Here is a 49,495-nt window from a genome sequence, read left to right as displayed (position 1 = left end):
TCGTCGGCGGCGACAACGTGATCGCGGCGTGCCCCGCGCTCGCACCCGAAGAGTACGACGCGGCGCTCTCTCACGTCCGCGACGACGCGGGCGTCGAACTCAAAGTCGGCGTCGGGGAGGGTCGGAGTGCACACGACGCTGGGATGCTCGCCAAACACGCCCTCGAACGCTGCCGCCGCCGGGGGACGACAGTCGAGGTGGAAGAGCGAGCGCCGAAGCCGGGCGACGGGTGAGCATGCCCGCGCGCTCGCTGTATTTCACCGGGGAACGGACGGTCGAGGTCCGCGAACGGACGGTCCCCGATCCTGGACCGGACGAGGTCCGCGTTCGGTCGGTCGCGTCCGCGATCAGTTCCGGCACGGAGCTTCTCGTGTACCGGGGGGACGCGCCGAGCGACCTCCCGGCTGACGAGAACATTCCCGCGCTCGACGGGTCGCTCGAGTACCCCCTGCGGTACGGCTACGCGACGGTCGGCACCGTCACGGCGACCGGCGACGACGTCGACGAGGACTGGCTCGACCGGACCGTCTTCTGTTTTCACCCCCACGAGAGCCACTTTCTCGCCTCGCCGGACGAACTCCGGCGCGTTCCGAACGGCTGTTCGACGACCGCCGCGGCCCTCCTGCCGACGGTCGAAACCGCGCTCAACTTCGTGATGGACGGCCGGCCGTCGGTCGGCGAACGCGTCGTCGTCTTCGGGCAGGGACCCGTCGGGCTGCTGTCGACGGCGGTGCTCTCCTCGTTTCCCCTCGGTCGACTCGTGACCGTCGACACCGTGGCCCGGCGGCGCGATCTGTCGCTCTCGTTCGGGGCGGACGAGAGCCTCCCGCCGGCCGACGCGCGGTCGCGCTTCGACGTCGGCCCTCGCGTCGATCCGAACACGCCCAGGGGAGCGGATCTCTCGTTCGAGCTCACGGGCGACCCCGCGGCGCTCGAAGACGCCGTCAGCGTCACCGGCTACGACGGGACGGTGGTCATCGGCTCGTGGTACGGGGACAAGCGGGCGGAGCTCGACCTCGGCGGACGCTTTCACCGGAGCCGGATTCAGCTCAAGAGCAGCCAGGTGAGCACCATCGATCCGGACCACCGGGGGAGGTGGACGCAGAAACGGCGGTTCGAGCTGGCGTGGCGGTGGCTCGAACGGCTGGACGTCGACCGGCTCGTCACCCACCGGCTCCCACTCTCCGAGGCGCGGACCGCGTACGAGCTGCTCGATTCGCAGCCGGGGGAAGCCGTGCAAATCCTCTTTACGTACGGCGGGCGATAGAGCGTCCATGTACGCCGTCACCGTGCGCCGATCGTTCATCGCCCAGCACTACCTGACGGTTCCGGACCCCGGACCGGAGGGCGAACTCCACTCGCACCGCTTCACCGCCGAGGTCACCTTCGAGGGATCGGAGCTGAACGAGTACGGCTACCTCGTGGACATCGACGACGTGAAGGCCGGGATGGCGACGATCGTCGACCGCTACGCGGACGAGACGATGAACGACCAGCCCGCGTTCGAGGGAGTGAACCCGAGCGTCGAGCACTTCGCGCGGATCTTCTGCCGCGAACTGTTGGACGAGGCGGAGCCGTCGAACCCCGAGCGGGTCGCGGTCGCGATGTGGGAGGACGAAGACGCCGCGGCGGCGTACGAGACGACCGTCTGAATGCGCGTCGGCCTGCTCGTATACGGCGACCTCGACGCCCGATCCGGCGGGTTTCTCTACGATCGGAAGCTCGCGGACCACCTCGAAGCCGCCGGCGACGAGGTTCGCGTGTTCTCGCTCCCCGAGCGGCGGTACGTCGGCAGCCTCGCGCACAACGTCTCGCGGTCGCTCCGCCGACGCGTCCGGGGAGCGAACCTCGACGCGCTGTTGCAGGACGAACTCTGCCACCCGTCGCTCGCGTGGTTCAACCGGCGGCTCCGGCTGGACGCGCCGGTCGTCGCCGTCGTCCACCACCTCCGCTCGGTCGAGCCGCGCCCGGAGTGGCGAAACGAGATCTACCGGCGGGTCGAACGGCGGTACCTCGACGGCGTCGACGCGTTCGTCCACAACAGCGAGACGACCCGGCGGGCGGTCGGGAGGCTGACCGACCCGGACCCGTCGGTCGTCGCCTACCCGGCCGGCGATCGGTTCGGCGACGTGCTCTCCCCGGATCGGATCCGCGAACGGGCGCAGGAGCGACCGCTTCGGGTGATCTTCGTCGGAAACGTCACCCGACGAAAGGGAGTTCACACGCTCGTCGAAGGACTGGGGCGGACGCGCGCCGACTGGCGACTGACAGTCGTCGGCGACCTCGGCGTCGATTCGGCGTACGTCGCGAAGCTTCGTGACACAGTGGAGGAACTGGGGCTGGGCGATCGCGTCGCGCTGACCGGTCGCCTCCCCGACGACGAACTCGCTGGCCTCCTCGCCGACAGCCACCTCTTCGCGATGCCGTCCTCCTACGAGGGGTTCGGGATCGCGTACGTCGAGGCGATGGGGTTCGGCCTCCCCGTGATCGCCTCGACCGCGGGCGGCGCGCGCGAACTCGTCTCCCACCGCGAAAACGGCGTCCTCGTCGCCCCAGACGACCCGAGCGAGATCGTCGACGCGGTCACGCCGCTCTCTCGCGACCGCGAGCGGCTCGCCGAGATGAGTCTCGCGGCCCGAAAAGCGCATCTCGCGCATCCGACGTGGGACGAGACGGGACGGCGGATCCGGGCGTTCCTGGTCGGGCTGTGCTCAGACGCCGAGCCGACCGCGGACGAAGCCGATCGCCGTGCGCAGTAGCGACGGACGCGCGACCGCCCGCATCTCCGGCTCCGTCAACTCGAAGTCGAACACGTCGAGGTTCTCCGCGAGGTGCGACCGGCTCGTCGCCTTCGGGATGACGGCGACGTTCTCCTGCTGGACGGCCCACCGGAGGGCGACCTGCGCGGGCGACTTGTCGTACCGCTCGCCGACGCGGCGGAGGACGTCGTCGTCGAGCACCCCGCCGTGCGCCAGCGGGCTGTAGGCGGTGAGCGCGAGGTCGTGCTCCCGGCAGTACGAGAGCAGGTCCGGCTTCGGACGGTACGGGTGAAACTGCACCTGATCGGTGAGGATCGGAACGTCGCTGACCTCCCGTGCGGTCCGCAGCCGCGACGGACCGAAGTTGCTCACCCCGACGCGTCTCACCGCGCCCTCGTCGACTAACTCCGACATCGCTCCGAGGGTCTCCCGGAGCGGGACGCGCGGGTTCGGCCAGTGGACGAGGAGCAGATCGAGGTAGTCGGTGTCGAGCCGGTCGAGACTCTCGGCTGCGCTCCGCCGAACCGCGTCGGCGCGGAGGTTCCCCGGCGCGAGCTTCGTCGTGAGAAACACCTCCTCGCGAGCGACGGGCGACGCGGAGAGAGCCCTGCCGACGCGACGCTCGTTGCCGTACAACTGGGCGGTGTCGAGGTGTCGATACCCCAGATCGAGCGCCGTCGCGACCGCGTGCTCGCACGTCGGGCCGGCGAGTCGCCACGTGCCGAGGCCGACCTTCGGAAGCCGCACGCCCTGCAGTTCGACGTGTTCCATGCGTGTTCGTGGGGGTTCGATGACGATTAATTGCGGGACGAGTCCGCCGAAGGTCCCGGCGGCGGGGTCGGAGTCCCCGATCGATTTTTTCGGCCGCCGCGGTTCTCGATCGGGACGCGGGGGAAGCGCGCCGGATCGTCCCCACCCCATACTACGTTCGGCGTCGGCGCTGCCAGCCGTCCTTCCCCGCTCGACCGCGCTGGAAACGGCCGCGAAGCAATTATAAAATAATTCAGCCGAAAAATTTAATACGTCACACTATGAGAAACTAACCGAGGGGGGAACGTCTGCGGCCGCCGCGGATCACGCGGTCACGGTGCCCCAAGTGCTCACCTGTCACCCATTCCCCCTTCCCCGCTGTCGGGCGGCAGCTTCTCGGGGGAGAATCGCGCGCTACGACGCCCGCCGCCCGTCGACCGTTCGTTTTTGCCTCTGTACGCCGTAACGGCGAGTATGTCGGATCTCGTGTGTCCGCTCTGCGAACGGGCGTGTACCAGTCGGAACCACCTCCGGGATCACCTGCACGAACATCACCGCAAAAGCGAGATTATAGACGAGTATCTGGAGGCCGCGAGCGTGTGAGGTCCTTCCCGGGAATCGGTACGCCAGCCCGATCGATTTGGGGTGATCTTCGCGCCATTCGCGCGCGGCGAAGCGTTCGCCGCACGCGCCACGGACGAACGTTTTCGTTCGTCGGACGACGAAGACCGACGACCATAGCCTTCTCTGCGTCGTCTGTTTCGAATCCGATACTACCACTTCGGACACGCGTGTCTGACGGACGTCTGACCAAGTTTCAATAGTGTTCAAGACGGTAATAATTAGCAGACCATGTCCGACGAACTGGACGAGCAAAACGCGGACGAGACGATCGGCGGACAGCCCGGAACCGACTCAATCATCTCGGGGATACAGTCCGAGTTGGACGACCGGATCGCCCAGCTCAAAGACGAGCGCGCCCAGCTCGAAGACCAGTGCGAACGGCTCGAACGCGAGTACAGAGAGCACCAGCGCGAGATAGACCAGGTCGGGCGCGAACTCGCGCACCTCACCGAGCTGTACAAGGCGGTCGAGCGGAACCACACCACCTACCTCGACGACGACATGGACGGCCTGACCGTCGATAAGTCGCTCGCGGCGATGGCGAACGGTCGCAAGCGGATCGCCACCCCCGACGATCTCGCGTCGTCGGAGTCGGACTCGGCGGCGGACTTTTCGCCCCAACAGCGCGTTCGGCAGCGAGAGCGCGAACGGATGCAGGCGCACCTGCTGAAGCGACTGAAGTGGTGGGTCTTCGGCAAAAAGAAGGGTCGCGATCGCCTCTGAACGTCGTTCGTCGGACGTCTCTCTTTCGGATTCGACCGACCGAATCGGTCGATTCAGCGCCGATTCAGCGCCAACGCGGGTTCTTCACGCGTTGTTCATGCGTAACTTTCGCGTTTCGCCGCACTCTGTGCACTCGCTCACGCGGTACGGTTCGCGCGAGTACTCCTCGTTTTGCTCTCGATCGCTCTCCGTGACGAGATCGATCGAGATCACGTGTTCCGTCGGCTCCCCGCACCGATCGCACGTCTCTTCGACCGTCTCTATCGAATCTTCGGGTTGTGACATAGGCTGTGGATGTTGGGTCGGCGTTCCGTTCGGCGACTGCTCACTCGTTCATTCGTTCGCGACTCGTCGCTCCGCAGCGCAGGCAGACCGTCGTCCGACAGGGAACCCGGGCGAACTTGACGTTCTCCGCGACGACGGCGTCGCCGTGGGTCTGCTCGATCGTTATCTTCGCCCGCTGAGGCGCTTTTTCTCCGCACTCCGTGCAGTACTCCCGACGATTATCGTCGCTCCGACGAGTTCGAGCCTGTGTTAGCATCGGTGTGACCTCCGTTCGGAACGCGCAGGGACGTGCGAATCGCGTCGCGCGAGTGGACCGAAATGCCGCCCCACCGTTCTCGGGGACGGGTGCACGGCGTGCCCGTTCGAGTGAAACGTGCCGACGTACCGGCAAAAGGGTGATGCGCGCAGTATCAAGCAGGGGGCTTCGATCCCGGTCCCGATCTCGAACCTGACGACCGAGTCGAACGGGAGTCGTCCGGGTCGCGCTCGTCGGCGTCGACGTCAACGTCGCCGTCGTCGGCGTTCTCGTCGGCTACGTCCTCCTCTAGCCGGCAGATCCGCTGAGCGTCCGATTTTCGATGATACGAGATTATGCCGTGACACGTCATACGGATAACACCGAGTCGGGGGCTCGGGTAGGGAGATCGTTATGGTACCATACGAACCGATGGAGGCGGAAGAATCGACGGATCTCGACCAGGCGAGTACGCGCTCCCGGTGGGGACGGGGGTCGCTCCCGCGTCGAGTGCGCGGACGGACGTGGATCACGGAGGAGAACCGCCGGTGGTGGGTGGTCGCGGCCACGGGCCTGGCGATCGTCCTCATCACCGTCGATTTCAACGGGATCACGGTCGCCCTGCCGACCATCGGCCGGGACCTCGACACCTCGACGACGGGCCTCCAGTGGACGGTCAACGCCTACCTGCTGGCGTTCGCGGCGTCGATGGTCGCCTTCGGACGCCTGGCCGACATCTTCGGCCGACGGCGGGTGCTGTTCGTCGGTATCGGCGTCTTCATCGGCGCGTCGGCGCTGTGCGGACTCGCCCAGAGCGACCGGTGGCTCATCGCCGCTCGCGTCGTGCAGGGCGTCGGTGCCGCCGCGTTCTTCGCGGCCTCCCTGCCGATCGTCAGCGACGCCTTCCCCCCCGACGAGCGCGGCAAGGGTATCGCGATGTGGGCCGCCGTCAGCGGCACGGGTCTCGCGATCGGTCCGCTGGTCGGCGGCTTCCTCACCGAGACGTTCTCGTGGCGGTGGTTCTTCTACTTCAACATCCCGATCGCCGCGATCACGGTCGTCCTCACGCTGGCGGCCGTGCGCGAGTCGCGGGACGAGACCGTGGAGCGTCACGTCGACCTCGTCGGGTTGTTCACCGTCACCGTCGGCCTCGCGGCGCTGGTGTTCGGCATCCAACAGGGCGACACGCTGGGCTGGGGTGCTCCGATCGTGCTCGGGTCGCTGGCCGTCGCGGTGCTCCTGCTCGCGGCGTTTCTCGTCGCCGAGCCGCGCCTGCGCGATCCGCTGATCGAGTTCGACCTGTTCCGCGACCGCAGCTACCTCGGCGCGAACGTCGTCGGCTTCACCTCCAACTTCGGCGTCGGCGCGCTCCTGTTTTTCCTCACGCTCTACTTCCAGAACGTGCTCGGGTACTCCCCGCTGCGGACCGGGCTCGTGTTCCTCGCGTTCACCGTCCCGCTGGTCGCGTTCGAGACGGCGTCGAATCGGATCGCGGCCGAGATCGGGACGCGGCGATCGATGGCGGGGGGCATGACGTTCATGGCGGCGGGGTTCCTGCTTTTGGCCCTGCTCTCGCCGACGAGCGGAACGGCCGTCGTGCTCGTCGCGCTCGTGATCACGGGCGTCGGGCTGGGGGTCGCCTACTCCGTTTCGAGCACGGCGGGAATGGCGGCCGTTCCGGACGCCAAGGCCGGCGCGGCCTCGGGAATCCTGGGGATGCTCCGAATTTTGGGCGTCGTCTTCGGCGTCGCGATCGGCGGGGCGCTGTTCAAAACGCTCGAAAATCAGCGGTCGGCCGCGCTGCTCGCCGACGCCGGCGCGACGATCGATGCCTCGGATCGGACGGAGATCCAGGGGTTGCTGTCGGGATCGGACGCCGCCGAGGCGAAGCTGGGCAGGCTCGCCCCGGAGGCCGCCGGGCAGGTAGACCAGGTGGTGCGCGAGGCGTTCCTCTTCGCGTTCGACGGCGCGATGCTGCTGTGCGTCGTCGTGTCGGTCGCGGGCGTTCTGGGAGCGCTACTCGTGAGAGAAAGCGCGACAGGGTCGAACCGATCGGACTGACGTTCCCCCACGTCCCCCACGTCCCGCACGCCCCCCTCGTCGCGGGAACGTTCCGATCACCGAGCGCCATAGTTATCAGTATTCGGTAAATTACATATCCATTGGATGAAGAGGAGAGACCTGGTGATCGCGACGGGGACGACGCTCGCCGGGTGCGTCGAGTCGAATTCGGAGGGAGGAGGAGAAAACGCGACCGCCGGGGCGTCCGCCGCACGATCGGACGAATCCGCGGCGGAATCTCGCGAGGCGGAAACGGGGAACCCGTGGGGGGCCGGGGCGGTCGTCGTCGCGGTGGAGCAGGACGTCGACGCGCGGTCCGGGTTCGTCGAACTCGTCCGCGAGGGGCTCGAATACTGGGAGCGAAACGCCGGGACGTACGCGGGGTACGGGATCGAGTACGCCCTCCGGGCGAACGCCGACGATCCGGACGTCCTCGTTCGACTCGTGGACTCGATAGACGAGTGCGGAGACGTCGGTCACGAAGACGACATCGCCGGCTGTGCGCCCCTCGTCGAAGACGTCGCCCCCGACGACGTTACCGTCGAGATCGTCGACGGGTACGGCGACGAGCCGACCCTCGCGGTCGTCAAACACGAGATCGGGCACACGCTCGGACTCGATCACGACGACGAGCCGAAGGACGTCATGTCGAACGACGCGGCGGACAGGATCGCCGACTACGAGGAGAAACGGGAGGTTCTCGCGCGCTACGGCGAGGCGATCGATCGCGGGAACGAGGGGATGGAGCACTGGAACGACGCCATCGACGAGTGGGAACAGGAGGAGTTCGACGGGGCGGCGGTCCGGTTCGAGGACGCGCGGGGGCGGTTCGACGAGCAAACCGACCGACTCGTCGAGGCCGTCGAGGCGGCGGAGAGAATCGACGCGGCCGAGGCGGCGGCGGCGTGCGACGAATCGCGTCGGGTGAGCGAGCTCGAAGTCGAGATGGCCGCGAGCATGCGAGAGGCGGCCGAGGAGGCCGACGCGGGCGATTACGACGCCGCGGACGACTGCGTCGAAAAGGCGAACGAAGCGAGGGCGGAAGCCGAAGCGTACGAGTTCGTCGAGGGAGACGTCGTCGCCGACGCGCTGGGGCTTCCGGACGCGGACTGAACGACGAATGTTCCCGATTGCACGTCGCGGGCGCAAACGGGCGGATGCCGAACGCGTTCCCGGGTCAGTCCCTCGGCTCGTCGGGCCGTCTCGACAGGCGGTCGAACCGCTCCCGCGCCGCTTGCTTTCGCCGGTCGGTCGTCTCCGCGTCGTATTCGAGATCGACCACCTCGCCCCCTTCGACGACCACCGAGAGCACGGCCCCGTCGCCCGCGTCCGCCGGAAGTCGCTCCTCGTCGAGCACGACCTCGTCGAGGATCTCGTCGTCGCCCTCGACGAGGACGACGGCGCGCCCGCCCTCGACGCGGTCGACGGTCGCGGTGTAGGATCCGTCGTCGACCATCACGCGACACTCCACTGCGGGCCGAGCGCGGACGTCGACGGCGCGTCGATCGCATTCCGCTCGCCCGACGCGGCGTCGAAGCTCGTCCGTCGCTCGGTGGCGGCGGTCGGGGCCATCGTCGCCTCCGGTTCGTCCTTGAGTTCGAGCGGGTCGGTCGTCGCGTCCGCCTGCGTTCGGACGGTTATCGCGTCGCCGTCGCTCTCGAAGACGGTCGTGCCGTGAACCCCCGTCCAGTACGTCGGAATCGAGCGCTCGGCGAGGCGCTCCAGCGTCTCCTCGCTCGGGTGGCCGTACTGCGAGTCGTACGCGCTGGAGAGCATCGCGGCGCGCGGATCGACGACGTCGAGGAACTCGCCGCTCGAACTCGTCGCGCTTCCGTGGTGCCCGCCGAGGTAGACGTCCGAGTCCAGTTCCGACCCGTACTCGCCGACCATCCGCGACTCCGCGGTCCGCTCGGCGTCGGCGGTGAACAGGAAGCTGCTCTCGCCGCGCTCGACGCGGAGGACGATGCTGTCGTCGTTCGAGTCGTCCAGCTCGCTGTCCGCGGCCGGATTGTAGAGCTTCACGTCCGTCCCTTCGAGCGGGATCGTATCTCCCTCTTGCGCTCGAATGAGGTCGACGTCGTGCCGCTCGACGGCGTCCAGGTATCGGTCGTAGGTCTGGGACGTGCTCGTCACGCCGGGGTCCCACACCTGGCCGACGCCGTCTTTCTCCGTCTCGTAGTGGTCGATGACCGCCGCGTGCCCGCCGATGTGGTCGGCGTCGGGGTGGGTCGTCACGAGGTAGTCGATCCGATCCACGTCGTGTTTTTCGAGGTAGGCGATGACCTCCTCGCCGTCGTTCCGCCAGTCGCCGGAGTCGATGAGCATCGTCTCCCCGGTCGGACCGACGACGAGCGCCGCGTCCCCCTGCCCGACGTTGATCGTGTGGACTTCGAGCGTGCCGTCGGTCTCACCGTCGGACGGGGGATCCTCGGGCGCCGGCGACGATTCCGGCGTCTCCGTCGGCGTCGGGGTGGCCGTCGGCGTCGGTTCCGGCGTCGGGGTTTCGGTCGGAGTGGGTTCCGGCGTCTCCGTCTCCGCCGGCGTTTGTTCGGGCGTCTCCGTCGGCGACGATTCGGGCGTTTCGGTCTCGGTCGGCGGTTCGGCGGTCGGCGTCCCCGTCCGCGGTTGCTCGGTCGGCGACCGCTCGGTTTCCGCTCGCGGCTGCTCCGTCGTCTCCGCGTTTGTGGTTTCCGTCGGCGACTCCGACGCCTCTGTGGTAGCCGGCGCGTCCGTCGCCGTCGGCGAATCTTGGTCTCCCCCGAGACCCCCGCACCCGGCGAGCGCTACCAACAACGCGAGAGCAACAGCGAGCAGAGCGTTTCGCATGCCTCACCGTGAGACTCCGCGCGACGTATATGTTGCGTAGTTTATAATTATGAAATTATCCGTTTTCGGAGAGGTAGGCGAAGGTGATGGACGGTCGTGGGGCTGGGGATCTCGCCGATTGGCACGCGACGGACTCGTCGTAGCAACCGCCGAATTCCGACGACGTTCAGCGTCGGGTTGATCCAGATCGGATGCGCGATCCGCGTCGCCGCCACGTCGGCGAGACCGGCGGCTCGAACCGCGACGTTCGGGACGAAAATCGAAGGCCCTCAAGATTTTTATTGCAAATGGGGTCGGAGGGATTTGAACCCCCGATCGACTGATATCTCCGGTCCGCCTCGGTACTCCAGAGGGTCGTCAACGCGACCGATGATCAGTCGGTCGCTCAGTATATCAGTCTGGAGTTCGTCACCGGGCGTTGCCTCTGGAGTCAGTCGCCATCCCTGGCTTGGCCACGACCCCGCACCACCTCGTAAGGCGAATCGCCCTAAAGGGATTTCGATTGTCCCCGAACGATAGCGGCGACGGAAGCCCGACGCGCGATCACCTGTCGGTCTCCGCCCAGTCGCAATCCTGGCACTTGTACCCGACCACGAACTCGGTCACGCTCGGCATGTAGCCGACCGTGAGGACGTTGCCGCCGCACTCCGGGCAGTCGCGCTCTGCGTCCTCGATGGCTTCGGCCTCCATCGGCCGTTCGCCCTCGACGAGTTCGGCGAGGCGCTCCGGCGTCACCATTCGCCCCTGAACGACGCGGTTGCTCATAGCGGAGCCACTCGCCGAAACCACCTAAGCCCTCGGTCCTCGAAACCGATCGCGGAGGGAACCCCGCCGTCGGCGCGCCGGCTCACAACCACGGCGCCCGCGAGTCGTCGTCCCCGGGGTAACCGTACTCCTGCTCCGACTTCGATCCGGCGACCTCTTCGCCGCGATCGGCGGCTAGCTGGGCGGCGGGTCCGCCGCGACGGTTCGTTTCGGCGGCGTCGCGACCGTCGCCCGCGGCGCCGTCGTCACCCCCGTCGCCGTCGTCGCTCCCGTCGCCGCCGTCGGTTATGGCCGCGGCGTCGGACGTGCCGGCGTCGGTACCGCCGAGGTCGAACGCGAACGCGGCGGTGACGCAGAGCACGCCGAGCGCGACGGGGGCGTCCGTGGGCATCAGCCCGAGCACCGACAGCGCGAGCATGCCGAGCGCGACCGAGCTACCGAAGCGGAACCGGTCGATGTCGACCGCTCCGCGCAGGCGCGGACCGAGCAGCGCGACGAGCAGCGCGAACCCGACGCCGACGCCCGCGGCCGCCGCGGCCTTCGCGACGAGCACCGGGTCGGGGTTGACGACCAGCTCCGCCCCTGACGGGTCGACGCTGGCGACCAGCCCGAGGCCGATGATGACGCCCGGGCGGGGGAGGTAGTCGCCGACCTGCGCGCTCGCGGTCTTCGCCGCGACGGCGAGGATGACGACCCCCGCGAACCGCTCGAAGACCGCCATGGTCAGCAGGCTCTCGATGGTCGGCGCGAACGCCGCCTCGACTGCCGCGACCGGGATCAGCACCGCCCCGAGCAGGAGCACGGAGGTCGCCTGTTCGCGCGGGGTGCCGTCCATCTCGGCGAGGATGACCGCCACGGTGGCCGACCCGCCGAAGATGAGCAGGCCCGTCTCGACGATGCCGAAGGGGACGGTCAACGCGCCCGCCAGGACGAGCGCCGGGAAGATCCCGTCGATCAGCGGCAGGGCCATCACCGTCGCGAGGAGGCGGGTCGCGCCGCCGACCTGCCGCTCTAAACCGAGCGCGATCGGGTGGCGTGAGACGCTCATTCCACGCTAACGGCCGTCACCTTCGGCCAAGCGGCGATGTGAGTACGACTCCGAGGAACCACCCGCCCGGAATCCGAACTCGAACTCCGATTTGAGTGTGTTCCACATCGCTGTAAAGAGGGTGCCGGAGCCGAGAATCGTCTGACCGGCAGTGCGCGGCGCGATGGGACTGTCGGAGTCCATGGTTGAACACATTCCGACCGGACTATTAAGCGTTGTGTGGGAAATGCCCGCACGCATCACCGGAACATTCGGGAGAGTATATAAGGTATGGCTACGCTTTGCTGGTACTCGGGGTCGAGTAATAGAATATCATCAGCGAAAAGCTGCGCCAGAGGCGAATATTGCCTGTCCGGGGTGACCTCCGGAAAAACACCGTAGACTGACAGTTACGGTTCGAAGAATGAGCACGCACATGCACATATTATCTCCATCTCGTGTGTGACACCCGCAGAGACGTGCGATCTCGGAACGTTTTTGTCCAGGGCCTGTAGATGGTTTATATGGCGAACGACGTTCCCGACCGAGAATGCTTTTCGGAGAAGCTCCGCGTGCCGGAGTCGCTGACGTTCGACGACGTGTTGCTTCGACCGATGGAGAGCCGAGTCGAACCGGACGACGCGAACGTGTCCACCCGCGTCTCCACGAACGTCGAACTGAACGTGCCCGTCCTCTCCGCGGCGATGGACACCGTCACGGAGAGCGATATGGCGATCGGGATGGCCCGGGAGGGCGGTCTCGGCGTCCTCCATCGCAACATGACGATCGAGGAGATGATGGAGGAGATCCGCCGCGTCAAGCGGGCGGACGAGCTCGTCATCCAGCGCGACGACGTGGTCACCGCGGAACCCGACCAGACCGTCCGGCAGGTCGACGAGATGATGGAGCGCGAGGGCGTCTCGGGCGCGCCGGTCGTCGCCGACGACGACACGGTGCTCGGGATCATCTCGGGGACGGACATCCGGCCGTACCTCGAAGTCGGCGAGCGCGACGAGGTTCGCGAGGCGATGACGGACAAGGTCATCACGGCCGGACAGGACGTCACCGCCCGCGAGGCGCTCGAACTCATGTACGAACACAAGATCGAGCGCGTGCCGATCGTCGACGAGGAGGACCACCTCGTCGGCCTCGTCACCATGCAGGGCATCCTCCAGCGACGAGAGCACGAGGACGCCGCCCGCGACGAGGCCGGACGGCTCCGCTGCGGCGTCGCGGTCGGTCCCTTCGAGGACGACCGCGCGACCGCCGCCGCCGAGGCGGGCGCGGACGTGCTCTTCATCGACTGCGCGCACGCGCACAACATGAACGTCATCGACAGCGCTCGCGAGATCAAAGCGTCCGTCGACGCCGACGTCGTCGTCGGCAACGTCGGCACCCGCGAGGCCGCCGAGGCGGTCGTCGACTTCGCCGACGGCGTCAAGGTCGGCATCGGCCCGGGCAGCATCTGCACGACGCGCGTCGTCACCGGCGCGGGGATGCCCCAGATCACCGCCGTCGCGGAGGTCGCCGACGTGGCCGCCGCGCACGACGTCCCCGTCATCGCCGACGGGGGGATCCGCTACTCCGGGGACGCGATCAAGGCGATCGCGGCGGGCGCTGACGCGGTCATGCTCGGCTCGTACTTCGCCGGCACGGACGCGGCCCCGGGTCGCGTCATCACGATGAACGGCAAGAAGTACAAGCAGTACCGCGGCATGGGGAGCGTGGGCGCGATGCGCTCGGGCGGCGGCGATCGCTACCTCAAAGACGCCGACGACGACGAGGACTTCGTCCCCGAGGGCGTCGAGGCTGCGACCCCGTACAAGGGGACGCTCGCTTCCGAACTCCACCAGCTCGTCGGCGGCATGAAGTCCGGCATGGGCTACGTCGGCGCGGAGACCGTCCCCGGGTTCAAAGAGCGCGCCCGGTTCGTCCGCGTCTCCGCGGCGGGCCAAACCGAGGGCCACCCGCACGACGTGATGATCACCGACGAAGCCCCGAACTACAGCCCGCAGGGCTGACCGCGACCTCGCGGTCCTCCGCCGCCGCTCGACGCGCCCGGCGCGGCTCCTTCTGCCTCAGGGCGGACATTGATACCCGATGCGTCCGTCGAACGATCGTGATGAATTCCGGGGAGCTCCGGAGCGTCCTCGAAGAGGCGGGGTTGTCTCCGTACCAGGCCGACGCGTACAGCACCCTCCTCCGGCTGGGATCGGCGAGCGCGACGGAACTGGCAGACGCCTGCACCGTCCCGCAGGCGCGGATCTACGACGTGCTCCGCGATCTGGAGGGGAAGGGGTACATCGAGACGTTCGAACAGGGGAGCCTGCGCGCCCGGGCGCGAAATCCGGAGGTAGTGCTTGACGATCTCCGCGGGCGTGCGGAGCGGCTCGCGACGGCCGCGGAGGAGATCGAACACCGCTGGGAGCAGCCGGATCTCGAAGCGAACCGGGTGAGCATCGTCAAGCGCTTCGAGACGGTGTTCGACCGAGCGGCCTCGATCATCCGGGACGCGCAGTACGAGGTGCAACTTTCGGCGACGCCCGAGCAGTTCGCCGAACTCCGTCCGGCGCTGGAAGTCGCCGTCGCGAACGGTGCGATCGTGAACCTCTCGCTGCACACCGATCCCGAGACGCCGACGCGAAGCCTTCGCGACGGGGCGGGGTACGAGGACGCGGCGACCGAGGTCCGCCACAGGGCGCTCCCGGCACCGTTTCTCGCGCTGGTCGACCGGACCCTGACGTGCTTTGCGCCGCACGCGCGCTCTCTGAACTCCTACGGTGTGCTCGTCGACGACTACACGCTCACGTACGTCTTCCACTGGTACTTTCAGACCTGCCTCTGGGAGGTGTGGGAACCGATCCACGACGCGCGCCCCGACGAGCCGCCGCGCCGCTACACGGACATCCGACGGTGCGTCCGCGAAGTCGAACCGCTCCTCGACGAGGCCGCGACGGTGCGAGCGCGCGTCGAGGGGTTCGAAACCGCGTCCGGACGACGCGTCGAACTGGACGGACGGATCGTCGACGTCGTCTACGCCGGCGCCGCGTCGTCCGAGGGAGAACTCCCCCTCTCGCGGCTCGCGGGGCAGGTGACGATCGAACTCGAAACGGACGACGGCCCGTACTCCGTCGGCGGCTGGGGGGCCGTCCTCGAAGACGTCGAAGCGACGCGGATCACGATCCTGTCGGCGGAAAAGAATCCTGAGGAGGGGACCGAGAGATAAGGAGTATATTCATATACTCTTACAAAACACTGGCAGTCGAACGCGATCGCCCGACCGCGGGACTCGAAAATGAGTGACGAACCGCCGCTCGTGCTCGTCGTCGAAGACGAGCCCGACCTCGCCGATCTGTACGCCGCGTGGCTGAGCGACGGGTGCCGGATTCGAACCGCTTACGGCGGCCGCGACGCGCTCTCCGCGCTCGACGCGGCCGTCGACGTCGTCCTCCTCGACAGGCGCATGCCGGGTTTTTCTGGCGACGACGTGCTCGCCGCCGTCCGGGACCGCGACCTCGACTGTCGCGTCGCGATGGTGACGGCCGTCGAGCCCGACGTCGACGTCATCGAGATGGGGTTCGACGACTACCTCGTCAAGCCGGTCGCGAAGGAGGCGCTACGCGAGACCGTCTCGAACCTCCACCGCCGGAGCGCCTACGACGCGGGCGTTCGGGAGCTGTTTTCGCTCGCGTCGAAGAAGGCGCTGCTCGAATCCGAGCGGAGCGGGGCCGAACTGCGAGAGCACGACGAGTACGTCGAACTCTGCCGTCGCATCAGGGAGCTCCGCGCGGACCTGGACGACGCGCTCCGTGAGATCGACGACGGCGACGCGTTCGCCGACGTCGCTCGGGGCGGGACGCGCGAGGGATCGGCGGACGACTTCGGCCGCTGATCGGCGATCGTCGGTCTCCGCCGGGCGATCGGTGAACGCGGCTCGCGACCGTTACCGCCGCCCGTATCCCCACTCCTCCATCACGGCGACGACGTCGTCGGCGTTCCGGAGACCGGCTCTGACGACCGCCTCGCGAACGTCGAGCGACATCACGTCGTCGCCGTCGAAGCGGCCGTCCAGCTCGCGTTCCAGCGCGCCGATGTCGTCGGCGGTCGACTCGCGGACGTACACCGGGAGTGCGTCCCGGTCGGCCTTGACGGTGCGGCGGGCGAAGATGAACGGGAGTTCGTCGAAGCCGTCCGACGGACCGCGTCCCCCGTCTTCTCCGCCTTCCCCGTTTCGGTCTCGCTCGCCCCGCCCGCCGCGACCGTCCCGTCCGTTTCGCCCGCGATCCGAGGCGTCCCCGTACGCGTCCGTCGCGTCGCCGTACGTGTCCCCGGCGGCCCCGTACCGGTCGTCTTTGCTCACGCCGCCACCCCCTCGGCGTCGGACTCCGCGGCCGCCTCGACGGTTCCGCGTTCGACGATCCGCGCGACGGCGTCGAACTGGTCGAGGAGGTCCTCCTCGTACGGGCGGAGGTCGCGGGTGTCCTCGCGCTCGGCGAAGTCGAAGACCGTCGTGCGGCTCCGCCAGGCCTCCTTCAGCACGTCGCGCTTGCGAATGCCGAACGGGGTGACGGGTTTGCCTTCGCCCTCCAGTTCCTCCCTGACGTCCGCGTAGATGTTGGAGTCGCCGACCTCGTTCGGGACGACCGCCAGGATGCCGAGCGCGAACGACTCGTCGAACGCCCGGAAGCCGCGCTCCATGCTGTCGAGGGTGTCTTCGAGGCCCGCGATCGAGACGCTCCCCTTCCGCGTGAGTTCGATGGGGATCACGACGTCCCGGGCCGCGACGAGCGCGTTGTCGACGAGCACGTTCAGCGTCGCCGGCGGATCGACGATGAAGTAGTCGTACTCGGGCGCCAGCGGCGCCAGCGCGGATCGCAGGCGAAACTCCCGGAGGTTCGTCCCCCGGGCGGCCATCTCGCTTTCGATGTTCGCCAGCCCCTCGTGCGACGGGACGAGGTCGAAGTCGCCGGCGTCGACGATCAGGTCGCCGAGGTCCGACTCTTCTTCGAGCAGCGCGTCGCCGAGGTGGTCCCGGTCGCCGGTCTTCAGCTCGCCGAACCCGACGTGATCGGTGAGGCTCCCGAGCTGGGGATCGAGATCGACGACCAGCACGTCCGCGCCGCGCCGCCCGAGGGCGGCCCCCGCGTTCGTGGCGAGCGTCGTCTTCCCCACACCGCCGGATTCGCTCCAGAGCGTCACGGCTCGTTTCATACGCGGGATGTACCGACGTACCACACATAAAGGTCCGTCAGACGGTCGCACCCGACGAACCGTCCGCGAATCCGTCTCGGGATCCCTCTGCAGATATTCGTGTGTGAGTATACAGAAATATCTCCGGATATATTTTCAGGTAACCGTAAGACTGCGACGGAACCGTGGGAGAACGACGCCGTAGAACCCGGCGGCTGTGGCGCGACGGCGACGACGCTCAGAGATCGACGATCGTCCCCGCGTCGCGCGCCTCGGCGCGCGCCAGGAGGTGCTCCGCCGCCGCGGCGTCGAGGACGGCCGAGCCGACCGACTCGACGATGAGGATCTCGTCGTCGCGCCGTCTTCCCGCCTCCCCCTCGAACGCGTCCGACAGCGACACGAGCGACGACGGCTCGACCCCGTCCATGTCGCCCACGGTCGCGGCCTCCTCGGGCACGTCGGCGAAGATCCGCGCCGCGCGCTCGACGGTCGTCGCGTCGAGCTCCCGCATCTCGGGCGCGTACGCGCCGACCGCCACGACGAGCGTCCCCGCCGCGAGCGCCTCGCCGGGGAACGTCGGCTCGGTGCTCGTCGTCGCGGTGACGACGACGGTGGCGTCGGCGACCGCCTCCCGGGGCGTCCCGACCGCCTCCGCGTCGATGCCCGCGGCGCGAAGGTCGGCGGCGCACGCCTCGCGCGAGTCGCTCGGCGAGTACACCCGGACGCGGTCGACGTCGGTCGCCGCCGCGATCGCCCGCGCCTGCCAGCGCGCCTGCGCCCCCGCGCCCACGATCCCGACCCGGAGGGGTTCGGTCGCGAGGTGCTTCGCCGCGAGGCCGCCGATGCAGCCCGTTCGGGCGTTCGTGATCCGCGTGCCGGCGAGGTACGCCGCGGGGAGGCCGGTTTCCGCCTCCGTCAGCGCGATCGTCGCGTTGACCGTCGGCAGCCCTCGCTCGCCGTTCCCCTCGTGGACGCCCACGAGCTTCGTCGCGTAGTACGCCGCGCCGTGGACGTACGCGGGCATCACGAGGCCGGTCCCGAGCGGCTCGTCCCCTTCGATCCCCGCGCCGACCGGGAAGTGCGGTCGGTCCGGGCGCTCTACCTCACCGCGGCCCTGCTTTACGAACGCCGACTCGACCACCGGAAGCAGCGCGCCGAGGTCGAGCAGGTCGTCGATCTCCGAGTCGGAAAGCACGCGCATGCTCGACGCTCTCGCTCGTCCGAGTTAGGTGTATGTTTCGCGGTTCGATCCGGCCGACTCGACGGCCGCCGCGACGAACGCGACGGCCGACGGGCGTCCGCGGCCGACATCCGCCGGGGATCGACCGAACCCCCGCAAGCGTTTTGCCCCGGTGTTTGGTACGTCACGGCATGACCGTGGTCGTCGTCGGGGGCGGGATCGTCGGACTGTCGAGCGCCTACCACCTCGCGGCGCGGGGCGCGGAGGTGATCGTCTGCGAGAAGGGATCGATCGGCGGCGGCAGCACCGCGCGGTCGGCGGGCGGCATCCGGGCGCAGTTTTCGACGCCGGTCAACGTCGACCTCTCGCTCGCGAGCGTGCCCGTGTGGGAGCGGTTCGAGCGGGACTTCGGCGTCGACATCGCCTACCGCCGGACGGGGTATCTGTTCCTCGCGCGGACGGAGGGGACGGCGGCGGCGCTCCGCGAGGGCGCGGCGATGCAGCGGGCGCGCGGCGTCCCGAGCGAGGTCCTCGCGCCCGACGAGGCGACGCGGCACTGCCCCGAACTCCGCGACGGGGCGTACGTCGCGGCGACGTACTCGCCGACCGACGGCTTCGCCGACCCGTACCTCGCGCTCCAGGGCTTCGCCGGGGCCGCGCGGGACGCCGGCGCGGAGATCCGAACGAAGACTCCGGTGACGGCGATTCACAGGGAGGGAGACCGCGTCGTCGGCGTCGAAGCGGGCGGCGATCGAATCGACGCGACGCACGTGGTCAACGCGGCAGGTCCGTGGGCCGCCCGGGTGGCCGAACTGGCCGGGATCGATATTCCGGTGTCGCCCCGCCGCCGGCGGGCGCTCGTTGTCGATCCCGAGCGCCCGGTTCCGGAGGACGCGCCGCTCACGATCGACCTCGACACGGGCGCGTACTTCCGGCCGGAACGGGAGGGTGCGGCGATCGTCGGCGGTCACTTCGACGACGACGACGATCCGCCGCAGGATCCCGACGGATACCGCGAGTCGATCGACCTCGACTGGGCCGCCGCGGCCGTCGAGCGCGCGGCCGACTGCGCGGGCTACTTCGGACCGGACTCGCGGATCCGCCGCGGCTGGGCGGGACTGTACGCGGTGACGCCCGACCACCACCCGATCGTCGAGGAGACCGTCCCCGGGTTCGTAAACGCCGTCGGCTTCTCCGGACACGGCTTCCAGCACGCGCCCGCGACGGGACGGCTCGTCGCGGAGCTGGCGCTCGACGGCGAGGCGTCGACCGTCGACCTCGAACCGCTTCGGAGCGACCGCTTCGACACCGGCGACGGCGCGGTCGAGCGGAACGTGGCGTGACCGAGCGACACGGAGCGAGACCGTCGTCTTCGCCGTTCTCCCCAGTTTCATTCGGAATTCTACCGTATGTATCGAAAACGGAGGGAAGTGGAAAGGACCCAGTATGCTTATTTTAGCCCGCTTTCAATCTTGTCCACATATCAATGGTGTGGCGGATGAGCGAGGGAGGGTCATGGAAAGAAGATTGTTGAGAAGACGGGTCGTTCGTCACCACCGCCCCTCCGGAACGGTCGACCGGTTCGGGGAGAGCGAACTGTTCGGCGTTCTCAGCAACGATCGACGACGCGAACTGATCCACCAGTTGTCAGTCCGGGACGAACCGATGACGATCCAGACGGCCGCAGAGCACGTCGCGATGGTCGAGGCGGACGAGCGCCGCTCGGCCGGCGAGCGATACAAGAGCGTCTACGTCTCCCTCCAGCAGACGCACGTGCCGCGACTCGTCGAAACCGAGATCGTCGAACACGACGAGGGGACGAACGCGATCGTTCCCGGTCGGAACTTCGAGGCGGTTCGGGAGTACCTCCGTGAAACGGGACGGGTGCGAACCGAACCGTCGAGCGACGCGTACCTCCGGATCAGCGCGGTCGGAATTCTCCTCGTCGGCGCGCTGTGGCTCGGCGTGTTCCCGTTCGGATCGGGCGTCGCCGCGATCGTCTCGTTCTGTTCGCTTTTGGCGGTGCTTTTGGTCGCGGTCGCCGAAAAAGCCAGTCAGCTTTGACCGACGCCGTCGTTCTCTCGTCGACGGCCGCGTCGTCACCGCGTGTCGTTCTTTCCCGGGCTGACGTTCACGCGCCCGTTTTCGAACGAGACGTCGATCGCCTGGACGCGCACCGTGACGTCCCAGCCCGGTACGGCGTCGGCGGCGAACCGGAGCTTCCACGTCCCTTCGATGTCCGTCTCCTCCCCGTACTCCCTGAGGAGAAAGCGCTGCAGCTCCTCCCCGAAGCCGTCGTCGTCGACTGATTCTTGACCGCCGATGCGCGGCGGTTCGACCTGCGTGATGACGACCGTGAGATCGGGGGTGACCGGATCGTCGTAGGGGAGGTGCCACTCGCCTTCGACGTCGACGCCGTCGGCGAACGCGCACAGGACGAACCGACGCAACCGCGCCTCGAACCCGTCGTCGGTGTTCGGGAACACGACCTCTCTCACCCCGTCCACCCGAGACGCCGAAGGCACGATTCGACGCGCTCCGTCCGATTCAGGCGGACCGTCCGCCGATCCTCGTCGATCGCGACGATCCCCGCCGCCGCCAGCCTCGGCAGGTGGGTCACCTGGAGGGAGACGTACACCCGGGCGAAGTGATCCGTCGGCACCGTCACGCGGCGCTCGCGCTCGTCGTCCGAGACGCGCTCCGCCAGATCGGACAGCGTGACCGCCCGCTCCTCGGCGGCGAGATGTCGAACGACCGCCCGCCGTCTCGACGAGCCCAGCGCGTCGAACGCGGCGTCCTCGCGTTCGGAATCGCGCTCGCCCTCGACGGACGGGTCGACGACTGCGTCGAACAACGAGCGGAGTTCGTCGAACGTCGCCCGTTCGTGCGCGTCGCGATCGAGGTGGTAGTGGGCGACCGCGTCGGCGTTCTCGACCCGCCGCGTCAACGCCAGCACCAGCCTGCGGGTCGCGTCGATCCCCGCGCCCCGGATCATCGGCGTGAGCGAGTCGAAACAGAGCGCCGTCCGGTTTCCGTTGCCCGCCCACTCGTCGAGGTACGCCCCCACGGAGGCGTCGATCTCGTCGACGCTGTCCATCGATTCGACGGTCGTCACCGGCCCGCGACCCGGCGGAGTCCCGATCGCACTCGCCCGACTCGCGGAGCGCGGCCGCGCGATCACGTTGACGATGCCGACTTCGGCCGGCGGCTCGCCGATCGTCGTCCGCCACGAACGTATCAACGCATCCGGTGATTTACCGCACGCGACGGCGAGTAGGTTCTGCCTGCGCGGCTCGATCCGCGAGAACAGACCGACGCACGGCGGCCCGGGACCGCCGCGTGAGAAACTGGTGCACAGGAGGTTCGCCCCGGCGACGCCGTCGAAAAGCATCGACGCGGCGTGACCGTCGCCGGGGAGGATCCCTGTCGGTTTTTTGTCCGGCATTGTGATCAGTCTATCACGGATTTGAATATAAGTTTGGCGGGTGGGTATTCGTCGCGTACCGCGCGACTTTCCGAAGCACGGCTCCGTTTCTCGAACGGCGATGCGAGCGACTCGTCGGTAAGGCGGTCATAACAAAGCGATCGCCCCCGGGTAGCTCCGGTGAGTACATGCAACGACCCGTCGAAATACGGATCCGGGCGCACCCTCGGGCGATCAGCTTTTCGATCGCGGCGCTGACGCTACTCCTCCAGGCGGGTAGCGCGGCCGCGGCCGGAATGGTCACTTACGGGGGTCCGTGATCGGGCGCAGTTCGTCGCGCAACGAGGAGCTCCGCCGGAGTCGTCCCTCGTACCACACGGGCGCGGTTTCGAGGTCGAAAAACTCGACGAGCGCCGGCTCCGACAGCGAGAACGGACCGACGATCCCCGAGTTCAGAAAGTACGAGTCGACGCCCTCGACGGCCGGCGAGACGAGACTCCCCATGCCGCGCTGAGCTACGGCGTGCGTTTCGAGCGCCAAGTCGTACCCTTCCGGTCGCGCCTCGAGGCGACAGAGGTACGGCGTCCCGCTCTCGGCCTGCGCGACCGTGAGACCCCCGTCCCCGAGAACGAGATACTGCCCTGCGACGACGCTGTCGCGCCGAACGACGTCCAGGGCCGCCCGGAGCGGGAACCCCTGGTTCAAAAGCGACGCCAGCGTGTGCCCGGTTCGGAGCGCGTCCTCGTCGGCGACGACGTCGAGCGTGACGATCCCGCCGACGCCGCCCGCTTCGACGAGGCGCACTCCCTGTTCGTACGAGGCGCACGCGTTCAGGAGGAAGGCGTCGGCTCCGACCTCGTCGAGCGACCCGGCGTCGAACCGACCGTCGACGCACGCGAATCCCTCGTCGTCGATGTGGCCGACGTAGTGGAGGAAGTCGGTGTGCGACGAGAGCACGTCGGCCATCTCCTCCGCGGTGAGTTCCTGGTACACCGTCGTCTCGACTGACTGGCGGTCGGACGATCCGTACTCGTCTTCGAGGAGGTCGCGCTCGGCGCGCATCCGCGGGTCGTTGCAGACGACCGTGATGTCGATCCCGCCGCTCGCGGGTTCGCGCCCGAGGTGGTTCTCGTACGCCGCCGGCAAGGCTTTGCTCGCCCGGATCGGCACGCCGTCGCCCGCCCAAACGTGCTCCGTCGACCGCGCCGGCTGCAGCGCGACTCGCTCGCCGCCCGCTCCCGTTCGATCGCCGCCGTCCGTTCCGCGCGTGAACAGTTCGCGCACGCGTCCGCTCGCAGCCGCCGCTGCCGACACGCGGTTCGGTTCGGCGGTCCGGACGATCGCGAGGTCGTCGACGAAAAACGGGAGCAGTTCGGCGTGCGCAGGCGCGGGTTCCACCTGCGCCGTCAGCTTCCACCGCGGGAGGAGCGGTTCGATCGCGTCGTACGGGACGTCGAGGTACGCCTCCAGTTGCTCCGAAATCGGTTTTCCGTACAGCGCGGCGAAGTCGAGGTCGACCGGCGCGTCCGCCTCGAACCGCCGCCTCTCGGAGAGTTCGACCGGGAATCGCCCCTCCGTTCTGGTGAGACAGTCGAGAAAGAAGACCCGTTTTAAAAGGCGTTCGACGTCCGTTTCGAATCGGTCGCCCGTGCCGAGCGGATAATCGACTCCCGCGGCGGTGACGAGACGCGGCGTCGACGACTCGACGAGCGTCGCTCCGAGGTAGAACGAGAGCGGCGCGACCGCGTACGCGTACCGGTACGCCGCGGGGAGTTCGATGCGAACGCCCGTCTCCGGCGGGGTCACCGACGGAGGGACGCACAACTCGTCCGCGATGGCGATCGCGGGCGGATGGCCTCGAAGCGTCGGGAACGACCGCTCGCACGTCGTGGTCTTCAGCGCCGACCCGAACGTCGACACCGCGTCCAGCACGTCCGCCGGGTCCGTCGTCGTCGAAACGGTCGCGGCCGGCGTCCGGTGGCGCGATCGAGCGCCGAGGACGACGTCAGTCTCGCCGTCGAAGGTCACGCTCGTCGTCGACCCGTCGGCGGTAATCTCGACCGCTCCTCTCGTCCTCAGGTAGAGTTTGATCGGGCCGTCGATCTCCAGCACGTACGCTCCGTCGGGGAGCCGTTCCTCGGCGAAGTGCTCGGTCCGGACGACGAGATCCCCCGCCGCGTTCCGGACGTACACGCCCACGACTGTCGGAAACGAGAGCCGCTCGACCGCGAACGCGACGGCGACGTCGACCGGAAAGCCGATTCGCTCGACGGCGACGCGGGTCGGAGAGACGTCAGACGACGTCCGCAACCGACACCGCCGTCTCTCGACGGAATCGACGACGTCGAGCGACGGGCCGCGCGCCGACACGGTCACCGGCGGTTTCGAGCGCTCTCGCTGTGACACGAACGGACAACGCAGCCGAGCGCGATTAACTGTTGTGCGACGTTTCGATTCGATGACGAGTGGTCGGACCGAGCGTCCCCCGGCGGCGTTTCGCCCCCCCTTCTCAGCGCTTCGCGGCCGCGTTCGGTTCCCGCGGCCGGGTTCGTCTCGACGCCTTCACGCCGCCTTCTCGGCGACGCCGTACTGGCTCTCCCACTCCCGTCGCTCTCGCAACTGTTCGCGACCCTCGTCCGTGATCCGGTAGTAGTTCGTCCGGCGATCGATCTCGCCCTTCTCGACGTACCCCTTCTGTACGAGCACGTCGAGATTCGGGTAGAGCCGCCCGTGGTTGATCTCTTCGTCGAGGTAGCCTTCGAGCTCCTCCTTTACGTCCTGTCCGGACGGGCGGTCGAACCCGGCGATCACGTACAGGAGGTCTCGCTGGAACCCACTCAGTTCGAACAGGTACATATCTAGGAGGACACGCCGAACAGACATAACCTTCCGCAACCGTTGCACCGGGACTAAGTACGACCGAAACGACGGTACGGGTTTCGAACACGTCCGGGCGATCGAAGCCGAGCGAATCGCCGACGCTCACCGCCGGTTACGTCAGCGCGGACCGGGACCATCTCGATGGATCGAGATTAGGTATCGCAAGATGAAGTTTGTCGGGTTCGGATCGGGGACGAAGTTCACCCGCGGACGAACGCTTCCATACGGTCGGTGGCCCGCTTGAGTTCGGTCATTCCGGTCGCGTAGGAGACGCGGAGGTGCCCCTCGCCGCCCGCGCCGAAGACGCTGCCCGGGACGACCGCGACGTTCTGCTCGCGCAGCAGCTCCTCGGCGAACGCCTCGTCGTCGCCGCCGCAGCGGGGGAAGGCGTAAAACGCGCCCTTCGCTTCGAAGCACTCCAGCCCCATCTCCGAAAAGCGCGAGAGGACGAACCGTCGGCGTCGATCGTACTGGCGGCGCATTTCCTCGACTTCGTCCCCGCAGCTCCGGAGCGCTTCGAGCGCGGCGTACTGCGCGGTCGTCGGCGCCGAGAGCATCGAGTACTGGTGGATGCGATTCATCGCGCCGATCGCCTCCGCCGGTCCGAGCGCGTACCCGAGTCGCAGCCCCGTCATCGCGTACGCCTTCGAGAAGCCGTTGAACACGATCGTTCGCTCGCGCATGCCGGGCAGCGTGGCGATCGAGGCGTGTTCGCCCTCGTAGGTGAGCGCCGCGTAGATCTCGTCGGAGAGGACGATCAGGTCGTGCTCGCGGACGAACGCCGCCACCTCGGCCAACTCGTCGCGGGACATCGTCGCCCCGGTCGGATTGTTCGGGTAGCACAGCACGAGCGCCTCGGCCTCGGCGGCACCGGCCGCCCGGAGGTCCTCGTACGTGAGCGCGAAGTCGTTCTCGGCGCGGGTCGGCACCGCGAGGGGGTCGCCGCCGGCGAAGATGACGCCCGGAACGTAGGAGATGTACGACGGTTGGGGGACGGCGACGGCGTCGCCCGGATCGACGAGCGCCCGCATCGCGACGTCGACCGCCTCGCTCGCGCCCGTCGTCACGATGATCTCCTCGTCCGGGTCGTACGCGAGGTCGTACCGGCGGACGTGCTCCGCGATCGACCGGCGGAGGTCGCGCTTACCGCGGTTCGCGGTGTAGGACGTCTGCCCCCGCTCCAGCGAGTCGATGGCGGCGGTACGCGCGGCCCACGGCGCGCTGAAGTCCGGTTCGCCCACGCCGAGGGAGATCACCTCGTCTTTCTCCTCCGCGAGTTCGAAAAAGCGCCGGATGCCCGACGGCGGCACCCGATCGACGCGCTCTGCGGGCTTCATGGCGAGACGGAGAGTCGGTCGTCGCCGTCGCGGTCGCCGAACTCGATCCCCCGCTCCTTGTAGGTGTCCATGACGAAGTGGGTCACCGTCTGCGTGACCTCGGGAATGGGGGCGATCTGTTCGGAAACGAAGTTCGAGACGTCGTGCATCGACTTGCCCTCGACGTCGACCGCGAAGTCGTAGTTGCCGCTCACGAGCCGGAGCGACGACACCTGCGGGAACTTCGTGATGCGACGCGCGATCTCCTCGTACCCCGTTTCGCGGTCGAGTTCCACGTTCAGTTCGACCTCCGCCTGCACGTGCTCTTCGTCCACGCGGTCCCAGTCCACGACCGCCTTGTACCCGCGGATCACGCCCTCCGATTCGAGTTCCTCGATGAGCGACTCGACCTCGCGTTCGTTCAACCCGGTCTGGCGCGCGAGGTCGGCCGCGTCGTCGCGGGCGTTCGAGAGCAACAGATCCAGCAGTTCCCGTTTCGCGTCCATACAGTGTTCACCCGTAGTCACGGGCAAAAGGGTTTACCTCCGAAGCAATAAACCGTATATGAGTATATAAAATTTCCCGCGCGGTCCACCGCCGACTCCCTCACAGCGGCATCTCGTCGAAGAACCGACGCTGGAGGTGTTCGTACAGCGCGCCGCACGTCGGGCAGCGGACGACGATCAGGTACTCCGTCTCTATCTCGAAGAGGGGGCGTCCAACGTCGTCGCACTCCCGACAGATCCAACTTCTCGTCTGCGCTAACGGCGTGACCAGTTCCGCCCTGACGAGCTGATACACTTCGCCGTCTTCGACGAGTTCGCGGAGAGTACGGGCGTCCTCGTGGGACGGGTTAGCCGGTGCGTCGAACGGGACGATGGAGAGGTCGCCGGTACGTCCGGTCACCCAGATTCCGTCCTCGTTTACGCTCTCGACCTGGAGACGATTCTCGTAGACGAGATCGACCGCCGGAATCTCGTAGACGTTCCCCTGTTCGAACTCCTCGACGAGGTGGATCACCCGTCTGTTGGTGGTCATGTCTCTCTCCAGCGCTCCGAAGCGCAATCCCCGCCTCTGGCTTGCACAGAATGTCAGCGTCGTACTGAACGGGGGGATGTCGGATTCAACTCGCGCCGCGCGAGCGGATTCCGACGCGTTCGCCGGTTCTGCCGTATCCGTTTTTCGATCGGAGGGTGCCGTATTAGTTACCGGTCTCCTCGACCTCGACGAGGTCGCCGTCACCTTCGACTTGGAAGCCGTCGCGGCCTTCGACATCAAGCTGGCCGTCGGTGTCCTGCTCGATGTCGTGGTCCGCGTCTTCGAACTCGACGTCACCGTCGGAGTTCTCGAAGTCGAGATCGTTGTCAGTGTTTTCGACCTCCAGGTCGTCCTCGTCGTCCTCGATGTCGTTCACGCCGTCCTCGAAGTCGATGTCGCCGCCGTCGTTGTCGTAATCGAGGTCGTCGTCAGCGTTCTCGTACTCGAGACCGTCGTCGTCTTCTTTGATCTCCTCACCGTCGACCGTGATGTCGACCGTGCCGTCCGGGTTGACCTCAACCTCGACGGGACCGCTCGTGCTCTCGAAGTCGAGGCTGCCGTCGTCGGCGGATTCGTAGTCGAGGTTGTCGCTTTCGACCTCGGACCCGTCGTCGCTCTCTTCGATCTCGTGGTCGCCGCTCTCGACGTCGACGTCGCTGCGGTCGTCGGAGGTCTCGTAGTCGAGGTCGTTGGCCTTGTCCTCGACCTCGACGTCACCGTCGGCCTGCTCGATCTCGTGATCGCCGTCGGCGCTCTCGATGTCGACGCCGTCACCGTCGTCGAAGGTCTCGTAGTCCAAGCCGGTGTCCCTGTCTTCGACCTCGAGGTCACCGCCGACGCGTTCGACCTCTTGGCCGTCGGAGCTTTCGATGTCTAGATCGTCGCCGTCGGTGTCGACATCGGTGGTGCCGTCACCGTCGCCACTGTCGCCGTCACCGTTGCCGTTGCTGTCGCCGTCTCCGGCATCGTCGCCGCCGTTGTCTCCTCCGTTCCCGTTGTCATTAGACACCTGCGCGGGGCCGGCCACTTGCGCAGCGCCTGCTGCCGCGAACCCGACGATGAGGGCTACCACGAGGAAGCCCACCAGCGCGGGTTTGAGTGTTTCTCGTATGCTCGCTTTTCCGGTCATATCAGTTTGTCCTGCCCCGTTCGACTTCGTGCCCGATTCGAACGGAGACAGTTCAAACTTGAGCCGCCACGCGTGAGTAGAGGTTACCTACCACCCTAGGAGAGCGGAAGCCTACGTCGTTAGGACGCGCGAATGGAACGTTCGCCGTCGAACGACGTCTGCCTAACCCGATAGGTGGACGACGGCCTAAGAAATAGCCAAAACGCGAGGAGATCGGTACCACCCCGTCGTGTCGTCCCGCTCGCGTTTTGTTCCACCTCCGTCAACGGCTCACGCGGACGAGCGCGGCGTCACACGCCGTTGATGAACGTTTCAAGGAGCTTGCGCTCGGCGTGTCGGAGGTGCTGGTGGAGCGTCGGTGCCGAAATCCCGAGGGTGGCGGCGAGTTCCGCGGCCGTGTTTTTCCGCGGCCAGTCGAAGTACCCCGAGGCGTAGGCCGACTCGATCGCGGCCATCTGTTTGTCCGTGAGCCGGTCCTCGAGATCGTCGCGGAACTCGGCGACCGTCTTGACGGGGTGATCGACGTCTCGCTTCGCGAGCAGGTTCGATTCGGGGTGGATCACCCGGAACGTTTCGACGATCTCCCGGACGTTCGCGGTTTGCGGCGCTTCTGCGACGAGTCGGCCTTCGCCGTCGTCCGCGACCACCGTTCTGACGCTCGCTCCGACCTCCATCAACGCCTGGGCCACCGATTCGGCCTGGATCAGTTCCAGCAGGATCTCGCTGTCGTGTTCGCTGACGATTCGACCGCTTTCGACGAGGTCCGTCGACTCGGCCACTTCCAACGCGTCGTCGGCGGACGCGCCTTCCAGTCTGAGATACGAGAGGAACTTTCCGTCCCCCAGCGGAGCGGTTTGCTTGAGCTGGCATCGGCAGCCGAGCCGCTGGGAGAACAACACGGGAACGCAGCGCGGATCGGTGACCTCGAATTCGAGTTCGACGACCGAGTCCGAAAGGAGCAGATCCCGGTTCAGGACGGCGTAGATGGCGAAGCCGATCGTGTCTCCCAACACCTCGAACCCGGTCTGTGCGGTCTTGCTGAACACGTCTTCGCGGGTCGCATTCACGACCAGCACGCCGTAGATTCGCTCGTCGTATGTGAGCGGGATGGCGGCGACCGCCTCCACCTCTTGGGGGGAGCTTCGGTCCCCGTCGTCGCTTTCGGAGTCGAGCTTCGTAACCTGGTACTGGCGGACGACCTGAAACTCGCCGGTCTGGATGGCCCGGTTCACGATGCCGTTTTCGATGTAGGAAAGCGGCATCGTGGCGAGCGCCTCGAGGTATCCGTCCTCGACGCCGGCGCCCGCTTGCGGGGTTATCCTGCCGCCGGTTACGCTCGTCGCTCCGATCCAGGCGCTCTCGTAGAAGTCCGACGCCACCAGGCGGTCGCAGACGATCTGGTTGATCTCCTCACGCGTGGTCGCGCCCACCAGCCCCTGAATGAGTTCTTCGACGAGGCTGTTGATCTGATTCAGCGTGTCGAGCTGGTCGCGCTGTTGGCGGAGTTCGCGCTCGTTTCGGCGGAGCATCTTCTCGCGCTCGTCGCGATCGAGCGCCGCCCTGATCGCCGCCGCCAGGAGCTTCGCGCGATGGACGTCCAGCTCCTCGAACCCCGCGCTCGATCTACTAAAGATAGTCAGCGTGCCGTACTCGCCGAGCGGAAGGTGGAGGCTCGCTTGATACGGCTCGTCGGGACACGGTTCCTCCTCGTCGACCTCGGTGCTCACCGTCTCTCCCCGTCGATACGCGTGGCCGGCGAGCGTGGCTTCCAAATCGAACGCGGGACACGAGTCGACGAGCTCCTCCGCCCCGGGCGTCATCGCGATCGGTTCGAGCGTGTTCGTCTCCGAATCGAACAGCCGAACGCAGCTGATGTCGAACCCGAGGACGCGGTCGACGGCTTCGAGCGAACGGCGCGTGATCGTGCCGGTGGTCTCGGCGGTCACGAGCTCTCGGCTCGCCTCGTTTAACGCTTCGAGCTTTCGTTCGATTGCCTTCCGGTCGGTGATATCTCGAACGACGTAGACCCAGCCGTTGTCTTCGAGTTCGGTCAAAACCAACTCCTGTGGAACGCTGGTGCCGTCCTTTCGTCGACCGACCGTTTCCCCGCGCCAGCCGCCCCGGTCCTTGATGACGGGTTCGATGTCCGTCTCGAAGCGCTTGATCTCCGTCTCGTCGTAGAGCTGTTGCCAGGATTCGCCGACGAGTTCTTCGGGATCCGCGTACCCGTACATTTCGGCGTGCGCCCTGTTGACGTAGACGTATTTTCCGTCCGTGTCGAGGATCGCCATGCCGTCGGTCGTCGCGTCCATGGCCGCGGAACGCTGTCGGAGCGCTCGCTCGTGTTCTACGCGCTCGGAGATGTTTCGGACGAGCGCTAACACGTGGGGTTCGCCGTCGAGTTCGATCTGGGACGCCGAGATCTCCGCGGGGACGACCGCCCCGGACGAGGTGCGACAGCCGAACTCGTCCGACCACCCCGTCCCCTCGTCCAGTACCCTGTCCACGAATTCGAGAAATCGGGGGAGTTCGTGAGAGTGGACGTCGGACGGACCCAGGTCCAAGAACTCCTCGCGGGAGTACCCGAGTAACTCGCACGCCTGTCCGTTGCACTCTTTGAACGTATCACGCGACGGATCGAAGATGACGATCGCGTCGTTCGCGTGCGTGAAGATCTTCTCGAAGTGTTCTTTGGTCTCGCGCAGCTGTTTCTCTCGTTCCTTTCGTTCGGTGATGTCCGTGTAAATCGCGTAGCCGCCGTGGGAATTGCTGCCCGCGTCGAAACGAACGGCCCGAAACAGGAACTCTCGGGGACCGGTGACCGTCTGCCGACGAACCTCGGCCTTGATTTTTTCGTATCGAAGTAGTTTCTCGATGAACGCACAGTACGCGGGGTACTCCTCTCGGGGAACGAGAACCGCGTCGGCGGCGCGGCCGACGACCGCCTCCGCGTCGTACCCGAACACGTCCTCGAAAGCGCCGTTCACGGCTTTGATGATCGCCGTCTCGCCGTCGAACTCGTACTCGACGATCGGATCGTTCGAGTTCTCGAACAGCGCCGCGCGGCGGTCGCGTTCTTCTTCCAACCGGTGGTGTTCCGATTCCCTGTGCTCGAACGTATCGCGGAGCGTCACCGTATAGCACCGCTGACCGTCGTACTCCACGTCCTGAACGGAGAGGGAAGCCGGAACGCGGCGCCCGTCGCGGTGGACGAGGACGACGTCGCGTTCGTCGAACCGCGCCTCGTTCGCGCTCGCTTGCTCTCGAAGCGCTTCGAGCGACGCGCCGCGATCAGGGGAGAAAAGCCGGTCGACGGAGGTACCGACTAACTCGCGGGGCTCGTACCCGAGGAGCCGTTCGACGGCCGGGTTCGCGAAGACGATTCGTCCTTCGTCGTCGAGGAAAACGATACCCTCGGCGACGGTCTCGAGGACACCTTCGAAGAACGCGTTCTTGATGTCCGGAGACGATTGGGACATGCTGATTCCATGTTACGCGTTCCAGCCGAAAGAACGAACCACCTCGATCTCAAGGTATGGCGACGTCCCCGTACCGAAGGAATCGTCGCCCGTCGGGGGGCGAAGCCCCGAGGATGAAGGCGAGCGTCCCGACGGTGCCACCTAACCGCTCACCGCTCACGGAGAAGGAGGCGGGCGCTTACGGAGGATCGAGGAACTGTCCGACGAGTTTTCGCTCGGCCGCCTGCAGGTGCTGGAAGAGCGTCGAGCCCGTGATGTCCAGGTCCGCTGCGATCTCCTGGGCGGTGCTCTTGCGCGGGAAGTCGTAGTAGCCCGCGAAGTAGGCCGTCCGCAGTGCCGTTAACTGTTTTTCCGTGAGTTGCTCGGAGAGCAGCTGAGTCAGCTGGTCGGTCGATCGCGCCGGGCGGTCGACGATCCGCTTTCTCGCCAACGTCCACTCCGGGTAGTCGTTCTGGATGATGGCGATGAGTTGATCGAGTCCGTCATCGGGAGCGGATTCGATAACGACGCGGCTCTCCCCCGACTCGGCGACGGCCGTCCTGACCGCCATGCCGGCGTCGATAACTCTGTTGATGAAATCCGTCGGTTTCACTCGCGCTTCGAATCGGCACCGCTCGCCGCCCCGGTCGACCATTCGGTACGTATCGACCGAGTCCTGGGTTTCGATCACCCGACGGACGCGCTCGGGCGAAGCGCCGTCGACGGTTACGAACTGCAGGCGCGTCCCCTCGGGTCCCGGTACGATCCCGTCGAGTCGGGATCGACCGCCGCTGTGCACCGCCAACGTGGCGAAAAACGCCGCGCGTTCGGCGGTTCGAAGCTCGAGTTCGACGACTTCGTCCGCGAGCAACAGGCGCTCCTGCTTGAGCGCGTAAATTGCGAAGCTCATCGTCTTCGCCAGCGTTTCGAGCGCCGTTCGCTCGTGCTCGTTGAACGCGTCGGATCGGGTCGAGTGCACGACGAGCACGCCGTAACTCGTCTCGCCGTGTACGAGCGGGAGCGCGATGCCCGATTCGTATCCCCGGTCGCGCGCCGCTCGTTTCACCCGATCCGGAACGAGCGGGTGCTCGTCAATCCCCCGAGTATCGGCGACGCTTCCCGCGTCGACGCCGATCGCGTCGTCCCTCCCTTCGCGTTCCGCGGCGTCCGAGTCGGTCCGAACGAGCATTCGGTGGAACGCTTCGTCTTCGGTTCTCCCGTGCGGAACGAGTCTTCCGTCTTCCGTGCTCGGGTTGCCCACCCACGCGTTCGCGTAGAACGGCGTCTCGGTGAGTCGTTCACAGACCGCCTCTTCGAGTTCTCCGCGCGTCATCGGGCTCGTCAGCGCCTGGATGATCTCTTCGATGAGGTGGTGGACCCCGTCGAGCGTCTCCAACTTGTCGCGCTGGCGCTGTAACCGCTCTTCGTGCTTCTTGTGCTCGCTGACGTCCTGCGCAACCATCACGAACCCGCAAAGCGCGCCGGAGTCGTTTCGAAGCGCGGTGAGGACGACGTGCGTCCAGCGGTGCGAACCGTCGTTTCGGCGCGCCAGGGCTTCGCCCTCGAACTGGCCCGATTCTGCGGCCCGCTCAAGAGCGGCCCGATAGAGTTCACCGCCGGGCGAACCCCCGGACGAGAGCGCGGAAAACGGTCGCCCGAGCGCTTCGTCCCGCTCGTATCCGTAGATCTGCGCGGCGCCGTCGTTCCAACTGCTGATCGTGCCGTCCGGATCGAGCGTGAGTATCGCGTACCCGCGAACGTCGCACACCACGGCGTCGAATGGACGCTCGCCCGCGTTTCTCCTAGCGCGCGCCTCGTCGGTTGGATCGCGTTCGCTCATGCTAATTCCCCGTCGTGCTAGCTCCTCCCGCATCAAGGGTCGTGCGAGCAGCGTCGTCGGAGGGAGTTAGTCGTTAGAGCGCTTAGTCGTTGCCACATCCTCTATTTTCGATTACAATGAGTTGAATCGGGACTGTCGTCCGGTTGCGGCAATCTATTTTCAGATCATCAAATCGTTTCGAAAGCTCCGCGTGGCGCACGCACCGGTGAGATCGGCGCCCTCCGAGCGATGAGTTCGCCGTCCGCTCAGGTGCCGACGCCGAGCGCCGCGGCGACGTTGACCACGCCGTACCCCTGTTCTGTCTCGTCGAGTCCGACGTCTTCGGCCGTCTCGCACAGGCGCGCGCGCGCCTCGACGTTCGAGTACCCGTCGGCCATCAAGAGCGCGGCAGCCCCGCAGACGTGCGGCGCTGCCATCGACGTGCCCGAGGATTCCTGGTAGTCGTCGCCCGGGATCGTCGAGAGGATCTCCTCGCCGGGCGCGGCGAGTTCTACCTCCGGTCCGGTCAGGGAAAACTCGGCGATTTCGCCGTCGCCGGTCGTCGCGCTGACCGCGACCACTTCCTCGTTCGCGGCCGGGTAGCGGACGATCGTGTTGTCCTCGCCCTCGTCCGCGTTTCCGGCCGCCCCCACGAGGAGCACGCCCTTTTCGTATGCGTACCGACACGCGTCCTTGATCACGTCGGATTGCTCCTCGTCGCCGAGACTGACGTTCGCCACGTCCCAACCCTGATCACCGACGTGTTCGATGCCGGCGGCCACGTCGGAGGCGTCGATGCCGTCCTCGGTACCGATCTTGACGGCGTGGAGCGTCGCTTCGGGGGCGACTCCGACGATCCCTTCGCCGTTGTCGGCGGCGGCCGCGATCCCGGCGACGTGGGTGCCGTGGCCGTGGCCGTCCTGCCACGCCGGGAGGTTGGAGTCTTCGACGTCACCGTCCCGGATGATGACCGTCGTGCCGTCCTCGTCTTCGTCGACGATCACTTCCTCCTCCTCCTCTTCGACGTACGATTTCCCCGCACCGAGGTTCTGCTCCAGGTCCTCGTGCGTGCTTTCGATCCCGGTGTCGACGACCGCGACGGACGCCCCTTTTCCGGTGAACCCCGCCTCGTGGACGAGGTCGCAGTCGATGCGCTCGATCCCGTTCGGGAGGGTATCGGATTGCGGTTGGACGTCCTGCGTCTCGACGCCCTCGAGCAGGCGCTTTTGGATATTGTGCTCGACGTATCGAACGTCGTCGTGCCCGGCGAGCCATCCGGCCGCGCCCCGCGGGAGGCGCAGGGTCACGGCGTCGAAGTCGAACTCGCGGACGATTTCGGTCGCCTCCGAGAGCGCGGCGTCGAGCCCATCGGTCGCGGCGTAGCCGACGTTGACTTCGACGAGTTCGGTCGCGCTCCAGTTTAGAGATCGACCGCCGATCCCGAGCGTGGCGCTCCCCGTCACTGCGCCGGCGGCGGCCAGGAACCGCCGCCGAGTTACGGTGTTAGATGTATCTCTCGTTGTCATTTTCTGTTTCCTATCTGCGATTATTTACTTTTTGGGCCGTTCGCTATCCCGTGCACTCGGTTATTCAACTTAAAAGTCCCGGTTTATGTTGCAGCGTCCACAACAAAACCTCCCGCTTCGTCTAGAATATGTTCAAGATGACACGATAGACGTGTCATCGAGTAAATAAGCGTCCGGCTGACGTACTCCGCTCGCGTACGAAATCGCGGTCAGCGCGTCAGCGCGGCGCTAGATAAGTAGATACTGTTAGGTCGCCAACCCAATCGAAGGGATCATCATGAACGGAAATTATCGCGTCCTCCTGGTCGCTTTCCTCACCTTCGCGACGCTGGTGAGCGCCGTCGTCCCGACGACAGCGTTGGTTCAAGAGACGGTGAATTCGAACGCCAGCGGCCACCTCGACCTGAAAATTCCGCACGAGGGTGGCGCGAACGGGGACGGTCTCGTCGCCGGAGACGGGAACGGAGGCGGCGGTACCGACGCGGACGGAGGGAGCGACGACGTAGGCGTCCACACCGGGGCTTCCGGCGAGCGAACCGAGCGGCCCGGGAACCGGACGGCTGTCGAACAGAACGGACGAGCCGCCGAGCCTTCCCTGGAGATCGAGCGGACGGACGACCGGGTGGAGGTCGAAAGCGACGAGTTCGACTACGAGAACGACGACGGGGCCGTCGAGTTCGAAACCGCAGACGGCTCGGTGGAGGTCGAAGTCGACGGCGAAGACGTCGACATCGAGGGACCGGGCTACGAAATCGAACAGCGCGGGGACGACCTGGACGTCGAGCGCGGCGGGGTCGACTACGAGAACGATGGGCGTGTCGCCGACGCGGGGGCTCGATCCGTGGAGATCGAGCGGACGGACGACCGGGTGGAGGTCGAAAGCGACGAGTTCGACTACGAGAACGACGACGGGGCCGTCGAGTTCGAAACCGCGGACGGCTCGGTGGAGGTCGAAGTCGACGGCGAAGACGTCGACATCGAGGGACCGGGCTACGAAATCGAACAGCGCGGGGACGACCTGGACGTGGAGCGCGACGGCCCCCGCGACGGTCGCGACGTGCGCCGTCCCTGACCGCTCGACGTCCGGCCCGGTTCCAGCGGGCGAGCGCGCGACGGCGAGTCATTCAAGTCGTCCCTCGATACAGTGACACTGGCCCGAATTACGCGAAGGAACGTCAGTCGCGACCGATAGTCAGTCCACCAGTGACAAGTGTATGGGCGTAATGTGATACGTCGCGGGCGACCAGTTCCGGGCGCACGGACAGAAGGCCGTCGCTACCCCGGAAATAGCCGCCTCGAACCGAACGCCGAGGACCTAACTTCTCGCTCGCTTCCTGCCTAATTCGGTAGGCGGGCACTCCTTATCAGTTGGCATCTAAATACAAGCTGAACACACTAGAACGCCTGATTGGTACGAGAGACGGATAGAAAACGCACTGACAAGATAACTGACAGACATGAACAGGACATTACGATCGGTACTGGCGGTTTTCGTCGTGGCGGCGGTGATACTCAGTTTCACCGTAGCGGGGGCTGCGACGGTGGCCAGCGCTCAGGACGCAAACGGAAGCAACGGAGACAACGGAGACAACGGGGACGACGACGGTGACGAGGTCGATACCGACGACGACGGCGACCTGGACGTCGAAGACGACGGGCAGGAGGTAGAGCGGACGGACGGCGATCTGGAGGTCGAAGATCGTGAGGGCGACCTCGACTTCGAGACCGCGGACGACGGCGACGAGGTCGACGTCGAGAGCGACGACCTCGAAATCGAGGAAGACGATGACGAAACCGACGTCGAAGACGACGATCTCGACTTTGAGACCGCGGACGACGGCGACGAGGTCGACGTCGAGAGCGACGACCTCGAAATCGAAGAGGACGACGACGCGGCGGAGGTCGAATCCGACGAGGTCGACTACGACGTGAACGACGACGGCGATCTCGACTTCGAGAGCATGAGCGGCCCCGTCGACGTCGAAATCGACGAAGACGGGACGATCGACGTCGACACCGACAGCGTCGAGATCGACGACGACGACGACGGTCTCGAGGTCGAAGAAGACGACGTCGACTTCGAGAGCGACGACGGCGACGTCGACTTCGAGAACGACGACATCGACATCGAGGACAGCGAGGACGACTTAGAGGTGGATAACGACGACGTCGACTTCGAGAACGACGACGGCGACGTCGACTTCGAGAACGACGATTTCGACATCGACCAGGACGATGACGAACGCCTCGACGTCGACGGCCGCGACGGCCTCGACATCGAGGGCGACGACGACTTCGTCGACGTCGAGACGGATGACGATGACGACGACGACGACGATGACGACTAACGGGCCGTTCGTGTCCGACGAGTGACGCGGCCGGCGGGTCGGAGCGTGCTCGCGGATCGTTCCGACTCACCTCGGTTGGAACGACGCCGATCGGGAATCGACGAACTCGGCCCCGGAATTTTTGGGTACGTCAACCGCTGAATCGATAATCCGGACAACAACGGTCCACGACGGCAGGACTTGTGCCGTGAGTCGTGCGCGATTTTGAATCCAATTACATAGATTTATAGGCGAACGGTTACGGGATTCCCCTTTCGAACCGCCACGACAAATTCGCGTTGTGTGTTTTCGCCTCGATGGACAAAATCTTCGCGATTCACGACATATGGGTCGGAATGTTAACTCATCGAAGCTCAGACCGATCGTTTCGAAACACGTCCGTCGAGCGATGGTACGAGTGGCGCACCCGAATGTCGGAGTTTTCGCTTCGTGACCGACAGTATTCTTTGAATAGCTTCGGCCGGATCGAGTTCGCCATCGATCGCCCGGACCGCAGTACATAAACTATGATAAGATATATGAAATTTGAGCCCCGCTGCCGCAGACTATCTCATCGCTCTTCGGAGGTCGTACAGTTTCGCTCGTAGTTCCGGGTCACAGCCGGGACCATCGACGATTCCGGATCCCGGAGCTCGGAGCGCGATTTGGACATGAACGACGACGGGATCGTCACGAACGCCATTATATTTCATCAAATAATGAGTGAATTATAACCGTCTGACGGCCGTATCTCCCCTCGAACGGAGAAGACACATGGGAACGAACGACAAGTATCCGGAACCGACGAGCCGACGCCGGTTCGTAAAGGGCGTCGTCGGTGCCGCCGCGCTCACCGCGTTCGCGACGCTGGGCGAGACGGTCGTCAACCTGTCCACGAGCCCCGCCGGCGAGGGCGGCGGGACCGTCGAGTACTACGGCGTCGAGGTCGTCGGCGGGCCGGCCCCGCGGGCGATGCCCCAGATTCCGGTCGCACTCGACGACGAGGGCTTCCTCCGAGGGATCTGGCCGCCCGCCGAGGAGGTCACGCGCGAGGGACGGACCTTTTCGGTCGCGCGGATGCGACTCGGAGACATCACGTACAGCGGAGACTGGTTTCAGTACTGCGGCGCGGAGATCTTCCCCGGACTGGAGCCGACGGCGGAGCAGGACGACTACTTCCGCTACGCCGAGTCGGCGCAGTACGAGTGGCAAACCCGCGAGGTCTCGCCCGGCGATCGGGTCAACGTCGACGACTTCGCCGACTACGAACGGTGGGGAAACGGCATCGGCGCGAACGGTCTCGGCAAGCCGGCGACGGTCACGTGGCGGTCGCAGGACGTCGAATCGTCCGAAGTGCTCCCCGTGCAGATCATCCGGAGCGCGCGCGTCGCGTCGGCGGCGCAGAACGACGAGTGGCTGGCGGCGAGCACGGAGGAGGGGTTCATCGCGATCTTCGACAAGTGCACGCACTTCTGTTGCGTGCCGCTGTTCAAGGCCGATCCGACCAGCGTCCGGTTCGACGCCGGTAGCGCGATCTACTGCCCGTGCCACCAGTCCGTCTACGACCCGTTCACGATCGTCAGGGAGTCGTTCGTCGCGTTCCCGCGCCCCGAGGGGGACGAATGAGCGACCGGGAGCGGCCGGCGCGCGCGTCGCGCGCCTCGCTGGCGGCGGCGGGTCTCGCGGCGCTCGCGGTGCTCGCGCTGGTCGTCGCGCCGTTTTTCGATCGGGGAACCGGCGTCTGGGTGTACTACTCCGCCTGGTTCGCCGGCCCGCTGACCGTCGGCTTTCTCGCGGCGCTTTTCGCCGTCGTCGCCGTTCTCGGCTTCGTCACGGGGGTCCGACAGTCGACCGTCGCCGGGCTCGCGCTGGGCGTCGGCGTCTCGATGATCGCCGTCACGATCGTCTGGGCGGTGAACACCCGGCGTCAGGTCGTCTTCGCGCTCTCGACGGTCGATCTGTTCCGCTATCACCGGTGGGCGTTGCTCGGGTTCGCGCTCGCCGTGGCACTGTGTTCGACCTGGTACGCCGCCACCGTCTACGAGCGTCGGACGTCTCGCGAAGTCTGAGAGGTCGGGATTCATCGAGCCGCCGCCGAGGCTCCGATCGGGGCTCGTCGATCCATTTCTCGCACCGTTACATTCACGTTCGGAGGCCGGTTTGTTCTCGATATCACTAATCCACGCCGAGTTAGAGTCAAAAATATCCGATTTATCGGCGTAAATCCGGACGTTCGTTGATACGTGGCCCGTCTTCATAAGTCGGTACGCACCGAACCGAAACCCGGTGACCTAACATGGCAGAAGAAAACACCGGGGCCGACGGCCGCAAGATCACGACGGACCGCGAGACGATCCGAACGTGGGCGGAGGATCGAAACGCCACCCCCGTGTACGCTCCCGAGACCGGCGAGTATCGGTTCGTACGGCGCGAGGAGGTGGACGAGTCCCACGAGGAGCGGACGTGGGACGAGTTCTTCGAATCGGTGGAGTCGGACGACCGCGTCTTCGTGTACGAGGACGTCGAATCCGGCGAACCGGCGGGCGACTACCACGAATTCGTCGCGCGCGACGAGGCGACGCGGCGGGCGGCCGTCGAGGCCGAAACGGTCGAGGAGGCGCTCACCGAGGGCGAAGTCGTCAGGACCGAAGTCACGGAGACGATGGTCATAGAGCGGGAGATCAGGGAGACGGACACGATCGAGAGTCAGGTCGTCGACAGAGAGCAGGTGTGGGACGACGTCCTCGAACGCGAGCTGGTCGACCGCGACGTCATCGAGGTGGACATCCTCGACGACGAACTGGTCGAACTGCTCGTCGAGGAGACCTGGCGCACGACGCGCGAGTCGGTGGAGCGGATGATCGTCGAGAGCCGGATCGTCGACACGGAACTCGAAGAGGTCGACACGGTCGAAAGCGAATCCGTCGAGGCGCGGATGGACGTCGAGGGGGTCCAGCGGACGATCCTCGCGAGCGACGTGATCGGGTCGGACGTCGACGTCGGCGACGTCGACACGGAAGTCATAGAGAGCGAGTTCGTCGAGGGCAACGTCCTCCGGAGCGAGATCGTCCAACGTAGGCTCTACGAGGAGGTGCTCGAAGAGCGCTCCCAGCTGGAGTTCGCGCTCACGGCGCGGGAGTTACTCGAAAGCTACGTGGCGGAAAGCGACCTCGTCGAGAGCGAGATCATCGAAGGCGACTTCGACGAGTCCGACCTCGTCGAGGAAGCCGTCGAGTCGGACGAGGTCGTCGCGGAGTCGACCGTCACGGAGGTCACGGAGGCGGAGCGCGCCGAAGAGCGGTCCGAGCCCGTCGAAGGATCCGCGATGGGGACCGAACCGACGGACGAGACCGTCGAGGAGACCGAATACAGCGGCGAGACCTCCATCACCGAGGAGGAAGCGGCAGTGTCGGAGAAGATGACCGGGACCGAGACGACGGAGACGGCCGAAAGCGAGACGACCGAAGAAACCACCGCGGAAACGGAAGAGACCGGCGAGCCGATGCCGTCGACGGTGGGTCTCTCGGAGTCCGATCAGGGGAAGAACGTCGTCGACGAGGAGGGCAGAGACGTCGGGATCGTCGCCAAGATCGAATCGGACACGTTCTACGTCGATCCCGAGCCGAGCCTGACCGACAGGATCAAGGCGGAACTCCGACTGGGCGAGGCGGACGAGGACGCGTATCCGCTGGAGATGAGCCGGATCAAGGAGGTTTCCGGCAACACGGTCGTCATCGCGTCCTGATCGCAGCGCGCCCGCCGTCGATCGCGTTTTTCGCGCCGATTTTCCGCGCCGGCGCGGCGACGACCGGCGTCGACGACGATCCGTTTCGAAACGCTATACACGGTTCGGACCCGCGGTATCGTCCATGAACTATCTTCCGTGGGCGATCCTGGCGCTGGCGGCGTACTCGCTCGTCGCGCCGCTCATGAGCGTCGCCACGACCGGTCAGGTGAAGGTCCCGAGCGACGTCGCGGCGCTCTTTGCGAACAGCATCCTCGTCGTCGTGACCGTCGGCGTCATCGCATACACCGACCAGGGTATCGCGGGCTATCTCACCCACCCGAAATCGCCCTACATCTACGCCGCGGGGGTGTGTCTGGCGGTCGGAATCCTGGCGTACTACCGGGCGCTCGCGCTCGGACCGGTGAGCGTCGTCGCCCCGATCTTCGGGATGTTTCTCGCCGTCAGCTCGCTCATCGGCGTCGCGTTCCTCCACGAATCGCTGACCGCCAGAAAGCTGCTCGGCATCGCGTTCGCTGTGCTCGCCGTCTACCTCGTCTCCGTCGAGTAGCGGCCCCCGATCCAGTTTTCGGCCACACTACGGCCGAGGTCGGCGAGCGCTCGGATAAATATCCGGAAGGCCGTCCCACTAGATATTTGTATAGATATCTGACTAGTTACCTATATAGATCCCCGATCGCCGTCTCCCCGCTCGGCGAGCGGACTCACGCCGCGTTGCCCCAAACCGTTTTCCCCGCCCGTGCGAAACCCTGTCGCATGACACTGATGGAATCCGACTCGAATCTGGAGCGCGGCGATCCCGCGCCGCCGTTCGAACTCCCGGGAGCGGACGGGGAGGCGTACGCCCTCGAATCGTTCGCCGACCGGGACGCGCTGCTCGTCGTGTTCACCTGCAACCACTGTCCGTACGCGCGGGCGAAGGTCGACCACCTGAACGACCTCGCCGCCGCCTACGACGAGGTCGCCGTCGTCGGCATCAACCCCAACGACGAGGAGGCCTACCCGGAGGACTCCTTCGAGGAGATGCGCGAACGAGTCGCCGACGGTCGGATCCGCTACGACGCGTACCTCCGCGACGAGTCCCAGGACGTCGCGCGGTCGTACGGGGCCGTCTGCACGCCCGACCCGTTCCTCTTCGTCCGGGAGGGGGACGAGTTCGTCCTCGCGTACCACGGCAGACTCGACGACGCGACGAACCCCGACGACGAGCCGACGCGATTCTACGGCCGCGACGCGATCGAAGCCGTGCTCGCCGGCGAGTCGGTCGAACACGACGACCTCCCTTCGCGCGGGTGTTCGATCAAGTGGAGGTAGGCGCGCGCGGGCAGGCGGACGAGAGCGCTCTCAGGCGGAGACGCGTTCGAACGCCTCGCGGGCGTTCTCGACGGCCGTCTCGCGCTTCGCCGGATACGCCTCGACCTTCGCGCGGAGGGTGATGCCGTCGCCGCGTTTCACCTCGCCCGCGAACGCCGCCTGCTTGTCCAGACGGAGGAAGAAGGCGCACTTTTCGTCGACGCGCTCGTCGAGTTCGGCGACCACCCGATCGATGTCCGGCAGGTCGCTCAACCGGGCGAGGACGTGCCTGATGCCGTCCGCGTTCTCGACGCGCGCGGAGAGGACGACGATCCGGTCGCCGTGGTAGCCGGTCGTCTCCGCGCGTTCGATCTCGAACTCCCCGGGGAGGAACGTTCGGAGGGCGGCCTCGACTCGTTTTTCGTCCTCGGTCGCATAGCAGAAGGTCCGAAGGTCGACGTAGTGAAACGGGACGCTCGACATGGGACGCCCTACGCGAGGGGGGCGAAAAAGGGCTACCCTTCGTCAGGCGTCGTCTTCGTCGGCGCGGTCGTCGTCGACGGCGTCCAGCGCGTCGGCCGGGACGCCCGTCTCCTGCCCGTCGTCGAAGCTGACGGTGTAGGTCGCCTCGCCGAACATCGTCTCCATCACCTGCGTCACCGTCCCGGTCTCGCCGTCGAACTCGCTGTGTTTGTCGTGGAGGACGACCGTGTCGTCTTTTTCGAAGCTCATGGTACCCGGTTCTACAGCGCCGGATAAAAGGCCGGTGATTCGGGCGGCCGCCGCCCCGATCACGGTGGCCACGCACCGATCACGGAAACCGGCTCGTCGGTCGAAGCCTTATTTTTCCGGGCGGTCCAAGGACCGCGCATGTTCCTCGTCTCGCTTTCGGACCGCTCGCGACCGCCCGATCCATCCGGACATGACGACCCTCGATGACCTCTGGTTTCTCGCCGACGAGGCCAGCCAGTGCGCGGAGCAGGCGTACCACGCGCTCAAGAGCAAGTACGCGGGGTTCATGGAGCGCCCTCGCACGCGGCGCGTCTCCCGCCGACGCTTCCGCACGCTCGCGAACAGGGTGAAGGCCACGGGCGCGCCGTACGGCGCGCACACGATCGTCTACCGCCCGTCGGGCGAACTGCTGCTCGTGCGCCACGAGGGCGTCGACAAGTGGGTGCTCCCGGGCGGCGGGATCGCCGAGGGGGAGGCCTTCCGCGAGGCCGCGGCGCGCGAACTCCGCGAGGAGGCCGGCATCGCCGCCGAGTACGAGGGGCTGGCGATGGCGAACCGGGTCGACATCGAGTGCGACGACTACCGGACGTGGGGCGTGCTCCCCGTCTTCGTCGCCCGCCCCTCGTCGACGGATCTCTCGGTCGACGACCCGGACGGCGAGATCTCCGACGCACGGTGGTTCGCGGAGTTGCCGCCGGACACCCGCGACCGCGAGGACCTGCTGGCGTGGCGCGCGCGGCGGTCGTTCTAGCTCACTCGTCGAGATCCTGCCCCCAGAACCCGCCGCCCTTGGTCACCGTCAGGTCGCCCCGCACGCGGGTCTGACACGACAGCCGGAGCCCGGAGTCGAGCGAGTGCGGTGGTAGCGACAGCCGCCGCCGCTCGCGCGCCCCCATCTCACTCACGGGGCCGTCGACCGCGACCGCGCAGGTCCCACACGTCGCGTGCCCCCGGCAGTTCAACCGCTTCGATCGCCCGTTGTGCGGCGATTCGCCCGCCGCCAGCAGCGCGTCGCGCAGCACGACGTCGTCCTCGCACTCGATTCGCTTGCCTCGAAACGTCACCGTCGGCATAGGCGTAGTGAGGGGGCGCAAGGGCGAAAATCTTGCTGTAGTTACACGTGGCTCGCGGGACACCGCCGTCGCGTTCGTCCGACGAATCCATCCCGGGTAGAATAAGTACCGCCGCCCCCACTCGTGGGACATGGACACGACCCGACGCGAGTATCTCGCGGCGGCGGCGGGTACCGCAGCGATCGGCTTCGCGGGCTGTCTCGGGAGCGCCGGCGGGGGTGGCGACAATCAGGACATGGGCGACTGCGACGTCGAAGAGCGCGACCCCGTCCAGGAACTCCCCGCGCCGACGAAGGGCGAGGACGGTGCGCCGGTCACGGTGCAGGTGTTCAAGGACTTCTCCTGTCCGCACTGTTCGACGTTCGAACTGGACGTCCTCCCGAAGCTGGAGTCGGAGTACGTCGAGTCGGGCGACGTGCTGTACGAACACCGCGACTTCCCGATCCCGGTGAGCGAGACCTGGTCTTGGAGCGTCGCGAGCGCGGCCCGCGGCGTACAGGACGCCGAGGGCGACGAGACGTTCTTCGAGTACGCCCGGAAGCTGTTCTCGAACCAGGATGACTACTCGATGGACCTCGTCCAGAACCTCGCGGGCGAGGTCGGCGCGGACGGGTGCGAGGCCCGCGCCGCCGGGGCGAACGAGACGTACAGACCGGTGCTCGAAGCCGACAGGCGACTGGGCGAGGACATGAGCCTCTCCGGGACGCCGGCGGTGTTCGTGAACGAGCGACTCCTCGACGACTGGACCTACGAATCGGTGAAGGGGGCCGTCGACTCCGCGCTCTGATCGCGCGGATCGCCCCGTGATCACGCCGATCGAGCCGCGGTCGTCCCGATCGTCGGCCGGGCGGAGCCGAGGAGTGGCGCGGAGGGACGATCCGGACATATGGGTTCTGGTACGGTTCCCGATTTCGATGCGCGCACCGATCAGCCTTTGAATCGTCGGGCGCAACGCCCCCCATGAACGACGCTCGGACGACGCGACGCGGGGGAAACGATGCGAACGACTAGCGTCTCGGTCGACGCGTCCGTCCCGATCCACGTGGTTCCGGCGAACGACCCGTCGCTCCTCGCGGCGGTGGCGCTCGCGGGGATCGTCTCCGGGCTGTTGGTGTTGCTCGGGATGTCGGCGTACGCCCGGCGACGGTCGCGCTCGTACCTGCTCGTCGTGCTCGCGCTGGCGACGCTGCTCGCGCGAAGCGGCGTCGCCGTGTTGACCATCGGCGGGTTCATGTCCTACGACGTGCACCACTTCCTCGAACACGGGCTGGATTTCGTCATGGCGGGCCTCGTCCTCGCCGCCGTGTACTACGCGCGGGGCGTCGAGCGCGCGGCGGAGGTCGGTGACCGATGAGCGCGACCCGCGACCGCATCGCGACGCACGTCCGGGAACACCCCGGCGTCCACTTCAACGAACTCACGCGGGCGCTCGACCTCGCGCCGGGGCAGGTTCAGTACCACCTGCGGCGACTGCTCGGCGAGGGAACCGTGATCGTCGAGGACCTGTACGGCCGGACCCACTACTACCCGCCGACGTTCGACGGCTGGGAGCGCGGGGCGCTCGCGCTGGTCCGCCGCGAGACCGCCAGAGACGTCATCGGTCACCTCCTCGCGAACGACGAGGCGACGCCGTCGGAGGTGGCCGAGTCCATCGGCGTGGCCCGGAGCACCCTGGAGTGGCACCTCGACCACCTCGTCGAGCAGTCGGTCGTCGAAAAGCGCTACGACGAGCGAAACCGCGTCACGCTCGCGCTCGAACGGCCGGCGGAGACGGCGCGGCTGCTCCGATCGGTTTCGCCGTCGCTCCCGGAGCGCTTCTCGGATCGCTTCACCCGCCTCTTCGACCGGCTCCTCGCGGGCGAGTGAGCCGACCGACCGCGTTCGAGGCCCGCGCGGTCGCCGCTTGGACGAGACGGACAGCGATTTGAGGGCCGCGGGCCAACGGAGGGGTATGAACGGGTCCACGCGCCGTGATCGCGCGACGCTCGCGGTCGTGGTGTGGGCGGTGCTCGTCTCGCAGGTTCTCCTCTATCCGGGGGTCGAGGATCTCATCGCGGCGCTGGGCGCGCCGTCGGGCATCGAGGCGGGCATGTGGTTTCTCGTCGCGGAGTTCGCCGCCTTCGTGATCTGCGCCGGCCTGTGGGGCGCGCTGAGCGACGCGGTCGGCCGCCGGGTGCCGCTCATCGTCGCCGGCGCGCTCGGCGGCGCGCTCGGCTACGTGGCCATCGCCGCAGCGCCCTCGTTCGGCCTGTCGTTCGGCGCGGTGCTGTCGCTCCGTGCGCTCTGCGGCGCGCTCACCATCGGCGCGTTCTCCCTCTCGATCACGATGCTCATGGATCTCGCCGGGGGACACGGCCGAAACATGGGCGCTGCCGGCATCGCGATCGGCCTCGGGGCCGCCATCGGCTCGGTCGTCGGCGGCCGCCTCACGACGGTCGATCCGCTCGCGCCGCTGTACGGGGCCGCCGCGCTGCTCCTCCTCGTCGCGCTCCTTGCGGGGACCGTCGAGGACCGCGCGCCGGGCGAACGACGAGCGAGCGTCGGCGCGGTGCTCTCGCGGCTCTCCGACAGGCCGGCACTCGGCGTTCCCTACGCCTTCGGCTTCATCGACCGGCTGACCGCCGGCTTCTTCGCCCTCGTCGGCGTCTACTACTTCCGCGACGCGTTCGGCCTCGACGCCGCGGCCGCGGGGGTGGTGCTGTCGCTCTTTTTCTTCCCCTTCGCCGTCCTGCAGTACCCACTCGGCGTGCTGTCGGACCGAATCGGCCGGTTCCTTCCGGTCGTCGCCGGCTCGATGCTGTACGGCGTCGCGATCGTCGCGGTCGGGGTCGCGCCGGGGCTCGAACTCGCCGCCGGGTTGATGGTGCTCGTCGGCGTCTTCGGCGCGCTCGTCGCGCCCGCGACGATGGCGCTCGTGACCGACCTCGTCGCCCCGGAAGAGCGCGGGGCCGCAATGGGCGGGTTCAACGTCTTCGGCAGCCTCGGCTTTCTGACCGGCTTTCTGATCGGCGGGTTCGTCGCCGACGCCCACGGCTACCTGCCGGCGTTCGTCGTCGTCGGACTCATGGAGGTCTCGATCGCGGTGCTGGCGCTGCGGGCGGTCAGGCGCATCGCGCCCGATCCCGAGGGGCCGGAAAAACCCGCGCCGGACGCGTAGCCGTTAGCCGCCGGAGAGCCAGCGGCGGAGCAGTCGTCGAGTGCGGCGGCCGTCGCGGACGCCCTCGTGGCCGCGCCAGACGACGCGGTTCTCGACCGCGCCGTCGAGCCGCGGGCTGTCCGGGTTCGTCGGAAAGAGCGGGTCGTACCGCCCGCGAATCGTGTAGTAGTCGACGTCGCCGGGCGTCTCGTCGCCCCGGTTCAGCTCGGTCAGTCCGTGGCCGTCCTCGCCGAGGCGGGTCGAATCGAGGAAGTCGAACGGGCGCGCGTAGCCGTCGCCCCCGGTCCCACCCGCCCACGGGACGAGACCGTGGTTCGCCCCGGCGAGCCCGACGAAGGTGTCCACCGCGTCGTACCGGTCGTGGGCGTCCATCCAGTACCGTGCGCCGGTCACGCCCAGACTGTGTGCGACCACCGAGACGCGTTCTCGTCCCGTGTGCGCGCGAACGCGGGCGACGAACGCCTCCAGCTGGGCAGCCATCTCGTCGTGCGTCGACGACGGGCGACGGAACGTGATCGCCCAGAGGTCGTCGGCCGCGTACCCGCGCTCGCGAAGGTAATCGCGGTGGGCCCGCCAGTCGCACGCGTCGCGCCCGTTTCCGTGGACGAACACGACGGGCGACCGGTCCGGTTCGGGGTCGCCGGGCGTGTGACGGCGGTCCCCCAGTATCTCTCCTCCCCACCCGCCGTACCGCCCGTCGGTCTCCCACGGGAGGCGGTCGCTCGCCGTTCGGGGGCGGTCGCACCCGTCCTTGCACCCGTGCCCGCCGTTCGTCACCGCGTCGAACAGCAGTCTGCACCCTTCCGAGTACGCGAACAGCGGGTACATCGGAGTGGTAACGCACCGTTGCGTCGCTCTGACGGAGCGGGTCAGCCAGTGACTCATGTAAGACCTCGTTGAGCCCTTCCCGATCGGGTTAATAGACCTTTGCAAGCGCGTTTCCTGGTAAACGCCCCGTTTACTCGGCGTCTCGCTGCCGAAACCCGTTTGCTTGCGACGGTCGGTTACGAACGGTCAGGGGGGCGGACGTCAAAAACGAACGCGACGGATCGCCTGAACTCGTCCCCGGATGCTCTTGTCCTTCTAGACGTTTTCGCGCGAACGGCCGAATCGGCCGTTCGCGCGAAAGGAAACGAAAAATCATCACGTCTGGGGCGCGCCCGCTCGCAGGGGCGGCGCGGGCGGGAGGCGACGGAAGGAGCCGAGTCGGGCCGCCGATCACTCGTGGCCGGACACGCGGACCGGCCGGTACGGTTCTTCGAGATAGGCGACGTCGCTCGACGACAGGTCGATGTCGAGCGCTTCGACGGCGTCTTCGAGGTGTTCGACGCTCGTCGTCCCGACGATCGGCGCGTCGACCCACTCCTTGTGGAACAGCCACGCCAGCGCGATCTGCGCCATCTTCGCGCCCTTCTCCTCGGCCAGTTCCGCCACGCGCTCGTTTATTTCTTTACCGCCGCCCTCGCGGTAGGGGTGGCGGTACATGTGCTCTTCCGTCGACCCGCGCGTCGTCGCGTCGATCTCCTCGTGCGGCCGGGTCAGGTACCCGCGGGCGAGCGGGCTCCACGGGATCACGCCGACGTTCTCCCTCGCACAGAGGGGGAGCATCTCGCGCTCCTCCTCGCGGTAGACGAGGTTGTAGTGGTTCTGCATCGTCGCGAAGGGCTCCAGCCCGTGCCGGTCGCTCGCGTGCAGCATGTCCGCGAACTGGTGGGCCCACATCGAGCTCGCGCCGACGTAGCGGGCCTTCCCCCGGCGGACCGCGTCGTCGAGCGCCCGCATCGTCGTCTCGACGGGCGTGTCGTCGTCGTACCGGTGGATCTGGAGCAGGTCGACCGTGTCCATCCCCAGGCGCTCGAGGCTGTTGTCCAGCTCTTGCTCTATCGCCTTCCGCGAGAGCCCCCCGGAGTTGGGGTCGTCCTCGTCCATTCGGAAGTAACACTTCGTGGCGACGACCGCCCCGTCGCGGCGGCCCTCCAGCGCCTTTCCGAGCACGCGCTCCGACTCGCCCCGCGAGTACATGTTCGCCGTGTCGAAGAAGTTGACCCCGAGGTCGATCGCGCGCTCTATGAGTTCGAGGCCCGCCTCCTCGTCGAGCACCCACTCGCGCCAGTCGCTCGATCCGAAGCTCATACAACCGAGGCAGATCCGCG

52 protein-coding genes and 1 tRNA gene (1 of these 53 only partly in view) are annotated in these 49,495 nt (G+C 66.9%); 25 read left to right on the top strand and 28 right to left on the bottom strand.

The genetic code is table 11. The annotated features are described in order from the left end of the window. From C3L37_RS23995 to C3L37_RS23980, 4 genes are all read left to right on the top strand, one after another. Positions 1-233 (top strand): GTP cyclohydrolase IIa (locus C3L37_RS23995; RefSeq protein WP_129117063.1); only part of this gene is annotated, 233 nt, incomplete at its 5' end. 2 nt (positions 234-235) lie between these two features. Further along, a complete protein-coding gene (locus tag C3L37_RS23990) occupies positions 236-1,267 on the top strand; it encodes a zinc-dependent alcohol dehydrogenase (RefSeq protein WP_129117062.1) in 1,032 nt (343 codons plus the stop codon). A gap of 7 nt (positions 1,268-1,274) precedes the next feature. Beyond that, positions 1,275-1,652 carry a 6-pyruvoyl trahydropterin synthase family protein gene (locus C3L37_RS23985; protein WP_129117061.1) on the top strand — a complete coding sequence of 126 codons (378 nt, stop codon included), beginning with the start codon at positions 1,275-1,277 and terminating at the stop codon, positions 1,650-1,652. Continuing rightward, positions 1,653-2,759: a glycosyltransferase family 4 protein gene (locus tag C3L37_RS23980; RefSeq protein ID WP_129117060.1), complete on the top strand. Its 1,107-nt coding sequence runs from the start codon at positions 1,653-1,655 to the stop codon at positions 2,757-2,759. It begins immediately after the preceding gene. Here C3L37_RS23980 and C3L37_RS23975 read toward each other — a convergent pair. Further along, a complete protein-coding gene (locus C3L37_RS23975; protein ID WP_129117059.1) occupies positions 2,712-3,530 on the bottom strand; it encodes an aldo/keto reductase in 819 nt (272 codons plus the stop codon). The two genes, C3L37_RS23980 and C3L37_RS23975, sit on opposite strands and share 48 nt — an antisense overlap. 831 nt (positions 3,531-4,361) lie before the next feature. Between C3L37_RS23975 and C3L37_RS23965 the strand changes: the two genes are divergently transcribed. Further along, positions 4,362-4,856, top strand: a complete 495-nt coding sequence (locus C3L37_RS23965; protein ID WP_129117057.1) for a hypothetical protein — start codon at positions 4,362-4,364, stop codon at positions 4,854-4,856. Positions 4,857-4,940: 84 nt separating this feature from the next. On the opposite strand, the gene C3L37_RS23960 is transcribed toward C3L37_RS23965, so the two are convergent. Then, on the bottom strand, positions 4,941-5,141 hold the full coding sequence (locus tag C3L37_RS23960) for a DUF7835 family putative zinc beta-ribbon protein (protein WP_129117056.1): 201 nt from the start codon (positions 5,139-5,141) through the stop codon (positions 4,941-4,943). A 40-nt stretch (positions 5,142-5,181) separates the two neighbouring features. Then, positions 5,182-5,397: a DUF7835 family putative zinc beta-ribbon protein gene (locus C3L37_RS23955; RefSeq protein WP_129117055.1), complete on the bottom strand. Its 216-nt coding sequence runs from the start codon at positions 5,395-5,397 to the stop codon at positions 5,182-5,184. Positions 5,398-5,790: 393 nt separating this feature from the next. Between C3L37_RS23955 and C3L37_RS23950 the strand changes: the two genes are divergently transcribed. After that, the gene (locus C3L37_RS23950; protein WP_129117054.1) at positions 5,791-7,437 is read left to right on the top strand and encodes an MFS transporter; all 1,647 of its coding nucleotides are present in this window, start codon (positions 5,791-5,793) and stop codon (positions 7,435-7,437) included. Between the two features lie 105 nt (positions 7,438-7,542). Next, positions 7,543-8,550: a hypothetical protein gene (locus C3L37_RS23945; protein ID WP_129117053.1), complete on the top strand. Its 1,008-nt coding sequence runs from the start codon at positions 7,543-7,545 to the stop codon at positions 8,548-8,550. Positions 8,551-8,614: 64 nt separating this feature from the next. Here C3L37_RS23945 and C3L37_RS23940 read toward each other — a convergent pair whose 3' ends face one another. The 6 genes from C3L37_RS23940 to C3L37_RS24645 form a co-directional block, all read right to left on the bottom strand. Beyond that, positions 8,615-8,893, bottom strand: a complete 279-nt coding sequence (locus tag C3L37_RS23940; RefSeq protein ID WP_129117052.1) for a DUF3006 domain-containing protein — start codon at positions 8,891-8,893, stop codon at positions 8,615-8,617. Continuing rightward, on the bottom strand, positions 8,893-10,263 hold the full coding sequence (locus C3L37_RS23935; protein ID WP_129117051.1) for a ComEC/Rec2 family competence protein: 1,371 nt from the start codon (positions 10,261-10,263) through the stop codon (positions 8,893-8,895). The genes C3L37_RS23940 and C3L37_RS23935 overlap by 1 nt, the downstream gene beginning before the upstream one ends. Positions 10,264-10,551: 288 nt before the next feature. Continuing rightward, positions 10,552-10,725: transfer RNA gene (locus C3L37_RS24650), tRNA-Trp, on the bottom strand. An 81-nt stretch (positions 10,726-10,806) separates the two neighbouring features. Beyond that, positions 10,807-11,028 carry a DUF5795 family protein gene (locus tag C3L37_RS23930; protein WP_129117050.1) on the bottom strand — a complete coding sequence of 74 codons (222 nt, stop codon included), beginning with the start codon at positions 11,026-11,028 and terminating at the stop codon, positions 10,807-10,809. 82 nt (positions 11,029-11,110) lie between these two features. Next, on the bottom strand, positions 11,111-12,076 hold the full coding sequence (locus C3L37_RS23925) for a DUF5794 domain-containing protein (protein WP_129117049.1): 966 nt from the start codon (positions 12,074-12,076) through the stop codon (positions 11,111-11,113). A 6-nt stretch (positions 12,077-12,082) separates the two neighbouring features. Next, positions 12,083-12,259 (bottom strand): hypothetical protein, encoded by a 177-nt coding sequence (locus tag C3L37_RS24645; protein WP_164974862.1) that lies wholly within the window; start codon positions 12,257-12,259, stop codon positions 12,083-12,085. A 320-nt stretch (positions 12,260-12,579) separates the two neighbouring features. Between C3L37_RS24645 and guaB the strand changes: the two genes are divergently transcribed. The 3 genes from guaB (at position 12,580) to C3L37_RS23910 (ending at position 15,947) form a co-directional block, all read left to right on the top strand. After that, positions 12,580-14,076 (top strand): IMP dehydrogenase, encoded by a 1,497-nt coding sequence (guaB, locus tag C3L37_RS23920; RefSeq protein ID WP_129117048.1) that lies wholly within the window; start codon positions 12,580-12,582, stop codon positions 14,074-14,076. Between the two features lie 101 nt (positions 14,077-14,177). Further along, positions 14,178-15,281 carry a TrmB family transcriptional regulator gene (locus tag C3L37_RS23915; RefSeq protein WP_129117047.1) on the top strand — a complete coding sequence of 368 codons (1,104 nt, stop codon included), beginning with the start codon at positions 14,178-14,180 and terminating at the stop codon, positions 15,279-15,281. A 69-nt stretch (positions 15,282-15,350) separates the two neighbouring features. Then, entirely contained in the window at positions 15,351-15,947 is a 597-nt protein-coding gene (locus tag C3L37_RS23910; protein WP_129117046.1) for a response regulator transcription factor, read from the top strand. A 51-nt stretch (positions 15,948-15,998) separates the two neighbouring features. On the opposite strand, the gene C3L37_RS23905 is transcribed toward C3L37_RS23910, so the two are convergent. From C3L37_RS23905 to C3L37_RS23895, 3 genes are all read right to left on the bottom strand, one after another. Then, the gene (locus C3L37_RS23905) at positions 15,999-16,415 is read right to left on the bottom strand and encodes a hypothetical protein (protein WP_129117045.1); all 417 of its coding nucleotides are present in this window, start codon (positions 16,413-16,415) and stop codon (positions 15,999-16,001) included. Then, positions 16,412-17,266 carry a ParA family protein gene (locus C3L37_RS23900; RefSeq protein WP_129117044.1) on the bottom strand — a complete coding sequence of 285 codons (855 nt, stop codon included), beginning with the start codon at positions 17,264-17,266 and terminating at the stop codon, positions 16,412-16,414. The genes C3L37_RS23905 and C3L37_RS23900 overlap by 4 nt, the downstream gene beginning before the upstream one ends. A gap of 217 nt (positions 17,267-17,483) precedes the next feature. Then, the gene (locus tag C3L37_RS23895) at positions 17,484-18,446 is read right to left on the bottom strand and encodes an ornithine cyclodeaminase family protein (protein WP_129117043.1); all 963 of its coding nucleotides are present in this window, start codon (positions 18,444-18,446) and stop codon (positions 17,484-17,486) included. A gap of 170 nt (positions 18,447-18,616) precedes the next feature. On the opposite strand from C3L37_RS23895, the gene C3L37_RS23890 reads away from it, so the two are divergent. Further along, positions 18,617-19,768: an NAD(P)/FAD-dependent oxidoreductase gene (locus C3L37_RS23890; protein ID WP_129117042.1), complete on the top strand. Its 1,152-nt coding sequence runs from the start codon at positions 18,617-18,619 to the stop codon at positions 19,766-19,768. Between the two features lie 172 nt (positions 19,769-19,940). Next, complete coding sequence (locus C3L37_RS23885) at positions 19,941-20,489, top strand: DUF7344 domain-containing protein (RefSeq protein WP_129117041.1); 549 nt, start codon at positions 19,941-19,943, stop codon at positions 20,487-20,489. Positions 20,490-20,524: 35 nt separating this feature from the next. Here the strand turns inward: C3L37_RS23885 and C3L37_RS23880 are convergent, their stop codons facing one another. Both C3L37_RS23880 and C3L37_RS23875 read right to left on the bottom strand, forming a co-directional pair. Further along, positions 20,525-20,923 carry a hypothetical protein gene (locus C3L37_RS23880; RefSeq protein WP_129117040.1) on the bottom strand — a complete coding sequence of 133 codons (399 nt, stop codon included), beginning with the start codon at positions 20,921-20,923 and terminating at the stop codon, positions 20,525-20,527. Continuing rightward, the gene (locus C3L37_RS23875) at positions 20,920-21,870 is read right to left on the bottom strand and encodes a DUF7504 family protein (RefSeq protein WP_129117039.1); all 951 of its coding nucleotides are present in this window, start codon (positions 21,868-21,870) and stop codon (positions 20,920-20,922) included. The genes C3L37_RS23880 and C3L37_RS23875 overlap by 4 nt, the downstream gene beginning before the upstream one ends. 167 nt (positions 21,871-22,037) lie before the next feature. Here C3L37_RS23875 and C3L37_RS26065 point away from each other — a divergent pair, with 167 nt between their 5' ends. Continuing rightward, positions 22,038-22,169, top strand: a complete 132-nt coding sequence (locus tag C3L37_RS26065) for a DUF7503 family protein (RefSeq protein WP_449267291.1) — start codon at positions 22,038-22,040, stop codon at positions 22,167-22,169. Here the strand turns inward: C3L37_RS26065 and C3L37_RS23870 are convergent. The 9 genes from C3L37_RS23870 to C3L37_RS23830 all read right to left on the bottom strand — a co-directional run bounded on the left by C3L37_RS23870 (position 22,150) and on the right by C3L37_RS23830 (position 35,015). After that, positions 22,150-24,255 carry a hypothetical protein gene (locus tag C3L37_RS23870; protein WP_228546453.1) on the bottom strand — a complete coding sequence of 702 codons (2,106 nt, stop codon included), beginning with the start codon at positions 24,253-24,255 and terminating at the stop codon, positions 22,150-22,152. The two genes, C3L37_RS26065 and C3L37_RS23870, sit on opposite strands and share 20 nt — an antisense overlap. 156 nt (positions 24,256-24,411) lie before the next feature. Next, positions 24,412-24,699, bottom strand: a complete 288-nt coding sequence (locus C3L37_RS23865; protein ID WP_129117069.1) for a PadR family transcriptional regulator — start codon at positions 24,697-24,699, stop codon at positions 24,412-24,414. Positions 24,700-24,929: 230 nt separating this feature from the next. Beyond that, positions 24,930-26,066, bottom strand: coding sequence for a pyridoxal phosphate-dependent aminotransferase (locus C3L37_RS23860; RefSeq protein ID WP_129117038.1), 1,137 nt, complete (start codon positions 26,064-26,066; stop codon positions 24,930-24,932). Continuing rightward, positions 26,063-26,551: an Lrp/AsnC family transcriptional regulator gene (locus C3L37_RS23855; protein WP_129117037.1), complete on the bottom strand. Its 489-nt coding sequence runs from the start codon at positions 26,549-26,551 to the stop codon at positions 26,063-26,065. Before C3L37_RS23855 ends, C3L37_RS23860 begins: the two co-directional genes overlap by 4 nt. Before the next feature lie 100 nt (positions 26,552-26,651). Beyond that, entirely contained in the window at positions 26,652-27,083 is a 432-nt protein-coding gene (locus C3L37_RS23850) for a hypothetical protein (protein ID WP_129117036.1), read from the bottom strand. Between the two features lie 163 nt (positions 27,084-27,246). Then, the gene (locus C3L37_RS23845) at positions 27,247-28,212 is read right to left on the bottom strand and encodes a hypothetical protein (protein ID WP_129117035.1); all 966 of its coding nucleotides are present in this window, start codon (positions 28,210-28,212) and stop codon (positions 27,247-27,249) included. Positions 28,213-28,502: 290 nt separating this feature from the next. After that, positions 28,503-31,691 (bottom strand): PAS domain S-box protein, encoded by a 3,189-nt coding sequence (locus C3L37_RS23840; protein ID WP_129117034.1) that lies wholly within the window; start codon positions 31,689-31,691, stop codon positions 28,503-28,505. A gap of 178 nt (positions 31,692-31,869) precedes the next feature. Further along, positions 31,870-33,510, bottom strand: coding sequence for a bacterio-opsin activator domain-containing protein (locus tag C3L37_RS23835; RefSeq protein ID WP_164974861.1), 1,641 nt, complete (start codon positions 33,508-33,510; stop codon positions 31,870-31,872). A 245-nt stretch (positions 33,511-33,755) separates the two neighbouring features. Continuing rightward, a complete protein-coding gene (locus C3L37_RS23830) occupies positions 33,756-35,015 on the bottom strand; it encodes a S8 family peptidase (RefSeq protein ID WP_129117032.1) in 1,260 nt (419 codons plus the stop codon). Between the two features lie 277 nt (positions 35,016-35,292). On the opposite strand from C3L37_RS23830, the gene C3L37_RS23825 reads away from it, so the two are divergent. The 7 genes from C3L37_RS23825 (at position 35,293) to C3L37_RS23795 (ending at position 42,401) form a co-directional block, all read left to right on the top strand. Further along, on the top strand, positions 35,293-36,087 hold the full coding sequence (locus tag C3L37_RS23825; protein ID WP_129117031.1) for a hypothetical protein: 795 nt from the start codon (positions 35,293-35,295) through the stop codon (positions 36,085-36,087). A gap of 469 nt (positions 36,088-36,556) precedes the next feature. Next, positions 36,557-37,363, top strand: coding sequence for a hypothetical protein (locus C3L37_RS23820; protein WP_129117030.1), 807 nt, complete (start codon positions 36,557-36,559; stop codon positions 37,361-37,363). 753 nt (positions 37,364-38,116) lie between these two features. After that, entirely contained in the window at positions 38,117-38,968 is an 852-nt protein-coding gene (locus C3L37_RS23815) for a QcrA and Rieske domain-containing protein (RefSeq protein WP_129117029.1), read from the top strand. After that, entirely contained in the window at positions 38,965-39,411 is a 447-nt protein-coding gene (locus tag C3L37_RS23810) for a DUF7548 family protein (RefSeq protein ID WP_129117028.1), read from the top strand. Before C3L37_RS23815 ends, C3L37_RS23810 begins: the two co-directional genes overlap by 4 nt. A 227-nt stretch (positions 39,412-39,638) precedes the next feature. Then, the gene (locus tag C3L37_RS23805) at positions 39,639-41,087 is read left to right on the top strand and encodes a hypothetical protein (RefSeq protein WP_129117027.1); all 1,449 of its coding nucleotides are present in this window, start codon (positions 39,639-39,641) and stop codon (positions 41,085-41,087) included. Between the two features lie 124 nt (positions 41,088-41,211). Continuing rightward, positions 41,212-41,637 carry an EamA family transporter gene (locus C3L37_RS23800; RefSeq protein ID WP_129117026.1) on the top strand — a complete coding sequence of 142 codons (426 nt, stop codon included), beginning with the start codon at positions 41,212-41,214 and terminating at the stop codon, positions 41,635-41,637. A gap of 206 nt (positions 41,638-41,843) precedes the next feature. Continuing rightward, on the top strand, positions 41,844-42,401 hold the full coding sequence (locus tag C3L37_RS23795) for a thioredoxin family protein (protein WP_129117025.1): 558 nt from the start codon (positions 41,844-41,846) through the stop codon (positions 42,399-42,401). A 30-nt stretch (positions 42,402-42,431) separates the two neighbouring features. Here the strand turns inward: C3L37_RS23795 and C3L37_RS23790 are convergent, their stop codons facing one another. Both C3L37_RS23790 and C3L37_RS23785 read right to left on the bottom strand, forming a co-directional pair. Next, complete coding sequence (locus C3L37_RS23790; protein ID WP_129117024.1) at positions 42,432-42,863, bottom strand: RNA-binding protein; 432 nt, start codon at positions 42,861-42,863, stop codon at positions 42,432-42,434. 42 nt (positions 42,864-42,905) lie between these two features. Continuing rightward, entirely contained in the window at positions 42,906-43,112 is a 207-nt protein-coding gene (locus C3L37_RS23785) for a DUF1918 domain-containing protein (protein ID WP_129117023.1), read from the bottom strand. A 190-nt stretch (positions 43,113-43,302) separates the two neighbouring features. Here C3L37_RS23785 and C3L37_RS23780 point away from each other — a divergent pair, with 190 nt between their 5' ends. Continuing rightward, positions 43,303-43,863: an NUDIX hydrolase gene (locus tag C3L37_RS23780; RefSeq protein WP_129117022.1), complete on the top strand. Its 561-nt coding sequence runs from the start codon at positions 43,303-43,305 to the stop codon at positions 43,861-43,863. Between the two features lies 1 nt (position 43,864). Here the strand turns inward: C3L37_RS23780 and C3L37_RS23775 are convergent, their stop codons facing one another. Then, complete coding sequence (locus tag C3L37_RS23775; protein WP_129117021.1) at positions 43,865-44,185, bottom strand: 2Fe-2S iron-sulfur cluster-binding protein; 321 nt, start codon at positions 44,183-44,185, stop codon at positions 43,865-43,867. Positions 44,186-44,315: 130 nt separating this feature from the next. On the opposite strand from C3L37_RS23775, the gene C3L37_RS23770 reads away from it, so the two are divergent. The 4 genes from C3L37_RS23770 (at position 44,316) to C3L37_RS23755 (ending at position 47,342) form a co-directional block, all read left to right on the top strand. Continuing rightward, entirely contained in the window at positions 44,316-44,972 is a 657-nt protein-coding gene (locus C3L37_RS23770) for a DsbA family protein (protein WP_129117020.1), read from the top strand. A gap of 210 nt (positions 44,973-45,182) precedes the next feature. Then, positions 45,183-45,539, top strand: coding sequence for a DUF7471 family protein (locus C3L37_RS23765; protein WP_129117019.1), 357 nt, complete (start codon positions 45,183-45,185; stop codon positions 45,537-45,539). Further along, positions 45,536-46,051, top strand: a complete 516-nt coding sequence (locus C3L37_RS23760) for a winged helix-turn-helix transcriptional regulator (RefSeq protein WP_129117018.1) — start codon at positions 45,536-45,538, stop codon at positions 46,049-46,051. Before C3L37_RS23765 ends, C3L37_RS23760 begins: the two co-directional genes overlap by 4 nt. Before the next feature lie 85 nt (positions 46,052-46,136). Next, the gene (locus tag C3L37_RS23755; protein ID WP_129117017.1) at positions 46,137-47,342 is read left to right on the top strand and encodes an MFS transporter; all 1,206 of its coding nucleotides are present in this window, start codon (positions 46,137-46,139) and stop codon (positions 47,340-47,342) included. Between the two features lie 3 nt (positions 47,343-47,345). Here C3L37_RS23755 and C3L37_RS23750 read toward each other — a convergent pair whose 3' ends face one another. Continuing rightward, the gene (locus C3L37_RS23750; RefSeq protein ID WP_129117016.1) at positions 47,346-48,227 is read right to left on the bottom strand and encodes an esterase/lipase family protein; all 882 of its coding nucleotides are present in this window, start codon (positions 48,225-48,227) and stop codon (positions 47,346-47,348) included. Between the two features lie 333 nt (positions 48,228-48,560). Next, a protein-coding gene (locus tag C3L37_RS23745; RefSeq protein WP_129117015.1) for an aldo/keto reductase crosses the window boundary here: on the bottom strand, positions 48,561-49,495 show its 3' portion. The gene runs 40 nt beyond the window's last position; 935 of the gene's 975 nt are visible here — the last part of the coding sequence; its start codon lies off the right edge, out of view; the stop codon is at positions 48,561-48,563.

The organism is Halegenticoccus tardaugens, from assembly GCF_004116405.1.
GTDB classification, from domain to species: Archaea; Halobacteriota; Halobacteria; order Halobacteriales; family Haloferacaceae; genus Halegenticoccus; species Halegenticoccus tardaugens.
This window is presented reverse-complemented; position numbering and strand designations above follow the sequence as displayed.

What these genes read in the sequence shown, in the direction of transcription:
- C3L37_RS23935 (WP_129117051.1), bottom strand. Translation starts at nt 10,263, where the DNA reads ATGCGAAACGCTCTGCTCGCTGTTGCTCTCGCGTTGTTGGTAGCGCTC.
- C3L37_RS23810 (WP_129117028.1), top strand. Translation starts at nt 38,965, where the DNA reads ATGAGCGACCGGGAGCGGCCGGCGCGCGCGTCGCGCGCCTCGCTGGCG.
- C3L37_RS23835 (WP_164974861.1), bottom strand. Translation starts at nt 33,510, where the DNA reads ATGAGCGAACGCGATCCAACCGACGAGGCGCGCGCTAGGAGAAACGCG.
- C3L37_RS23780 (WP_129117022.1), top strand. Translation starts at nt 43,303, where the DNA reads ATGACGACCCTCGATGACCTCTGGTTTCTCGCCGACGAGGCCAGCCAG.
- C3L37_RS23855 (WP_129117037.1), bottom strand. Translation starts at nt 26,551, where the DNA reads ATGGACGCGAAACGGGAACTGCTGGATCTGTTGCTCTCGAACGCCCGC.
- C3L37_RS23750 (WP_129117016.1), bottom strand. Translation starts at nt 48,227, where the DNA reads ATGAGTCACTGGCTGACCCGCTCCGTCAGAGCGACGCAACGGTGCGTT.
- C3L37_RS23860 (WP_129117038.1), bottom strand. Translation starts at nt 26,066, where the DNA reads ATGAAGCCCGCAGAGCGCGTCGATCGGGTGCCGCCGTCGGGCATCCGG.
- C3L37_RS23830 (WP_129117032.1), bottom strand. Translation starts at nt 35,015, where the DNA reads ATGACAACGAGAGATACATCTAACACCGTAACTCGGCGGCGGTTCCTG.
- C3L37_RS23930 (WP_129117050.1), bottom strand. Translation starts at nt 11,028, where the DNA reads ATGAGCAACCGCGTCGTTCAGGGGCGAATGGTGACGCCGGAGCGCCTC.
- C3L37_RS23960 (WP_129117056.1), bottom strand. Translation starts at nt 5,141, where the DNA reads ATGTCACAACCCGAAGATTCGATAGAGACGGTCGAAGAGACGTGCGAT.
- C3L37_RS23800 (WP_129117026.1), top strand. Translation starts at nt 41,212, where the DNA reads ATGAACTATCTTCCGTGGGCGATCCTGGCGCTGGCGGCGTACTCGCTC.
- C3L37_RS23965 (WP_129117057.1), top strand. Translation starts at nt 4,362, where the DNA reads ATGTCCGACGAACTGGACGAGCAAAACGCGGACGAGACGATCGGCGGA.
- C3L37_RS23900 (WP_129117044.1), bottom strand. Translation starts at nt 17,266, where the DNA reads ATGAAACGAGCCGTGACGCTCTGGAGCGAATCCGGCGGTGTGGGGAAG.
- C3L37_RS23825 (WP_129117031.1), top strand. Translation starts at nt 35,293, where the DNA reads ATGAACGGAAATTATCGCGTCCTCCTGGTCGCTTTCCTCACCTTCGCG.
- C3L37_RS23765 (WP_129117019.1), top strand. Translation starts at nt 45,183, where the DNA reads ATGCGAACGACTAGCGTCTCGGTCGACGCGTCCGTCCCGATCCACGTG.
- C3L37_RS23985 (WP_129117061.1), top strand. Translation starts at nt 1,275, where the DNA reads ATGTACGCCGTCACCGTGCGCCGATCGTTCATCGCCCAGCACTACCTG.
- guaB (WP_129117048.1), top strand. Translation starts at nt 12,580, where the DNA reads ATGGCGAACGACGTTCCCGACCGAGAATGCTTTTCGGAGAAGCTCCGC.
- C3L37_RS23945 (WP_129117053.1), top strand. Translation starts at nt 7,543, where the DNA reads ATGAAGAGGAGAGACCTGGTGATCGCGACGGGGACGACGCTCGCCGGG.
- C3L37_RS23955 (WP_129117055.1), bottom strand. Translation starts at nt 5,397, where the DNA reads ATGCTAACACAGGCTCGAACTCGTCGGAGCGACGATAATCGTCGGGAG.
- C3L37_RS23805 (WP_129117027.1), top strand. Translation starts at nt 39,639, where the DNA reads ATGGCAGAAGAAAACACCGGGGCCGACGGCCGCAAGATCACGACGGAC.
- C3L37_RS23775 (WP_129117021.1), bottom strand. Translation starts at nt 44,185, where the DNA reads ATGCCGACGGTGACGTTTCGAGGCAAGCGAATCGAGTGCGAGGACGAC.
- C3L37_RS24645 (WP_164974862.1), bottom strand. Translation starts at nt 12,259, where the DNA reads ATGGACTCCGACAGTCCCATCGCGCCGCGCACTGCCGGTCAGACGATT.
- C3L37_RS23760 (WP_129117018.1), top strand. Translation starts at nt 45,536, where the DNA reads ATGAGCGCGACCCGCGACCGCATCGCGACGCACGTCCGGGAACACCCC.
- C3L37_RS23795 (WP_129117025.1), top strand. Translation starts at nt 41,844, where the DNA reads ATGACACTGATGGAATCCGACTCGAATCTGGAGCGCGGCGATCCCGCG.
- C3L37_RS23980 (WP_129117060.1), top strand. Translation starts at nt 1,653, where the DNA reads ATGCGCGTCGGCCTGCTCGTATACGGCGACCTCGACGCCCGATCCGGC.
- C3L37_RS23785 (WP_129117023.1), bottom strand. Translation starts at nt 43,112, where the DNA reads ATGAGCTTCGAAAAAGACGACACGGTCGTCCTCCACGACAAACACAGC.
- C3L37_RS23925 (WP_129117049.1), bottom strand. Translation starts at nt 12,076, where the DNA reads ATGAGCGTCTCACGCCACCCGATCGCGCTCGGTTTAGAGCGGCAGGTC.
- C3L37_RS23815 (WP_129117029.1), top strand. Translation starts at nt 38,117, where the DNA reads ATGGGAACGAACGACAAGTATCCGGAACCGACGAGCCGACGCCGGTTC.
- C3L37_RS23890 (WP_129117042.1), top strand. Translation starts at nt 18,617, where the DNA reads ATGACCGTGGTCGTCGTCGGGGGCGGGATCGTCGGACTGTCGAGCGCC.
- C3L37_RS23895 (WP_129117043.1), bottom strand. Translation starts at nt 18,446, where the DNA reads ATGCGCGTGCTTTCCGACTCGGAGATCGACGACCTGCTCGACCTCGGC.
- C3L37_RS23755 (WP_129117017.1), top strand. Translation starts at nt 46,137, where the DNA reads ATGAACGGGTCCACGCGCCGTGATCGCGCGACGCTCGCGGTCGTGGTG.
- C3L37_RS23950 (WP_129117054.1), top strand. Translation starts at nt 5,791, where the DNA reads ATGGTACCATACGAACCGATGGAGGCGGAAGAATCGACGGATCTCGAC.
- C3L37_RS23770 (WP_129117020.1), top strand. Translation starts at nt 44,316, where the DNA reads ATGGACACGACCCGACGCGAGTATCTCGCGGCGGCGGCGGGTACCGCA.
- C3L37_RS23990 (WP_129117062.1), top strand. Translation starts at nt 236, where the DNA reads ATGCCCGCGCGCTCGCTGTATTTCACCGGGGAACGGACGGTCGAGGTC.
- C3L37_RS23940 (WP_129117052.1), bottom strand. Translation starts at nt 8,893, where the DNA reads ATGGTCGACGACGGATCCTACACCGCGACCGTCGACCGCGTCGAGGGC.
- C3L37_RS23915 (WP_129117047.1), top strand. Translation starts at nt 14,178, where the DNA reads ATGAATTCCGGGGAGCTCCGGAGCGTCCTCGAAGAGGCGGGGTTGTCT.
- C3L37_RS23910 (WP_129117046.1), top strand. Translation starts at nt 15,351, where the DNA reads ATGAGTGACGAACCGCCGCTCGTGCTCGTCGTCGAAGACGAGCCCGAC.
- C3L37_RS23790 (WP_129117024.1), bottom strand. Translation starts at nt 42,863, where the DNA reads ATGTCGAGCGTCCCGTTTCACTACGTCGACCTTCGGACCTTCTGCTAT.
- C3L37_RS23875 (WP_129117039.1), bottom strand. Translation starts at nt 21,870, where the DNA reads ATGCCGGACAAAAAACCGACAGGGATCCTCCCCGGCGACGGTCACGCC.
- C3L37_RS23850 (WP_129117036.1), bottom strand. Translation starts at nt 27,083, where the DNA reads ATGACCACCAACAGACGGGTGATCCACCTCGTCGAGGAGTTCGAACAG.
- C3L37_RS23975 (WP_129117059.1), bottom strand. Translation starts at nt 3,530, where the DNA reads ATGGAACACGTCGAACTGCAGGGCGTGCGGCTTCCGAAGGTCGGCCTC.
- C3L37_RS26065 (WP_449267291.1), top strand. Translation starts at nt 22,038, where the DNA reads ATGCAACGACCCGTCGAAATACGGATCCGGGCGCACCCTCGGGCGATC.
- C3L37_RS23845 (WP_129117035.1), bottom strand. Translation starts at nt 28,212, where the DNA reads ATGACCGGAAAAGCGAGCATACGAGAAACACTCAAACCCGCGCTGGTG.
- C3L37_RS23885 (WP_129117041.1), top strand. Translation starts at nt 19,941, where the DNA reads ATGGAAAGAAGATTGTTGAGAAGACGGGTCGTTCGTCACCACCGCCCC.
- C3L37_RS23840 (WP_129117034.1), bottom strand. Translation starts at nt 31,691, where the DNA reads ATGTCCCAATCGTCTCCGGACATCAAGAACGCGTTCTTCGAAGGTGTC.